Source organism: Sphingomonas sp., from assembly GCF_036388435.1.
Taxonomy (GTDB): Bacteria; Pseudomonadota; Alphaproteobacteria; order Sphingomonadales; family Sphingomonadaceae; genus Sphingomonas.
Map to the genome: position 1 here is coordinate 110,149 of NZ_DASVRV010000025.1, position 56,348 is coordinate 166,496.

Sequence of the window (56,348 nt, forward strand, 5' to 3'; positions counted from 1 at the left end):
TCGCCGTTCAGATAGGCGTTGATGAGGCTGATCGTCAGCGCCTCGATCCCCCGGCCCTTCAGCACCTCAAGCTGCTGGCGAATATCGCCATCATCGACCGGGCGGACTTCGCGTCCCTCGGCGTCCATCCGCCCCTTGATCTCGACCGTGTCCTCCAGCTTCGCCAGCGGCTCGGGCTTGGGCCAGACGATCCAGCCGGCCAGGCCGCCGGGCACGAAGCTGCGCGCGATCTGCATGATCTGGCGATAGCCTTCGGTGGTCACCAGCCCGACCTGCGCGCCCTTGCCCTCCAGCATCGCGTTGGTCGCGACCGTGGTGCCGTGCAGGAAAAAGGCGATCTCGGTCGGCGAAACGCCGGCCGACGCGCACAGCGCCTCGACCCCGTTCAGGATGCCTTCGCTGCTGTCATGCGGCGTCGACGGCGTCTTGTGTCGCCAGAAATCACCGCTCGCATCGTCGAAGAGCAGCAGATCGGTGAACGTGCCGCCGACATCGACACCCAAGCGATACCCCATTGATCAATCCTTGATCGCGCCGACGAAGCTGATGGGGGGCAGCTGCCCCTTGAGATAGACCGGGTCGCGCTTGCCACGGACCAGCTTGTCCTTGGCGAACCCGGCGTCGATGAACGCCTGATCGTAATCCAGGCTCTTGAACCCGGCCGAAAACGGCTCGTTCACATTGTTGCCAAACCAGCTCATCAGCAGATTCTCGAACGGGTCGGACGCATAGGATGCGCCGCCATCGTGCAAGGTCAGGCCACCGGGCGCGAGCAGGCGATTGGCTTCCTTGAACAATCCCCGGATCACCGGCTGCGGGCATTCATGCGTGACGAGCATCGACACGACGATGTCGAAATAGCCGTCCGGGAAGTCGGTCGCGGTGCCGTCCTGCTGGCTGAAGTGGATCGCGGCACCAAGCGACTCGGCGCGGCCATGCGCATAGCGCACCTGCGGCGCTCCGATATCGATGCCATGCACCTCGGCGTCGGGAAAGGCTTCCTTCCACGGCACGGTGGTGAAGCCCGGACCACAGCCCATGTCGAGGATGCGTTTCGGCTTCAGATCGGGATAGGTTTCCCGGACGAACGCCGCCATCGCCACGCCCAGGCCGTCGTTGCGCGCACCCAGCCCCCCGAACGAGAAGACGTGGACCCCGCGATCATAGAGCGCGCCGGCAAAGGTATCGTCCTCGCTCAGCTCGGTATGGAAATTGCCGGGCATCACGTGGATATCGACCGAGTCGATATAGCGCGGGATCGGCAGCTCGGGGTTGGTGCGCAGCGTGCCGAGATCGTCCGGCTTGGGCTTGGCCGCCGCATCGAGCGTGTCGAGCTGGCGTTCGACGCTTTCGCCGACCGTGTCCCACAGCAGTTCCTGCGCGGCGCGGCCGATGACGTTCGATCCGCGGTAGTAGAAGCTTTCTTCCATCAGCGCCTTGGCATCGCGCACCGTTTCAGGCGCGCGGCCGTGCCTGGCTTCATAGGCGGGGCGCTGGCGCTGGTTGTAGACGGTGCGCATGCCGGGAAAGAGATCGACAGTGAACATCTTGCGCAGGCTCGACACGAACGCATAGCGCGCCGCCTCGTCATGCGTTTCGGATGGCAGCAGCGCGTGGCGTTCCTGGAACATGATCGGCTTCCTTCAGGCGAGGGCGGACAGGCCGACGGACTCGACCGCGGCTACGATGACATCATGATCGACCTCGGGCATCCCGCCCGAAATCGACGCCGCGCCGATCGTCAGGCCGTCGCGCTGGACCACCACGCCGCCACCCAGCGGCACGAACGCGCCGCCGGTCGCGGCGGTGATCGCGGCGACTCCGCACGGATCGACGAACGTCTTCTGGAGCGACCACGAGCTGCGGCCGAAACCCAGCGCCGAACGCGCCTTGCCAAGTGCGGTATCGACCCCGAAATTCCCCTGCGCGTCGCTGCGCATCGCCAGCCGGATGTGGCCGCCGGGATCGGTGACGACGACCGACATCACCTTCACTCCCCGCTTCGGCCCTTCGGCCAGCGCGAAACGGGCGATCTCGGTCGCGAGGTCCAGGGTCAGCATTCTTCGATCACTTTCTTGGCAGGTCCGTCTGTGGCGGCGGCGTCGCGTTCCTCGGTGATGACGCGCAGCACGCGCTTCAGCATCGCTTCGCGACTCGCCTCGCGCGCGGCGTGGCGCTCGGGGGTAAGTTCATAGGCCTCGATGGCCGCGGTCGTGATCGTGCCACCGAGTTCGGCGACGGCTTCATGCGTGTCGAGCCGATCCCGCAACGCGGATACTTCGGACATCAGCGCGACGAGCATCATCATCACCGCGTCGACATCGCTCGGGTTGAGATATTCGGGGCGGGACTGACCGCGCGCGAAACGGCGGCGAGGCTTGCGGGAGGAAGCGTCGATCATGGCCATCATCATGTCCGCATCGGCGACGGGGCGGCAATCACGGCATCGTCAATATCCGCTATCCGGTGCATCATGGAAAAGTCCGCGCCAGCCAAGCGGCAATATCGGCGGCGAGCCGCTGCTTGTTCTCGCGCAAGCCGTGGGTGCCGTCGGGGTAACGCAACGTGTCGAGCTTGCCACGATAGGCGGCTGAGAATTCGCGGATGAAATCCGGGCTCATCAGCGGATCCTTCGCGCCGGTGATCGACAGGCCGGGCAGGCTGAACTCGCGCACCCGCGCGGTGTGGACGGTGCGCGCCTCGGGCGCGTTGTTGTCGAGGAACGCGCGCGCGCTCATCAACCCGATCGCCACATCCATGTCGCGGCCCTGGGCGGCGGCCGCGCGCGCCATGGCCACGTCGCGGTCATATTGGCCGGGTGGTGAATGGTCGCGCGCATAAGTCGGGCTGTCGCGGGTCGGCGCGATATAGATGGTGCCGACCACGCGCGGGTCATGGGTGGCGGCGATATAGGTCGACAGCCAGACGCCACCGTTGGAATGGCCGGCGAGCACCACCCGGCGGGCACCCAGCACCGCCGCCTTGTCGACCCATTTGCCGAGATCCTCCGTCACTTCGGAGAGGCGGGAGGATTGGAAGCCGGCAACTCCCGAAATCCGCATACCCGGCGCGATCGCGACATAGCCGCGCTGCGCCAGCCGCCAGCCGATCCAGTGGGTCGACGACTGGATGGTATCCCCGACCCGGCCCGAGATCAGCAGCACGACGGGTCGCTGCGGGTCCGCACCGGCCGCGGGCGCATAGCGCACGCCCTGCAGTATCCGGCCGCCGCCGGTGGTCACGTCGACCACGTCCGTCGTCACCGCGGGGCGAACACCGAGACCCTGCCCGGCGAGCCAATCGGCGATGGCGTCGCTCGCCCTGTCTTCGTGGCCGCCGAACGCGCCCTTATCGCCGGGAAAGCGCACGATGTCGGTCTTGCCGGCGGTTGTCAGCCGGTCCGACGTCGATCGATCGCTGCCGCTGACCAGCGCCAGCGTGGGCAGCGACAATTTGCCGAGCAGGGCGAGGTTGCGTGCCTGCGCGGCCGGGCTCCACAATTCCATGAAGCCCTCGGCCGGCTGCACGAACACGCCATTGCCGACCCACGGATCGGTCGCCGGCGTAGCCCCCCGCCCGGGCTCCAGCGTCTTGGGATACAGGCCGCGCCCGCTCGCGACCGACGCCTGCGCCCGCGCGGCCCGTGCGTCGTAATCCGCGCCGGACAGCCCCGCCCGCGGAAAGCCCCGCAAATTGGTCGTGGGATTGATCAGGACCACAGCCTTGACCCGCCGTTCGCCGCCATTGTCGATCAGGCGATCGGGCTGGGTGGCCAAATAGTGCGCGGCGACGATCGCGCCGTAATTCTGCCCGGCAAGGACGAAATCCTCATACCCGCTCATTTCCAGGTAATCGAGGCCCGCTTTCACCGCCCAGACCGTGTCGGCGAAGCGGACGGTGGTGAAATCATGCTCGAGCTTTCCGTAAAGGCTGAGCACCGTATAGCCCCGCGCCGCCAGCCGCTCGGCGGCGAAGCGACTGGCCTGCCCTGCCTCCAGCGGATGCGCGCCCGGCCCGGTGGTGAGCATGACGATGGCAGGTCCGTGGATATTGGCCCCACCGGCCGGCGTGAACAGCACCGCGGGCGTGGTCACCCGGCCGCCGCCCGGCGCCTCGATCTCGCGCCCCGGCGGATCGCTCGGCAGCTGAAGCACCTCGATCTTGACGCCGGGCGTCGCGGCGTCCGCCGCGGCGGGAATCAGCAGCAGGATCGCCAGCACGTAGCGGATCATCGTCGTTCCTTTGCAATCGCCGAGCAGACTGCCGCCGCCGCGGCCAGACACGACGCCGCGCAAAACGAACAACCGCCATTCGGAGGTCGTGCCCACGCCGGATTGCCCCACGGGCTCGCACAGGATGGGCTGGCGAGGTAGGATGACGGGCGGAGGCGGAGACGAGCGCGATGACGGACAACGGGACCTTCGCGACCACGCCCCGCCTCACTCGCGGGGCCATGATCGCTTGGGGCATCGGTACGCTCGGACCGGTCACCGTGCTGACCGCGACCAACGCGCTGCTGCTGCGCTTCCTGACCGACAATTACGGGCTGGCCGCGGGCCTGGCCGCGACGCTGATCGCGGTCAGCAAATTCTACGATGCGTTCGCCGATGTCGCGATGGGGATCGTCAGCGACCGCACGCGCAGCCGCTGGGGCCGGCGGCGGCCCTATCTGATCGGCGGCGCGGTGCTGCTCGCGGTGTCGCTGCTGGCGATCTTCGCCGCGCCGAACTTCGCCGGGGAGACCGCGCGGACCGTCTACATGGCGCTGATCCTGATGTTCTACGCCACCGCCTACACGATCTTCAATGTGCCCTATATGGCGATGCCGGGCGAGATGACGCGCGATTACCACGAGCGCTCCGAACTGATGCGCTGGCGGGTCTACGGGGTCGGGATGGCGATCCTGATCGCGAGCGCGATCGGGCCCAAACTGCTCGACTGGTTCGGCGGCGGCGGCGATGCCTATGCCAAGATGGCGATGGTCTTCGCGCCGATCATCATCCTGGCGGGCATCGTCGCCTTTGCCGGCACCGCGCACGCGCCGTCGACCGAACGGTCCGTGACGCATCACGGCATCGGAGAACAGATCCGCTCCGCGGCAGGCAACCGACCGTTCCTGGTGCTGATCCTGGTCAAGTTCATCACGCTGATGTCGCTCGGGGTGCAATCGATCTTCCCGTTCTTTTTCCAGCGTATCCTGGCTGTGCCCAACGGCGTGCTGGGCACCTATTTCCTGTACCAGACGTCGATGTTCCTGATCGCGCCCTCGCTGTGGCTGTGGTGTTCGCGGCGGTGGGGTAAGAAGCGCACGTTCATGGCGGCGCTGGCGCTCAGCCTACCTGTGTGGCTCAGCTGGATGCTGGCGGTCCAAGGCGAGCCGTTGTGGATGGTCTATCTGCGCGGCGTCGTCATCGGCATCAGCGGCAGCGGCGTCATCCTGATGGGCCAGTCCATGCTGCCCGACACGATGGAATACGACCATCTGCGCACCGGCCTGCGCCGCGAAGGCGTGTTCGCCGCGCTGTACACGACCGTGGAAAAATTCTCCGGCGCGATCGGGGTCGCGCTCGTCGGTGCGCTGCTGGGCGCCTATGGCTATGTCCAGTCGCGCGGCGGCGCGGTCGACCAGCCCGCCAGCGCCCTATGGGCGATCCGCATCGCCATGGCCTATGTTCCCGCCGCGATCACGCTGGCGGGGATGGCCGCGCTCGCCTTCTACGACCTCGACGAGCGCAAGCTTAACGAGACTATTGCGGCGGCTTGATCGACAGCGAGACATAGCCGCACGGGCCGACCCGCCCGCCATGACCGACCCGGGCATCGACATCCTCGAACAGCAGCACCGATCCGGGCTTCATCGCGGCGCTGAACTTCGCCGTCTTGAAGGTGAGCGATCCGCCCAGCAGCACGAACATCTCCTTGTACGGCGCAGGGTGGAGCGGCAGGTCGACATCGGCCGCGCCGATGAAGATCTGCACCGCGCGGTCGCCGCCCCGGGGCAGATCGAGCACGCCCAGCTTCTTGCCCGTGTCGAGCAGCGGCACGATGCGCGCCGGAATCCGCAACGGTTCCACCGCGGAGTCGCCATCGGGCCCGGTATAGACGCGGTAACCGTCCAGATATTCCAGGTCGGTGGTGAACGCCGTCGTCGGCGCGCAGACGACGCGTTTGGCCTTGGCGGTCGCCGGCGTGGCGGTCGCCAGCGCGATCGAGAGGCCGGTCGACAGATATGCGGCAGTGCGGGCCATGAGTCTTCTCCTAACGAAACGGTCGTATCGCCGTAGATGCGGCCAGGCGGGCGGGTATGTCGCCATCATCGGCCGACATCGCGACCGCGTCGGGCCTGAGCGCCTGCGCCCGGTCGTCATATATCGACAGCGGCTTGTCACGGTCGCGGATCAGGGCGATCGGCGTCGTCACCCCGCGCAGTGCCTCGACCGCATCCTCGTCCAGCGCGGCATGGATCAAATGGGCGTAGCTGGCGCGGGTGCGCATCACGTCCATCGTCCAGCGATGCAGCGGCCGGGCCGAGAAATCGGCATCGACCCGGCGCAGGCGCTCCAGCCGCCTGTCGTACCAAGGCCAATAGATCTGCGAGTCGCGCAGCATCAGCCATGTGCGATACCAGTGCGCACCATCCGCCTCGATCGCGATCGGCGGCGCATAATGCGCGCGCAGCTCGGCGCGCTCGGCGGCATCGGGCAAGGCGATGCCCTGCAGGACCGTCATGGCCACCCGTCCGGGCTGGCGGCCTGCCAGCGCCAGCGCCACCGACGATCCGAACCCGATGCCGTACACGCTTGCGGACGCGATACCCAGCGTGTCGAGCAGCCGCCCCGCGGCGTCCGCCAGCCGGGCGAGCGTCGGCGGCTCGTCCCATGGCTCCGATTCGCCATGACCCGGCAGATCGGGCGCGACCACGAAGAAACGCGCCGCGAGGGCGGCGATCAGTGGCTCGGCCTGCTCCGCCGAACCCGGCGCATCATGCAGCAACAGCAGCGCAGGCGCCGACCGATCGCCGGCGTAGCGCAAGTGGAGCTGCCCTGCGCCGCCCGCGACGAACTGGCGGGCGATCGTCGGCGCGGGAACCAGCGCATCGCCGTGCATCGGCGCGGGGCCATCCGCGCCGAATCGGACGAACGCCTGCGCCGTCAGGGCACGCTTGCGCTCCTGCAAATTGCCGATCGGCACGATCGTCTGGCCGTCGCGCAGGGGCGGAAAACGATCGAGATGCGCGTGGAGCATGTCCGTCTCGGTCGCGGTGAACACCGCCGGCACGGTCAGCGCGCCGACCGCCGCGACGGCGCCCGCGCCATAGAAGCTGGCGGCGCGATAGGCCGGAACATAATGCTCCGCCGCCTCGAAATACATCGAGACCCATAGATGCGTGCTGTGCGGCGGACTGAGGTCATGGGGGTTGAGATGGGCCGGCACCCGCTCGCACCACGGGAACCAGGTCGACTGGTCGCGGAACCGGGTCCAGCTGTCGGCATAATGGCCGCCCAGATCGCTCAACGGCAGGGTACGGAAATAGTCACCGAAATAGGCGTCGCATTCGGCGTCGGTGAATGCGGGGACGCCGTCCAGCACCAGGCCGCTGACCCGCTCGGGATGGCGGACGCCCAGTTCCAGCGCGATCGCGGCCCCGGTGTGCGTGCCGAACACCGGACAGCGCGGCATCGCGATCGCCTCCAACGTCTGTGCCATCGCGTCGGCCAGATCGGCCACCGTCATCGTCGCGAGCGGCAACGGATCGGACAGCCCGAACCCCGGCGTGTCGAACGCGAAGACGGTGTGATCGCGCGACAGGTACTCGATCTCCTTCATCAACAATCGCGCATTGGCGGGCGACGAATGGATCAGCACCGACGGCGGACCATCGCCGGCGCGAAGATAATGCACGCGGCGGTCGCCGACCTGCAGGAAACGTCGTGCGATGCGCCGCGATCCGCTCATGATCGGGCAACGGTGCAGCCGGGTCGGTTCATACGCTCTTCGTCCTGACTGGTCTCGAACGGGGATGCTGGTCCCGCTTCCTTGGCCGATAATTCGCGGAATATCCGCCACCCGCCAATCGGGTAACGCTCGGCGGAGCGATCCGCGCGCCGCCGCGTGTTTTAATCACGCCCCGACCGAGAGCGTCGTTTCGAGAGTACCGGGTTTTCGTACCGAACGCTCCTGCAGAACAGATGGGGAATGCTATGTCCGACCGGGCGGTCGAAACCGAGAATCAGGCCCGTATCTGCCGCATCACCTGCGGCTGGAAAAAGCCGGAGCTGCCGCTGGATGCGGTGCGCCGCTACTGGCGCGACGTGCACAGCCCGGCGATCGCGCGGCGGCCGGGAATCTGGGAATATCGGCATTACCAATTCGATGCGGTACGCCCAATCTTCACCGATCTGCCCGGCGTCGAACAGACATGTCCCACCGATGCGCAGCTGATGTGGTTGTCGGATGTCCGTTATGCCGACGACGATGCGCTGGCGATGTTCTCCGCCGACCCGGACCCGGAAGTGCGCGGGCAGCTGCTCGGCGATATCGACCTGATCGTCGACCAGAGCACGACCTACAAGGCGGTCGACGCCATGGCCGTCACTCTGGTCGATACCAGCGCGCTGGTCCCGCCGCAGGGCTCCCCGCCGCTTCCCGCGTTCGGCCTGTTCTTCCGCGCGCGCGGCGACGAGGGACCATTCCGTGCGGCGATGCGCGACATCGCGGCGCGCTGGGCCGCCGCGCCCGGCGTGGTCCGGCTGCGCCTCAGTCTGCTGGAAGCGCCCGACGTGTCGGCCGAACGCGCCGCGGGCTATCCGATCAAGACGCATCCGCCCGAGCGCCAATATCAGGCGTGGATCGACATCGCGCTGGCGAACGCCGACGTGATCCTGCCGACCGAAGGCCTGGCAGAGCAGGTGGGCGCGCTCCACGCCTATCCGATCGCCGCCAACTACACGTCGAACTATGCGGGCAAGCCGACGTTCGTCGGCCTGCGCGGCTTTCCTGCCTGGGACGCGCTGACCGCGATCGGCGGATACAATCAGGCGCAGGAGCCGATCATGCGCTGGATGTTCGGCGAGCGGGCGCAGGGCGTGACGCTGGAGCCGGTCGCGCGATGACCGTGTCCGAAACGCTGGCGCGGTTCCTGCACGCGACGACCGTCCCCGACGACGTGCTGCACGAAACCAAGCGGCTGATCCTCAACCAGCTGAAGGCATCGGTCGGCGCGGCAGACCACCCCGCGATCCGTATCCTGCACGATTGGGCGACCGAACATGGCGGAACCGGCGCCAGCGTCCACTGGCTCGGCACCGCCACGACCCCGCAGTCTGCAGCGATGGTCAACGGCGCGCTCTACGAAGTGCTGGATTTTCACGACACCTACATCCCGTGCTTCATGCACGCCGTGTCGGCGGTGCTGCCCGCCGTGCTGGCGCTGGCCGAGGCACGCCGGAGCAGCGGCGCCGACCTGCTGCGCGCATTGGCGCTGGGGATCGAGGCCGAACTGGCGGTCGCGACCATCCTGATGCCGACCGGCTATTATCGCGGCGCGGTGCCCGCCGGGCTGACCGGCGGAGTCGGCGCGGCGGCCGCGTGCAGCGTGCTGGCCGGACTGGACGAAGCGCGCATGGTCCATGCCCTGGGCATCGCGATGTGCACCGCGTTCGGCCTGTACGCCTCGGTCGGCAGCATGACGCTCAGCTACATTACCGGCGCCACCGCGCGCAGCGGCCTGTCGGCGTTCGAGCTGGCGACACGCGGCTTCACCGCGCCCGCCACCGCGTTCGAGGGCGACCGCGGCATGTTCCAGGCGCAATGCGACGAGGACCGCGCCAAGATCGCCCCGGCGCTGGCGACGCTCGGCCGCGAATGGCGGCTGTTCGGCCAGACCTACAAGGTGGTGCCGACCGAGACGATCACCCACGGCCCGGTCGAATGCGTGCTGGCGGTGCTTCCGCGCGCCGCCGGTCGCACGGTCGATCGCATGACCTTCCACGTCAATCCGCTGGTCCAGTCGATCGCGGACGAGCGCCGCGACCGCTTCGGCGCACCGTCGAGCGAAAGCGAGGCGACGTTCGACCTGCGCCATTGCGCCGCCGCCGCGTGGCTTGCCGGCTATTTCACTACCGCCCAGACCGCGCCGGCCTGTTACACCGACCCGGCCGTGCTCGCCTTGCGCGACCGGATCGGCCTGATCGCCGATGACGCCCGCGCGACGTTCGAGGGGTGCGCGCTCGACGTGCGTTTCACCGACGGCAGTGTCGAACGCCACGACATCACCTATTTCCTGGGCACGCCGGGCAACCGCGTGCCCGATGCGATGCTGGGCCGGTTGTTCCGCGACTATGCCGGCGCGCTGCCGCCCGGCCGGGCCGACACGATCATCGATACCGTCTGGACGCTGGACCGATTGCCCGACGTCCGATCGCTGACCGATTTGCTGAGGATCGACGCATGACTCTGGTGAACCTGCCCGGCGGCGAGACGATCTGGTACAAGGTGACCGGGGACGGCCCGCCCCTCCTCCAGATTCACGGCTCAGCCTTCGGCCACCGCAATTTCGAGCATCTGACGCCGCTGTGCTCGGCGGATTTCGCGGTCATCGATTTCGACCTGCCCGGCTATGGCGAAAGCCGCGGCACGCCCCGTCCGGGCGGCATGCAGGGCATCGCCGACCTGGTCGCCGAGTTGATCGAGGCGCTGCCCTACGACCGCGTCAGCATCCACGGCACGTCGTTCGGCGCGATGATCGGCCTGACGCTGGCGGCGTCGCGGCCCGACCTGGTCGACCGGCTGGTGCTCAGCTGTTTCCTGGCGCGCTACGACAATGCCGCGCGGATGATGCGCGCCACGTGGAAACGGTGCGCGCGCGAACAGGGCATGGTCGCGGTCGCCGACCTGACCTCTGTCGCCGGCTTCGCGCGTGGCTTCTATGACCGTCCCGACGCCGAAGCGGTCCTCCAGTCGATCCGCGACGCCAACAGCAAGACCCAACCAGAGGCGTTCATCGCCGGCACCGAGACGATCGAACGCACCGACCTGTCGCCGCTGCTGCCCAGGATCACGATGCCGGTCCTGCTACTGGCCGGCGCCGAGGACAATATGACCGCTTTCGACACGGCGCCGTCGGGGTTCGGGCTGCGCAGGATCAGCGAGGCGCTGCCCCAGGCCGAACTCCACGTGATCCCGGAAAGCGGGCATTATCTGGTGATCGAGCAGCCCGAAGTCGCGGCGGCGAAGATCCGCGCGTTCCGCAACCGATAGGCGGAAAGACGGGTCCGCCCATCGCCGCCTCCCATGCCGCGGCGACGGTGATCAGCCGCCCCTCGTCACCCATGCGGCCGGCGAACTGCACCGAAAGCGGCAGGCCCGCCGCCGAGAGCCCGGCCGCCATCGCCAGCGCCGGGTGGCCGGTGACGTTGAACGGGGTGCGCGCCTGCAGCATGTAGCTGCGCGCGATCTCGGGCGGATCGTCGATACGACAGGCGGGTTCCATGCCGCTGGCGGTCAGCAGGATGTCGACCCGCTCGAACGCGGCATTCACGGCGGCGGTCAGCGCGATGCGCCGACGATGCGCGAGGGCCAGCGTCTCGGCGGTCGTGAAGGCACCGGCCAACAAAGCCTTGCGGGTCAGCGCCGAGTAGAGCTCGGGCCGCCTGCGCAGATCGGCTGCGTGGAAGGCGAACCCCTCGCTTTGCAGGATCACGCGGTTCACCAGCGCGAAGTCGCCGAGCGGCGGCAGCGTCACCTCGACGGCGCCGAGCGCTGCCGCGGCGCGATCGAGCGCCGCCGACATTTCCGCACTCGCCGCCATGTCGCGCGCATGGAAATGCCGGACATAACCGACCCGGCCGATCTCGCCGGCCGCGGCGTCGATGCCCAGTGCGGCGGCGGCCAGCGCCATGTCCGCGACGCTGCCCGTCAAAAGCCCGACATGGTCGAGCGTCCAGGCCAGCGGCACGACTCCGTCGAGCGGCAGCACGCCGCGCCCCGGCTTCAGCCCGACGACGCCGCATGCGCTGGCCGGGTTGCGCACCGATCCGGCGGTGTCGGTGCCGATCGCCAGCGGCACCAGCCCCGCCGCCACCGCCGCGCCGGCGCCGGATGACGACCCGCCGGGATGATGACCGCGGTTCCACGGGTTGCGCGCGGGCGGAAAGGGCAGGTCGAAGGCCGGGCCGCCGATCGCGAATTCATGCGTGGCGAGCTTGCCGAGGATCACCGCGCCGCCCGCGCGCAGTCGCGCGACGACCGCGGCATCGCACATGGCCGGCGCATCGCTGGTCAGCCGGGAATGGCAGCGGGTCGGCAGCCCTGCGACGTCGATCACATCCTTGATGCCGACAGGCACGCCGTCGAGTGGCCCGAGCGATGTCCCCGCCGCCCAGCGCCGCGCGGACGCCGCGGCGGCGGTGCGCGATCCCGTCCGGTCGATCGCGACGAAGCTGTGCAGACCGCCATCAATCGCGTCGATCCGATCGAGCACGCTGTCGAGCAACGCGGGCGGGGTGAGCGTCCCGGCGGCATAGGCCTGGACGATCCGCGTGATCGACCGACGGCCCTCGGCGGTTCCTCCGCGCGGATCGGGACCCGCCGGTCCGCGCTCCACGAGGCAGACCGCGCCTGCGTCGACAGGCGGGTCGACACGCGAATAGACGGACGGAAACGCGCGCACCGCCGCGGCCTGTTCGTCGGCCAGGCCTATGGCCGCGATCGCCTCGCTGGGCGGCACGCGGGCGAGACCCGCGGTCTCGATTCGGTCGTCGATCGTCATGCTACCTCGTCCGCGACACCCGTTATGCGATCAAGCGACCAGGCCGGACTGGCATATCCGACGCGTGCACTCGATGCACGACACCGATACCGCCACCGGGATAGTGCCGCTGCAATGACGCCAGATTTCACCGATATCCGCGAGTCTGTTCAGCGCCTATGCGCCGACTTCCCCGGTCCGTACTGGCAGGAAAAGGATCGCGACCGCGCCTATCCCACCGAATTCGTCCGCACGCTGACCGAGGCGGGGTTCCTGTCGGTGCTGATCCCGGAGGAATATGGCGGTTCCGGTCTCGGCCTGGGCGCGGCGACCGCGATCCTGGAGGAAATCCATCGGTCGGGCTGCAACGGCGGCGCGTGCCATGCGCAGATGTATGTGATGGGGACGCTGCTGAAGCACGGATCGTCCGAGCAGAAGGCGATATACCTGCCCAAGGTCGCCAGGGGCGACCTGCGTTTGCAGGCGTTCGGCGTGACGGAACCCGCCGCCGGCACCGACACTACACGCATCCGCACCGTCGCGCGGCGTGACGGCGATGATTATGTCGTATCGGGTCAGAAGATCTGGATCAGCCGCGCCGAGCACAGCGATCTGATGGTCCTGCTGGTCCGCACCACCCCGCGAGAAGATGCGGCGCGGCCATCGGACGGCATGAGCGTGCTGCTGGTCGACATGCGCGAGGCGGTGGGCAACGGGCTGACGATCCGGCCGATCCGCACGATGCTGAACCATGCGACGACCGAGCTGTTCTTCGACGACCTGCGCGTTCCCGCCGCGAACCTGATCGGCGAGGAGGGCAGGGGCTTTCGCTACATCCTCGATGGGATGAACGCGGAACGCATCCTGATCGCATCGGAATGCATCGGCGACGGCCGCTTCTTCATCGACCGGGCGGCAGCCTATGCCAGCGACCGCAGCGTGTTCGGCCGCGCCATCGGCGAAAATCAGGGCGTCCAGTTTCCGATCGCCCGCGCGCATGTCCAGCTGTCCGCCGCGGCGCTGATGGTCGACCAGGCGGCCGCGCTGTTCGACGCCGGCAGCCCTTGCGGGACCGAGGCCAACATGGCCAAGATGCTGGCGTCGGAGGCGAGCTGGTACGCCGCCGATATGTGCGTCCAGACGCATGGCGGGTTCGGCTTTGCCGAGGAATATGACATCGAGCGCAAGTTCCGCGAGACGCGATTGTACCAGGTCGCGCCGATCAGCACGAACCTGATCCTCAGCCATGTCGCGACCCACGCGCTGAAACTGCCCAAGTCGTTCTGATGGGTCCGCTGGACGGTATATTGGTGGTCGCGCTCGAACAGGCGGTCGCGGCCCCGCTATGCACGATGCGGCTGGCCGAGGCGGGTGCGCGGGTCATCAAGATCGAGCGCGCCGAAGGCGATTTCGCGCGGGGGTACGACGATGTCGTCCATGGCGAGAGCGCCTATTTCGTCTGGCTCAATCGCGGCAAGGAAAGCCTGGTCCTCGACATCAAGCAGCCCGAGGACGCCGCGCTGCTGACGCGGCTGCTCGCCCGGGCCGACGTGTTCGTGCAGAATCTCGCGCCCGGCGCGGCGGCACGATCCGGGTTCGGGTCGGCGGCGTTGCGCGCACGACATCCGCGGCTCATCACGGTCGACATCTCGGGCTATGGCGAGGATGGCCCCGCGGCGAGCATGAAGGCCTATGATTTCCTGATCCAGTGCGAAACCGGCCTCGCCTCGATCACCGGCGGCCCGAACGAAGCCGGCCGGGTCGGCGTGTCGGTCGCCGACATCGCCTGCGGGATGAACGCCCATGCCGCGGTGCTGCAGGCGCTATATGCCCGCGAGGCGTCGGGCGAAGGTGCCGCAATCGCGGTGTCGCTGTTCGATTCGATAGCGGACTGGATGGCGGTGCCGCTGCTCCACCAGGATTATGCCGGACGCGCGCCGCGTCGCGCCGGGCTGCACCACGCCACGATCGCGCCCTACGGTGCCTACCCCTGCGGCGACGGGCGGCAGGTGGTGCTGGCGATCCAGAACGAGCGTGAATGGCGGGGGTTCTGCGCGGGCGTGCTGGGCGACGCCGGCATCGCCGACGACCCGCGCTTCGCCGGCAACGCGCTGCGTTGCGCCAACCGCCCCGCGCTCGATGCGGCGATCGACGCGGTGTTCGCGACCCTCGATGGCGCGGCGGTGATCGCACGGCTGGCCGCGGCGGGCACCGCCTATGCCTCGCTCAACGATGTCGCCGATCTGTCCCGCCATCCGCAGCTCCGCCGGGTGGAGGCCGCCTCGCCGACCGGCCCGGTCGCCCTGCCCGCGCCGCCGGTACGATGGGCGGGAGTGGTCGCGACGGCGGGCGCGGTCCCGGCGATCGGCGGCGACAGCGATGCAATCCGCGCCGAGTTCGCGCCATGACCGCCCTCGCCCACCTTCGCGCGACGCTTGATATGCTGGTGGTCGACTGGCTCGGCGTGGACGAGGATCGCGACATCGTCCAAGGCCTGCTCGACCTGGCGGAAGGAATCGCCGCCGACCATTTTCTGCCGCATTACAAGCTGACCGATGCGCAGGAGCCGCGGCTGGAGGCGGACGGCGTCCATGTCCATCCGGCGATCGCGCCGGCGCTGCGGTACTATGCCGATGCCGGGCTGTTCGCCGCCGGCTTCGCCCCGGACCTTGGCGGCATGGGATTGTCCGCGCTGCTCGGCTCGGCCGGCTTCGCGCTGTTCGCCGCCGCCAATATCGCCACCGCCGCCTATCCGATGCTGACCGCCGCCAATGCGCGGCTGATCGCGACGTTCGGCAGTGCCGAACAGATCGACGTTTTCGCCCGGCCGCAAATCGCCGGTGCCTGGTTCGGCACGATGTGCCTGTCCGAACCGCAAGCGGGTTCCAGCCTGGCGGACATCCGCACCCGCGCGACGCCGGACGGCGAAGACGCGCTCGGCGCACGTTATCGCCTGGCCGGCAACAAGATGTGGATCTCGGGCGGCGACCAGGACGTCTCGGACAATATCGTCCACCTCGTTCTCGCCAAGATCCCCGGCCCCGACGGGGCGCTGCCGGAAGGGACGGCCGGCATATCGCTGTTCATCGTCCCCAAGCGGCTGCCCGACGGGACGCGCAACGACGTTGTTGTCGCCGGGCTGAACCATAAGATGGGCTATCGCGGCATTCCCAATTGCCTGCTCAATCTGGGCGAGGAAGACGGGGCAGTCGGCTGGCGGGTCGGTGCCCCCGGCCAGGGGTTGCGCCAGATGTTCCAGATGATGAACGAAGCGCGGATCGGCGTCGCGACCGGCGCGGCGGCGCTGGCGATGCGGGGCTATGCGCTCAGCCTGGATTATGCGCGCGACCGTACCCAGGGGCGCGAGGTCGGTGTGCGCGGCGGGCCGCCGGCGGCGATCATCGCCCATGCCGATGTCCGCCACATGCTGTTGCAGCAAAAGGTCTATGCGGAGGGCGCGCTGGCGCTGTGCCTGTACTGCGCGGCGCTGGTCGATGCCGAGGAAGAGGCGCTGCTCGGGCTGCTCACGCCTGTGGCGAAGACCTGGGCGTCGGAATTCGGTCTCGCCGCGAACGACCTCGCGATCCAGATTCACGGCGGTTATGGCTACACACGCGATTTCGACGTCGAGCAATTGTGGCGCGACAACCGGCTGAACCCGATCCACGAAGGCACCACGGGCATTCAGGCGATCGACCTGATCGGCCGCAAATTGCTGCGCAGCGACGATGACGCCTATGCGATGCTGCGCGCGCGGATCGACGCCACCGTCGCCGCGGCGCAGGACGATGTGGACCAGTGCGTCCCCGCTCGGGCGGTCGCGGACGCCTGGACACGCATCGATGCCACGCTCGCGCGGCTGCGCGACCATCCCCGGGCAGCGCATGACAACGCCACCGCCTTCCTGCGCGCGTTCGGCCATGCGACGGTCGGCTGGCTATGGCTCGACATCGCGCGCGCGTCGGCGGGCGACGATGCGGCCGCGGCGGGCCGACGCCACGCGGCGCGCTATTTCGCCGCGCACGAATTGCCGCGCGTCGCCGCCTGGCTCGCTCCGGTCGACGCGCGCGATGCGCTCGCCGCGGAGATGCCGGACCACGGCTTCTGATCTGCCCGAATAGCGGGGGGCGAGGGCGAGCTGGTTGGTAGTCGATCCCCGCGCGCGCCAGATGCACCCATGTCGACCATCGCCCCCGCCCCGGACCGCACCATCGCCAGCGATCTGAGCGCCCTGCTGGGTGCCGACCGCGTCGAGACCGGCATCGGCAAACGCACCTTCTTCGCCACGGATCTCAGCCGGCGCGGCCCGCCCGCCGCGGTGGTGGTGCGCCCCGACGACGCGCAGGGGGTCGCAGCCGCGGTCAAATTGTGCACCGACCACGGCATCGCCGTGATCCCGCGCGGCGGAGGTTTCTCCTATACCGGCGGTTATGTTCCGGATCGGGACGACAGCGTCATATTCGACCTGCGCGGCCTTGACCGCATTGTCGAGATCAACGCCGACGACATGTACGTGGTGGTCGAAACCGGCTGCACCTGGCACCGCTTGTACGAGGCGCTGAAGGCCAAGGGCCTGCGCACCCCCTATTTCGGGCCGATGTCGGGGTATCGCGCGACCGTCGGCGGGGCGCTGAGCCAGGGTTCGTTCTTCCTCGGGTCGTCACAATATGGCCCGGTCGCCGAATCGGTGCTGGCGGTCGAGGTCGCGCTGGCCGACGGCACGTTGCTGCGCACCGGCTCCTGGGGCGGCGATGCCCGGGCTTCGCCCTTCTACCGCAGCTATGGCCCCGATCTGACCGGCATGTTCCTGGGCGACACCGGCGCGTTCGGCTTCAAGACGAAAGCGGTGATGAAGCTGATCCCGTTCCCCGCGCATCAGGGGTACGCCAGCTTCGCCTTTGCCGACGAAGATGCCGGCGCGGCGGCGGTGTCGGCGATCGCCCGCACCGGCATCGCCGGGGAATGCTATCTGTGGGACCCCTATTTCGTAAAGGTCATGGCGACCGCCACGACCGGCCTGGCCGAGGATCTCAAGATCCTGGCGGGTGTGGCACGCGGCGGCGGATCGAAGGCGCGCGGGCTGTTCAACGCCGCCCGCCTGGCCGCCGCGGGCAAAGCCGTGTTCGACGGCGACATCTTCATGCTCAACGTGACGGTGGACGATCCCACCCGTGCCGGAGCGGACGCCCGGATCGCGCTGCTCAAGCAGATCGCGGCGGCGGGCGGCGGGCGCGAGATGCCGGCCTCGGCACCGATGGCGATGCGCGGCACGCCGTTTATCGATTTCAACACGCCCGAACGCCGCCGCCCGCAACGCAGTCTGCCGACCCACGGCCTCGTCCCGCACTCGCACCTGCCCGCGCTCAGCCGCGAGGTGCGCGCGCTGCTGGACGGCCGTCGCGCCGCGATGGAGGCGCACGGCATCGACGTCGGCGTGATCTATTTCGGTGTCGGCGCACAAGCGGCTTGTCTGGAGCCGGTGTTCTACTGGGACGATCAGCAATATTTCCACCACGATCGCATCGCCGAGCACAGCGACCTCGGCGCGATCGACGGACATGGCGCGACGCCGGCGGCGACCGATCTGGTGATGGCGATCCGCAAGGAACTCGTGGCGCTGTTCACCGCCCATGGCAGCGCGCACGTCCAGATCGGCAAATCCTATCCGTGGCTGGCGACGCGTAGTGCGGCGGCGGTCGACGCGGCCAAAGCGGTGAAGGCCGCGCTCGATCCGCAGCGGCTGGTCAATCCGGGCTCGCTCGGCCTGTGACCCACGTCGTGACACCCGCATAACGGTCGTCGCGTCGCTCTTGCGCATCCCGCATAGCGTAGATGTGATCCTTACCGAAATCGCATGTCGCACGACATGGATCGGAGGACGCGATGGAAATCCAGCAGCTACGCCATCTGATCGCCGCGGTCGAACACCGCAATCTGCTGAAAGCGGCGGACAAGTCGTACATCTCGCAGTCTGGCCTGAGCCGCAGCCTCAAGAGCCTGGAGCAGCGGCTCGGCGTGCCCTTGCTCGTGCGCGGTCCCAAGGGTGTCGAACCGACCATCTACGGCCTGACCGTGATCCGCCGTGCCAAGGTGATCCTGAACGAGGTCGCACGCTCGATAGAGGAGGTGCGCGCGATCGAGCACGGCCGCATCGGTGAAACGCATTTCGGCATCACCCAGAATTATGCCAATTACCTGATGCCCGAACTGCTCGCGGCACTACATGCCGAACGGCCCGGCCTGCACGTCAAGGTGGTCAGCGACGGCTTCCTGGAACTGGTCAAGATGGTGAAGACCGAAGAGATCGACTTCGCCTTCGGCCTGATCGGGCGCATCCACCACAGCGACGGCATCGTCATCGAACCGTTGATGGAAAATCGCTCGCGCGTCGTCGCGGGCAGCCATCATCCGCTTGCCGGCAAGCGCGACATCACCATCCAGGACCTGGCGGGCGCACAATGGGCGATGCTGTCGAGCGAAAGCGTCCAGCGCGGGTTCGGGCTGTTCTTCGAAACCCGCGGGCTGCCGGTCGCGCCGCAGATGCTCAAGAGCAATTCGATCGCGCTGATCCGCCACGTGGTCGCCGAATCCGATGCGCTGACCATCCTGCCGCAGGAAGTGGTGCAGCCGGAAATCGACTCGGGATCGCTCGTCGCGCTCGATTGCCAGACGCCGGTCGAACGCACGCGCATCGGCCTGATCTTCCGTGACGGCGGGCTGATCACGCCGCAAGCCGAAGTGGTGGTCAACCGCATCCGCGCCGCGATCGCCGAACGGGCGACGAAATACGATCTGTTGGAAAGCGAAGCCCTGCAATGAACGCGATCGACGCCTATCGCCGCACCTTGACCTCACGCGGTGCCGAACCGACCGCCTGGTGGTATCTCGGCACCACCACCTTCGCCGCGGAAGGTCACCCCGAGATCATCGTCAATCATGTCGAGACGGTGATGCTCTACCGGGCCGAGCCGCTCGATGCAGGGGATCCGGCGGACGGCGCGTTCCGCGTGCCGTGGTGGGAGATCGGGGTGTTCCGCGACGCTATCACCGGCGAGGTCGCGGGCGATTGGACCAATCCGCTGACCGGCGAAACGCTGGCGGGCGCGCGCACCTTCGAGGAAGGACCGTCGGGCTATACGATCCGCCCCGATGGCGCGGGCGGGAACGGGGGCGTCATCCTGACCGATGCGATTCAGGCCTTCGCCGCGCTGGACAAGGCGACGATCACCGTCGCCGAAACCGACGGCCGTGTATGCGTGACCCAGATCGAGGAAAAGGTCCGGTCCTTCCCGGCGCGCGAAGGTATCCCCGACCTCGATCAGGGGCAGGGAACCCGGTCGCGCACGGTGCTGCAATGGTTCGCCGACGCCGCCGACCTTGCCGGCGATGCGCCGAGCGTGCCGTCGACCGGTGTGTACAGCTTCACGATCGGAGCGCCGCCGTGGCTGGGCATGGGAGAGCGGCCCGGCATATTCTCGGTCAAGGGACTGATGCACAAGGCGCCGCTCGACACGCCGCTCAACCCGCGCGGCTGGGCCGACCTGAAGCGGCTGTTCCCGCGATATTTCGACGGCGACACCATCCTGCCGCGCTGGACGTGAAGCGGCTCCCGAGCGGCGACGCGTCCATGTTCGATGGCGTCAGCGGGTCACCAGCGTAGCGAGCGCGCCCGCATGCACGTCGAGCGCTGCGCCCGCCAGATCAGGCAGCTCGATCACCTGCGCATCGCGCATCAGCGCCGCCGCCTGACGCGACGGTTCCGCCAGGTGACCGGGTGGATTGAGGATCGTCACCGGCTGCGTCACCAGCGCGAGTCGGGCGGGCAGGTCGTGCGCGAACAGCGCCTCATGCGCCCACCAGCCGTTCGGCCACCCCTTCAACTCGTCGACGAAATTCTCGAATCCACGCCGAAGCGACAACCCCGCCGGGCGTCCGCGAACCAGGAAATCCCACCGTTCCTCGAACTGGTCGAGCGTCTCGCCCAGCGCATGCCGCGCGGTCAGCCGCGTGCGCCAATGGTCGAAATCCAGCGCCTGGAAATGGGGAACACCCATGAAGGTCAACCGGCCCACCCGCTCCGGCACCAGGATCGCGATTTCCGCCGCGATCGACACGCCGGTGTGATAGCCGAACAGGTCGCATCGCGGGGGGAGCACCTCTGCGATCGCGGCGGCATGATCGGCGATGGTGACCGGTGCCGGCGGCGTATCCGATTCGCCGTAACCCGGCGTATCGAGCGCGATGGCGTGGCGGCGACCGTTCAGCGCGGTCAGCAGCGCGCTAAAGCTGCGCGACGAATAGGCGGTCGCGTGCAGACAGACGAGGGGCACCTGCCCGTCCGGCTGGTTTTCGCGTAGGTGCACCTGACCATATCGGCCATCGACATAGCGGCGGCGGATCATGCCAAGCTCGCCGTCATGGTCACCGCCCCCGTCGCGTCGCGCACCCACAGGTCGCTCCCGCCACGCGCCAAGGTCGCGGGCGTTCCGGGGTGAAGCGGCGCGCGCGCGCGAAAGGCGAAACGCGTCGGCACGATCCCGTCTCGCAGCGCATGGTCGACCAGCAGCATCGCCTGTAACGGGCCGTGGACGACCAGATCGGGGTAGAGTTCGGCACCCCGCGCATAATCGCGGTCATAGTGGATGCGGTGCGCGTTGAAGGTCAGGGCGGAGAAGCGAAACAGCATCGTCGGATCGGGTATCAGCTGGCGCGTGCTCTCGGCTGCGCCAACCGCCACCGGCTTGGCCGGCCCGGGCGGCGCGATGGGCAGATAGACCAGATCCTGTTCCTCCTCGACCGCGGTCACGCCGTCCGCGGTGATCGCGTGGTGCAGCGTCACGAAGGTCAGGCCGTTTGCCTTGGTGTCGATCGCGGTGATCGCCGTGCGTCGCTTCAGCCGCGTGCCGATGCCGATCGGCGCGAGGAAGCGCAGCCGCCCGCCCGCCCACATGCGCCGTGGCTGTGCGATCGGCGGCAGGAAGTCGCCACGCGCGGGATGGCCGTCCGGGCCGAGTGCCGACTGCGGCGCATCGGGAAGGGTGAACAGCCAATGGCCGAGCGGGGGCAGTGCGTCGGCGGGCCAATGCGCGCCGTCATGGTCGAACAGCGCCGCGAGCCGCTCCACCGGTGCGGCCACGACATCGTCATACGCCTCGATCGATCGGCCGATCCACTCGCCCCAAGGCCCCGGCGAGGATGCCTCAGCCATGCAGCGAACCGGCGTCGAGAAAGTCGGCGATCACCCGCCACATCCGATGCCGCGCATTCTGCAAATGACCGTAATCGCCGCCATCGGGGACGATCACCAACGCCTTGTCATTGGTCGCCAACCGCTCAAAAAATTCGGCACGGCCCGATCCGCCCTGCATGTAGTTCTGCATGCCCGCGGCAAAGCCGTAGAGCATCAGCGTCGGCACGGTGATGCGATCGGCCACCGCGGCAATGCTGCCTTCCTCGTTCTCGACGCGGATGCCGTTGGGCGAGCGCGGCTCATGGGCTTCGGCCTGGGTGGCCAGCGCCTCGTGCGCCGCCGCCTCCATGAAATCGCGTTCCAGCCGGTCGCGGAAATAGGCCGCGGTATTCGCCCACCACTCGTCTTTCTCGGGGAAGGGCACGATATTGCCCCCACCGATCGCCGGATCGAGCAACACCAGCCGGCCGATCCGGTCCCCGCGCGTCTCGGCATAGCGCCCGACGATGCGGCCGCCCCACGACCAGCCGAGCAGGTGCGGCCGGACGAAGCCCTGCGCGATCACCCAGTCGATCACCGCCGCGGTATCCTCGATCGCTTGGGTCGTCTGGACGCCGTGCGGGTGGCCCCGCAGCTCGCTGTCGCGGTAGCCGCGGATCGAGAAGGTCACCGCACCGTAACCGCGCGCGACCAGCGCCTCCATGAACGAGTAATCCGTCCGCCCGTCGAAGCCGAAATCATAGCCCAGCTGCCCGGACAGATTGGCACCCTGCACCAGGATGACGACGTGCGCGGGCTTGGTCTCCAGCCCCTTGGTGCGGACCGATAGCCGGCCGGCGGGGCCGTCGATGAACAGGTCGGTGGCGGTGGTCATGATGGCTCCTTCAGGGAATGACGACCTGCCGCACCGCGTGACCGGATGCGAGCGTGTCGAACAGGGCGTTGATGTCGCTGAGCGGCGAAACCGAGGTCAGCAGCCGCTCGACCGGCAGTCGCCCGGCACGCCACAAGCCGATATAGCGGGGCACGTCGCGCGACGGGATGCTGCTGCCGAGATAGCTGCCGATGATCGTCTTGCCGTCGCCGACCAGGCTGACCGCGGGGATCGAGAAGCGCTCGGCCGGATTGGGCAGCCCGACCGTCACCACCCGTCCGCCGCGCCGCGCCAGCGCATAGGCGCGTTCGAGCACGACGGCCTTGCCGACCGTCTCGACAACCAGGTCGGGCGCGGCGATGCCATCCTCCCCGCCCGGTGCGAAGACCGCCGTCGCGCCCAGTTCCAGCGCCAGCGCACGTTTCTCCGCCACGGGATCGATCGCCACGATCGGGTTGCCGCCGCCGGCCACCGCACCGAGCAATGCCGCCAGGCCGACACCGCCCAGGCCGTAGATCGCGACGCTCTCGCCCGGCCGAAGCGCCGCGCTGTTCAGCACCGCCCCCACCCCGGTCAGCACCGCGCAGCCGAACAAGGCCGCGATCTCCGACGGGATGTCGGCGTCGATCTTCACCGCCGACCGGCGATCGACCACCGCATGGCTGGCAAAGGCGGAGACGCCCAGGTGATGGTGCACATCCTTGTCGCCGTCATGCAGGCGCATGCCCCCGCGCAGCAACTCGCCGCGGCCGTTCGCCGCCGCGCCGTTCGCGCACATATACCCTTCCCCCGACACGCAAGGCACGCATTCGCCGCACGCCGGCAGGAACGCCAGCACGACGCGGTCGCCGACCGCGAACTGCCGATCGTCCGGATCGCCCAGCGCGATAACCGTCGCCGCCGCTTCATGGCCCAGCGCCATCGGCATCGGCCGCGGCCGGTCGCCGTTGATGACCGACAGGTCCGAATGGCACAGGCCGGCAGCATCGATGCGCACCAGCAGCTCGCCGGGACGCGGCGGATCGAGATCGAGCTCCGCCAGGCGCAGCGGCTGCGCCGCGGCATAGGGTCCGGTCTGGCCGACGGCGTTCAGCGTTGCGGCAGTGATCTTCATCAGTCCTCCCGGTTTCGACGGTGCGCGCGCGCACGACCCCGCGCCACGCGGGATTGCGCATACCGCGTTGCGCATCCGGCAAGCTTGCCATTGCCCCCCGACCCAAACATCATGGGGCTTGTGGATGCCGATCAGGAACTCAAATCGCTCAAACGCGGCCTCAAGGCGATGATGCTCATCAACGCGCAAGGATCGCTTGCCATTTCCGAACTCAGCCGTGGCCTGGGGTTGCCGCGGACCACCGCTGAACGGGTATTGATGACGCTGCTGGCCGAAGGCTTCGTCGATCGCGATCCCCAGACCAAGCGCTTTCATCTGACCGATCGCGTCCGCGCGCTGTCGGGGGGCTATTCGGACGAAAGCTGGATCGCGCATGTCGCCGCACCGATGCTGTTCGAAACGACGCGCGAGATCGGCTGGCCGCTCATCATCGCGACGCCCGCGGGCGAATATATGCGCACCCGCCTGACGACCGATCCGGCGACCTCGCTCAGCCTGCACCGGCGGCATATCGGGTCGGAGATCGCGATGGCCGTGTCGTCCAGCGGGATCGTCCACCTCGCCTTCCTCGATCCCGAACAACGCGCGATCCTGCTGCGTATCCTGCGCGAATCGGACGATCCGGCGCAGGAACCGGCGCGCGACGGGCATCGGCTCGACTATGCCATCGCCCGGGCGCGCGAACAGGGCTACAGCTTCGGGCTGGACCTGGGACGTGAACGCAGCGTCAGCGTGCCGGTCATGGAACAAGGCCGGATCAAGGCGGTGTTGCTCATGGTGTTCATGGCGCGCGGCCTGACCCACGAACAGGCCGTCGAGCGCTTCGTGCCGCGCCTGACGCGAATGGCCGCGGATATCGAACGGCTGGCGTTTCAGGATCACCCGCCGCCCGTGCTGTGACCGCCGTGCCATGCCGCCCGTGCCGCGGCGGTGCATGCTCCGACGCCGCCGAATGGTCCGCCTCAGCGCGCCCATCGCCGCTCGAAATCCCAGACCTCCTGAAAACCGATCAACCCGCAAAACTCCTTGAAGTCGAACAGTCCGGCGGGATCGCCCTCGCCGCGATCCTTCAGGCCGCGCAGCGCCGCCTCCATCGCAGCGGCGGCGACCAGGCTCGTCAACGCCGGGAAGATCGCCATCGCATAGCCGATGTCCCGAAGCTCGGCGACGCTGCGCATCGGGGTGAGGCCGCCGTTCGACATATTGGCCATCATCGGGCGGTCGAGCGTGTCGCACGCGCGGCGCATCTCGTCCTCGCTCTCCAGCGCCTCGACGAACAGGATGTCGGCACCCGCATCGGCATAGGCACGCGCCCGCGCGAGCGCGCCGTCCAGCCCCTCGCCGGCCCGTGCATCGGTGCGCGCGATCACCAGGAAATCATCGTCCCGCCGCGCATCGACCGCAACGCGGATCTTGTCGGCCATGTCGCCCGTCGGAATCAGCCGTTTGAACGGCGTATGCCCGCACTTCTTGGGAAAATCCTGATCCTCCAACTGGATCGCGGTGATCCCCGCCTCCTCATAGCCGCGCACGGTGTGATGGACGTTGAGCAGCCCGCCATAGCCGGTGTCGGCGTCGGCGATCACCGCGGCGTCGCTGGTCCGCACCAGCGTCGCCATCCGATCCAGCATCTGCGTATAGGTCGCGATCCCCGCGTCGGGCAGGCCGAGCGCCGAAGAGGTCAGCCAATAGCCCGATCCATAGACGATATCGAACCCGACCTTGTTGGCGATCGCCGCGGCGATCATGTCCTGCAGGCCCGGCGCGGCGACGAACTGCCCCGCCGACAGACGCTCGCGCAGGATGGGATTGGCCATTATCCGTTGCTCCAGAGCCAGGGCTGGGAGTCACGCTGGCGGGTTTCGAAACCGGCGATGTCGTCGCCGTGACGGCCGAGGATCGTCTTCACCTCGTCCCACCCGTTGATCAGCGCCTCGCGCGCCCAATCGTCGATGGCGAAGGGCTGCGACGTGGTCCCGGTCGCGATCGTCTTCGCGCCGAGATCGATCGTGATCGGCTGCCGTGCCTCCGCGGCGCGCAGAAACGGCGCGGTGTCGGCCAGCACCAAGGGCAGCATGCCGTTCTTCACGCAATTGCCGGCGAAGATCTCGCCGAAACTCGGCGCGACGATCGCGCGAAATCCCAGGTCGGCGAGCGCCCAGGGGGCATGTTCACGGCTCGATCCGCAGCCGAAATTCGCCCCGGCGATCAGGATCTCGGCCCCCGCATAGTCAGGCCGGTTGAGCACGAAATCATCCTGCTGCCGCCGCTCGTAAAAGGCGTACCGGCCCAGCCCCTTCTTCTCCGTGATCAGCAGGAAGCGCGCGGGCACGATGATATCCGTGTCGACATTATCCTCGGGCAACGGTGCCGCGATCGCGGTCAGCGTCGTGAAGGCGCGCATCAGATCGCACCCGCTGCGGTAAGCCGGGCAATCTCGTCGTCGCTCATGCCGAGCAGATCGCCGTAGACGCTGGCGTTATCCTGACCGACGCTGGCCGGTGCCAGGCTGCGGATCGCGGACGGCGTGTCGGACAATTTGGGGAAGGCGTTCTGCATGGCGAACCGGCCCCAGCGCGGACTGTCGACCGCGACCAGCGCGTCGCGCGCGGCGAATTGCGGGTCCTCCAGCATGTCCTTGGCGCCATAGATACGGCCCGCGGGCACCGAATGCGCGACCATCAGCGCTTCCACCGCATCGACCGTCAGCGTGCCCGTCCAGCCGGCGATCAGCGCGTCGAGTTCCCCCTGATGGCGTCCGCGGGCCAGGTGCGTCGCATAGCGTTCGTCCTGCGCCAGTTCGGGGCGCCCCATCGCCTTGCACAGCCGTGCGAACACCGCATCCTGATTCGCGCCGATCAGATATTCGCCATCGCTGCAGGGATAGACGTTCGACGGGGCAACGCCTTCCAGCACCGATCCGGTGCGCTGTCGGACATGCCCCGAGACCATATACTCCGGCACCAGGCTTTCCATCACCTGCAACACCGCTTCGTACAGCGCGCTATCGACCACCTGGCCGCGGCCCGTGCGTTCCCGCGCGTGCAGCGCCGCCAGCGCGCCCATGCAGCCATAGGTCGCCGCCAGGCTGTCCCCGATCGACACGCCCATGCGCGACGGCGGTCGGTCGGCATCGCCGACGATCGCGCGCCACCCGCCCATCGCCTCGCCGATCCCGCCAAAGCCCGCACGGCTGGCATAGGGGCCGGTCTGCCCATAGCCCGACACGCGCACGATGATGAGGCGCGGATTGATCGCGTGCAACGCGTCGGGACCGAGGCCCCATTTCTCCATCGTGCCGGGCCTGAAATTCTCGATCAGGATATCGGCCTGAGCGACCAGCCGGCGGACGATCGCCTGGCCCTCGGGAACGCGAAGGTTGGCGGACACCGAACGCTTGTTCCGCGCGACCACCTCCCACCACAGCTTGGCGTCGCCATGTCCCCAGTGGCGCATCGGGTCGCCCGTCCCTGGCGGCTCGACCTTGATGATCTCGGCGCCCATGTCGCCCAGCAACTGCCCGCAGAATGGCCCGGCGATCAGCTGGCCAAGTTCGATAACGCGGATGTCCCTCAGGGCACCCGTATTCGGCGCAGCGCGGCTAGCGGTCATTGATCCCTCATTGGAAAAGACCCTGCACGACCGACCGCGCCGGGCGGAGTGCGCCCCATCTGCTCACCCAGCCAGCGCGCGGCGACGATGGTGCGATCGAGATTCCAGCCGCTCGCCACGCCCGATCGCTCGAGCAGGTACAGCAGATCCTCGGTCGCGATGTTGCCGCTGGCGTTCGGCGCGAACGGACAGCCACCGATGCCGCCGATGGACGCGTCGAATGTCGCCGCGCCCGCCTGCACCGCGGCCCAGGCATCGGCAATGCCTGGGCCGCGGGTGTCATGCAGATGGACCCGCATCGGCAGGGGCGCGGTGTTGAATATGCCGGGTTCGTTCTGCAGACCGTCGCGCGGCGCCACCTCGACGATCTCGATCACGGTCATGCGCGCGTCAGCGTCCGCACGTCGGTGATCCGCCCCGTCACCGCCGCCGCCGCCGCCATCGCCGGGCTCATCAGATGCGTACGCGCGCCGATGCCCTGCCGCCCTTCGAAATTGCGGTTGCTGGTCGAGGCGCAACGCTCCCCCGGCCGCAGGCGGTCGTCGTTCATCGCTACGCACAACGAACATCCCGGATCGCGCCATTCGAAGCCGGCGCGTTCGAAGATGTCGCGCAGCCCTTCCGCTTCCGCCTGGCGCTTCACCAGCCCGGAACCCGGCACCACCATCGCCCGCACACCGGCCGCTACCTGCCGCCCGGCCGCGACCGCGGCGGCGGCGCGCAAATCCTCGATCCGCCCGTTGGTGCACGATCCGACGAAGACGTGGTCGATGCCCAAGCCGGCAAGTCGCTGGCCGGCGGTCAGCCCCATATAGGCCAGCGCCTTGGCATCGGCGCCGTGCGGCACCGCATCGGCCACGCCAGCCACCTGGTCGGGGCTGGTTCCCCAGCTGACCTGCGGGCCGATCGCCGCGGCATCGATCGCCACCTCGCGGTCGAACACCACATCGTCGTCGCTGCGCAACGTCCGCCAATAGGCGAGCGCGCGCGGCCAATCCCCACCCTGCGGGGCGCGGGGCCGGCCGGCGACCCAAGCGAACGTCGTCCCGTCCGGCGCGACCAGGCCGGTGCGCGATCCGGCCTCGATGCTCATGTTACACAGCGTCATGCGCGCCTCCATCGACATCGCACGCACGGACGAACCGGCATATTCGATCGCATGGCCCACCGCGCCGCCCGCGCCGATCCGGCCGATCAGCGCCAGCGCCAGGTCCTTGGCCGACACGCCATCCTGCAGCGCCCCGTCGATGGTCACGCGCATGCGCGCGGCGCGCTTCTGGCGCAGCGTCTGTGTCGCCAATACGCACTCCGCCTCGCTCGACCCGATGCCGAACGCCAAGGCGCCGAACGCGCCGTGGGTGGCGGTGTGACTGTCGCCGCACACCAGCGTGACGCCGGGCAGCGTGAAGCCCTGCTCGGGTCCGATCACATGAACGATCCCCTGCCGCACGTCGGTCAGCGGCAGATAATCGATCCCCGCTTCCGAACAATTGGCTTCCAGCAACGACACCTGCGCGCGCGCCTGGTGGTCGGCGATAGCAAGGCCGCGGCTGTGCGTCGGCACCGCGTGATCGGCCACCGCCAGATGCGGGGCGGTCCGTCGCGGCGCACGGCCGGCATCGCGCAGGCCGGCGAACGCCTGCGGGCTCGACACCTCGTGCAGCAGCATCCGGTCGATATAGAGCAGGTCGACGCCGCCGGGTTCGGATACGACGACATGCGCCGACCACAGCTTGTCATAGAGCGTGGGCATGGCGCATCTCTTCCGCGCGCCTGCTGCGCGCGCAATCCCACGACCCCACACACCCGCCATGCGGGCGAGCATGCGCATGCCGTTCCACCGATGCCGCGCCGGGGTTAGCGTCACTGGCGATCAGGAGACCCGCATGACATTCGCGACGCTGCGCTATGAAAAGATCGACCGGCTCGCGATCGCGACCTTCGCGACACCGGAAAACCTGAACGGCATCACCGAAGCGCGACTCGACGAGCTCGAAGCGGTGCTGACCGATTGCGAAACCGACCCCGCGCTCGGCGCGCTGATCCTGACCGGCGAAGGTCGCGCCTTCTGCGTCGGGCTCGATCTCGACCTGCTCGATCGCGCGTTCGCCGACCTCGATTATTTCGACCGTGTCGTCGCCCGTCTCGCCGCGATCATCGCGCGGCTCGAGGCGCTGGAGATTCCGACCATCGTCGCCAATAACGGCTTCACCCGCGCGGGCGGCTTCGAACTGTCGCTGGGCTGCGATTTCATGATCGTCGCCGACGAGGCTAAGGTCGGCGATGTGCACACCGACGCGGGCGTGCTGCCGGCGGCGGTGACGCTGCGCCTGCGCCGCCGGGTCGGCGATCAGCGCGCCAAGGAGATCCTATGGACCGCGCGGTGGTACAAGGGGCCCGAAGCGGTCGCGGCCGGGCTGGCGCTCAAGTCGGTGCCGCTCGCCACGCTGCGCGACGAGGCGATCGCCTTCGCGCGCACGATGACCGACAAGCCGCGCGCCACGCTGGCCGCGCTCAAGCGCACGCTGCGTGAGGGCGACGGGCTGTCGATCCCCGACGGTGCGGCGCTCGAACTGGCGGCGTTCAGTCATTACAACCGCACCCAGCCCTATGGCCGCGAAGGCTATACCGCGTTTCGCGAAAACCGCGTGCCGAGCTGGAAGGCGGCATGAACATGGTCCGGCCTGCGTTCTGGCTGATGCTGTTCGTCCTGTTCGCCTGCCTCGCCGATCCCGCACGGGCTCAGGCCGATCCGTTGGCAGGCGCGGCCAAGGTGGTGCTCGATCAGGATCGCTGCGACGCGCTGGCCGGCGGCCGGTTCCAGAAACTCGAAGGCGCGGCGACCTGGGTGACCAAGGCGGGCTATATCGCCGCGACGCCGCAGCGTCAGGCCTATTGCGCGGTCACCGCCTATGTGAATCCCGTCAACGTGTTCGGGATGTACCTGCCGGTCGACAACTGGAACGGCCGCTACCTGGTGCGCGGTTGCGGGGGCAGCTGCGGCAATGCCGCGGTCGAGCTTGCCTGCGGGGTGCATCTGCGCGACGGCTATGCCTGCCTCATCACCGACATGGGGCACAGCTCGACCACGATCGACAATAATTGGATCGACAACAACCTGCAGGGACAGGTCGATTTCGGCTATCGCGCCACGCATGTGACGACGGTGGCGGGCAAGGCGATCGCCACCGCCTTCTACGCCAGGCCGCCCGCCAAAAGCTATTTCCTCGGCTGTTCGACCGGTGGTCGCCAGGGCATTATCGAGGCGCAGCGCTTTCCCGAGGATTTCGACGGGATCGTCGCCATCGCGCCGGCCAGCATGGGGCCATATGGGCTGAAGCGCGCCGCCACGGTGACCGACGTCGACGCGTTCAACACCCATCCCAACGGATCGCCGATCCTGCCCGCGCGCAAGGCGGTGCTGATCCACGCCGCGGTGGTGCGCGCCTGCGACGGCAAGGACGGCATCCGCGACGGCATCATCAACGATCCGCGCAGCTGCGGCTGGCGGCCGGAGGCGATCGCGTGCAAGCCCGGCGCCGGCCTCCGCGACTGCCTGACCCCGGCGCAGGTCGCGGTGGTCCATAAGCTCTACGACCGGCGCGGTGCGATGAAGGGGTCGGAACTGGGCTGGATCGGGTCATTCATCCGTTCCGCGCCGCTGCCGGGTCAAGGCTGGCAGCCATTGTTCGACCTCGGCGTCGGCCGCGGCGATCCGGCGACGATCGAAAGCCTGATCAACCCCAACAACCCCGATCTGCGACCCTTCCGCGATCATGGCGGCAAGTTGATCCTGGTCCAGGGGCTGACCGACTATTCGGTCATGCCGCCGCCGACCATCGACTATCACGAGACGATGACGCGCACGATGGGCGGGGCGGCGGAAACCGGACGGTTCGCGCGGCTGTTCCTGATCCCCGGAATGGACCACTGCGCCGGCGGCGAGGGTGCGTCGGCGATCGATTACATGGGCGCGATCACCGCCTGGGTTGAAGGCGGGCGGCCGACAGAGGCCTTGCGCGGCGTCCACACCGTGCCGGGAGCGCCGCTCGATTATTTCGGCGTCGGCCTGCCGCACCTCGACGCCAAATACATCGCCTTTCGCCGCGATCACCACGCCTATCCGGGGCCGAGCCGCGCGGTCGGCAAGGATGCGATCGCGGCGCGCGACGACCGTCCGCTCGCCACCCGGCTGGCGGGTGCGGTGCGGACCGCGCAGGCCTTCGCCACGGGCGCGGGCTATCCGCGCGCCAGCATCCTGGCGATGACGCAGCGGGCCATGTGGCAGCTATTCTATACCAGCGGTGCCGACGGCGCGTCGCAGGCCGCGGCGCTCGCCACGCTCGCCGCGACCGATCTCGATCCGATCGCCCGCGCGGCGGTGGCTCAACTCCAGGCGGAACAGGCGCTCAACTGATGGCCGGCTATATCGACATCGTCTGCAACATCTTCACGCCCGAGGCCGTCACCAATGGCTGGACCGGGCTGGACGACAATTTCAAGGCACAGGTGCGCATGCCGCCCGAGATGTGGGACGGCCTGCCGATCGACGACTACCTGCGCAAGATGGACCGCGCCGGGATCGAACGCTCGCTGCTGATCGCGGTGCGCGCGGGCGACCTGAACGTGAAGCATTCATGGGAAATCCCGTACGAGGCGATCGCGAAAATCTGTCGCGCGCATCCGGACCGGTTCTCGGGGCTGGCCGGCATCGACCAGACGCGCGGGATGCAGGGACTGCGCGACCTGACGCAGGCGGTCGAGGAATATGGCTTTGTCGGCGCGCACTGGTATCCGCACTGGTTCGGCAGCCCGCCCGACTGCGCGCAAATCTATCCCTATTACGCAAAATGCTGCGAGCTCGACATTCCGATCATGATGCAGGTCGGGCAGAATCTCGTCTACTCCAAGGAGCGTCGCCTGCCCTCCGTGGCGCGGCCGATCCTGCTCGATCAGGTCGCGATCGACTTCCCCGATCTGCCGATCATCGGCATCCACATCGGTGTGCCGTGGACCGACGAGATGATCGCGATGTGCTGGAAACACGCCAACATCTACACCGCCGGCGATGCCTATGCGCCCAAGCACTGGCCGAAGCAATTCGTCCGCTACGCCGACAGCTATGGCAGCCACAAGGTGCTGTTCGGCACCGATTTCCCGGTGATCGACCCCGAACGCGCGGTGGCTGAGGTGGCCGAGCTGGGCCTGCGCCCCGCCAGTCACGCCAGGATGATGCGCGACAACGCGCTGGCGGTGTTCACGAAGCTGCCGCGATGACGGTGCCGGACACGTTCCGGTCGATGACCCTGGGCGACGCGATCCGCGCCGCCGCCGGCCGCGATCCCCGCAAGACAGCGATCAGATACGGCGAGGTCGAGCTCAGTTTCGGCGATTATGCGCGGCGCGTCGGCAAGCTGCGCGACGCTGTGGTCGGGCTTGGCGTACGCAAGGGCGACGTCGTCGCGATCGTTTCGCGCAACCGGCCGGAATTCATGGAAGTCGTCGCCGGGGCGCCCGATGCCGGGGCCGCGGTGGCGACGGTCAACCCGCGGCTGGCCGCGGCCGAAGCGCGTCAGGCGATCGAGGATTGCGGCGCGACGATCATCTTCGTCGACCCGGAAGCGCGGATATTGGTCGAGGCAACGGGGATTGCGGATCTGAGGATCGTCGAATTCAGCGTCGACTACGAAGCACTGCTGACGAATGCCCCCACCCCGGAGAAACTGCCGCAGATCGACGAATGGGACGCCTGGACCATTCCCTACACCTCGGGCACCACCGGCAAGCCCAAGGGCGTGGTCCTGTCGCACCGTTCGCGCATGCTGGTCGGGCTGATCTGCGCGGCCGAGTTCGGGTGCTTCGGTCCTGACGATCGGTTCCTGGCGATGACGCCGATGAACCACGGCGGCGGCCTGGGCTTTCCGACCGGTATCATCGCGGTGGGCGGATCGATCGAAATCCTCGACCGGTTCGATCCCGAAACCGTTCTCGAACGGCTGAAGTTCGGGGGCATCACCGGGCTGTTCATGGTGCCGACCCACTTCCAGATGATCTTCGCGCTGCCGCCCGAAACGCTCTCGAAATACGAACGCCCGCCGATCCGCTCGATCCTCGCCAACGCGGCGCCGCTGCCGCAGGCGATGAAAGAGCGCATCATCCCCTATTTCGGCGAGACCGTCCTCCACGAACTCTACGCCGCGACCGAAACCGGGCTGGTCTGCAACCTTCGCCCGAAGGACCAGCTGCGCAAGGTCAGCTGCGTCGGCACCACTTTCCCCCATGTCGAGGCGGAAGTTCGCCGCGACGACGGCAGCATCTGCGACGCGGACGAGGTCGGCGAACTCTGGAGCCGCAGCCCGGTCCTGTTCAACGGATACTGGAACCGGCCCGAGGAAACCGCGAAAGCCGTCAAGGACGGCTGGGTATCGGTCGGCGACATGGCGCGCCGCGATGCCGAAGGATTCCTGTACATCGTCGACCGGCTGAAGGACATGGTCATCTCCGGCGGGGTGAATATCTACCCGCGCGAGGTCGAGGAAGTGCTGTTCACACATCCCGACATCGCCGACGTCGCGGTGATCGGCGTACCCGACGACACCTGGGGCGAGCGGCTGAAGGCATTCGTCGTGCCCCGCCGCGATGGCTTCACCGCCGACATGCTGGCCGCCCACTGCGCCGGCCGCATCGCGACCTACAAGGTCCCCAAGGACGTCGCGCTGGTCGATGCACTGCCGCGCAACGCCAACGGCAAGGTGCTGAAGACGGAGCTCAGGACGTGGTGACCGCCCAGCCTGCACCACGATCATCGGCTTACGCCTGGTACGTGGTGGCGGTGCTGATCGTCGCCTACACCCTGTCCTACGTCGATCGCTCCATCCTGACGCTGATGGTCGGGCCGATCCGCGCCAGTCTGAACATCAGCGACGTGCAACTGAGCCTGCTGCACGGCCTGGCGTTCGCGATCTTCTACACGATCATGGGCATCCCGATCGGCCGGCTGGTCGATCAGCGGCGGCGCACCACCATCGTCGCGATCGGGGTCGCGCTGTGGAGCCTGGCGACCGCCGCCTGCGGTCTGGCGGGCAGTTTCGCGGCGATGTTCGCGGCGCGCATCTGCGTGGGCATCGGCGAAGCGGCCTTGTCGCCCGCCGCCTATTCGATGCTGGCCGATCAGTTCGAGGGCAAGAAACTGGTCCGCGCGCTCAGTTTCTATCAAAGCGCGATCTATCTCGGCCCCGCCATCGCCACGCTGGCCGGCGGCGTCATGCTGGGCCATCTGTCGCCGCTCGACACCGCGATCGGCCATTTCGAACCATGGCAATTGGTCTTCGTCCTGGTCGGCCTGCCCGGACTGGCGGTGACGGTGCTGATCGCGACCTTGCGCGAACCCGCGCGCCGCGGCGTCACCGCCGGCACTCCCGCCCCTTCGTTCCGCGCGGTGCTGGCGCAGGTCGCCCGCCATCGCGGCGCCTACGGGCTGCTGATCCTCGGCCTCTGCTGCCAAAGCATCATGTGGAACGGCTCGGCCGCCTGGATCCCCACCCATTTCATGCGCGCCTATGGCTGGAGCCCCGGCGCGGTCGCCTGGTCCTATGGTCCGGTCATCGCGGTCGCGGGAACCAGCGGCGGGCTGTTCGGTGGCTGGCTGGCCGGGTGGATGCGCGACCGCGGCTGGCGCGATGCCAATGTCCGGATCGGCCTCGTCGCGGCGCTGAGCGCCCTGCCTTTCATCGTCGCCGCGCCGTTGATGCCCAGTGGCGAGCTGTCGCTGGCGCTCGTCGCGGGATTCCTGTTCTGCGGGGCGATGCCCTATGGCGGTGCCGCCGCTGCCTTGCAGGAGATCACCCCCAATCGCATGCGCGGTCAGGTGTCGGCGATCTACCTGTTCTGGATCAACATCACGGGGATCGGCATCGGCTCGACCGTCGTCGCGCTGGTGACGCAGCATCTGTTCGGCGGCGATCTGGGTGTCAGCGCCGCGATCGCCACCGTCGCCGGGCTCGGCGCAACGCTGTCGGCCGTCGCGCTGCTCCTATGCCTTGCCCCCTATCGTCGCGCGATCGACGGCGTCGGTGCCGATCTCGGCGGCACGTCGGCGGTGCCCGCCTGACGTTCCACGCAGCAGCAGCGCGCCGCCCAACGTCGTCGGCACCGTCAGCAGAGCCAAGGCCGTGCCCACCCTCAGCGGAGCGCCCAACGCGCCGTCCAGCAGCAAGCCGATCGCGGGCGGCCCGAGGCTCAGGCCGCAGAGATTGCCGATGAGCAGGTAGAGCGCGATCATCCGCCCCCGCAGCCGCGCCGGCGTCACCGCGACGAAGCTGGCGGTTGCGACCCCGAAACACAGCGACAGCGCGAAATAGGTGGCGCCGACGCCGACCTGCGCGATCAGCGGTGCGGCCGCGAGCGGTGCGATCAGCGCGGCGGGAACCAGCAGCGACGCGCCGATCGTCATCACCCGGAAGCTGGCGTCGCGACGCGTGCGCGTGGTCAGCCAGGCCGTCGACAGCCCGCTCGCCAGCGTACCGGCGAGCGCGCAGATCAGGACGATACCACCGATCCGCAGGCCGACCTCGGCCGGCGTCCAACCGAACCCGCGCACGAAGAGCGACGGCAGCCAGGCGGCAAGGCCGTTCGAGTAGACATACAGCAGCGCGGTGCCGCACAGCATGCCGCCGAACAGCCGCGGATGATCGCGCAGACAGGCGATCAGACCGGCGCCGGTCGCCTGCACCGCAGCGGCGTCGGACCGCCGCGGTTCGGGCAGGAACGCGATCAACGCGGCCAGGGGAAGTCCGGCGAGTCCGGCCAGGATCAGCACCACCTGCCATGCCGCCCGTCCATCCAGCCAGCCGCCGATCAGCGGCAACGACGCGGCATGGCCCGCCAGCGCGATCAACGACCCGCCCAGCATCAACGCCGCGCCCGCGCCGACCGAGATGCCGGCCGTGAACACCGCCAGCGGCAGCGCACGACGATGGGCCGGGAAGGCGTCGGCCAACAGCGATACCGCCGCCGGCACCAGCGCCGCCTCGCCGACGCCCACCCCCATTCGCGCGATCGCAAGGCCGGTGAAGCTGTCGGCCAACCCTCCGGCCATCGTCGCGGTCGTCCAAAGCAACAGCCCGGCCGCGATCAGCCGCATCCGCACCACATGGTCGGCCAGCCAGCCGAACGGCATGCCGAATACCGCGTAGAACACGCCGAACGCGGGACCCAGCAACAGCCCGATCTGTGCGTTGCCGACGGCGAAGCTGTTGCGGATGTCGCCGACCAGCAGGCTCAGGATCTGCCGATCGACGAACGACAGGGCATAGGCGAGCAGCAGGACGAGGACGATCAGCCAGCCGGTCGTCGGCGATACGGGCTGGGAAGCGTCGGCCTGGGTCATTCCGTCATCCTCGGGATCGCTCGGTCCGCAAATCACGCACGTCCAGGCCCATCGGACAAGAGCGTTGCGGAAAGCGCATGACAAACCGACTTTTCATGCATCTCCGTTCCACAGGCGTAACCTTGTGATAGCCTGTGCATCCAAGACGTTGCGAACCACACGCGCCAACGTCCCCTTTTGTAACGGGAGACAGCATGTGAAGGCGGATCAGGAACTTCGGTCACTGAAGCGCGGATTGACCGTGTTGTCGCTGCTCAACAAGATCGACGCCATCTCGATTACCGAACTGGCACGTCATCTCGAGCTGCCCCGCACCACGGCCGAGCGAATCCTGCTGACGCTGGTGGCGGAGGGCTATGTCCAGCGTGTGCCCGCCGACAAACGCTATCGCCTGAGCGCCAAGGTGTGCTCGCTGGCGGACGGATTTTCGGACGATTGCTGGATCGTGGAAATCGCGACACCGATGCTGTTCCGCGTCACCCGCCGCATCGGGTGGCCGCTGGCGATCGCCACGCCCCATGACGATCACATGGTGCTGCGCTCGACCACCGATCCCGCCACGTCGCTCTGGCTGGCGCGGCGACGGATCGGCGCGCAGACCCCGATGCTCAACTCGTCAAGCGGCCTGGTCGCCTACGCCTTCGGCGAGGAGGCGAGCGTCGAGGCCCGTCGTCAGCGCCTCATGCGCTCCGACGATCCGCATAATCGCGGCCGGGCGACCGATGCGGCCGCGCTCGACCTGCTGCTCCAGCCGGTTCACGACAACGGGTTCGCGTTTCAGCCGCCGCCCAACAACAATCCCGAACAGAGCATCGCCTTTCCCATCTTCATCGACGGCACCTATGTCGCCAGTCTGCTGATGATCTACATGACCCGCGCGATGACCAGCGCGACGGTGATCGCCGAATATGCGCCGCAGCTCGCCAACCTGGCAGCCCAGATCGGTGCCGCAGCCAGCGCGCGCGAGGCGATGGCGGAGGCGGACCTGGCGTTTCCGGCCAAATGGGGTGCACAGGCGCAGGCGCATGGCGCGATCGGCTGACCCGCGGATCAGGTACGGGCGAACAGGCTGCCCGCACCGCGTACCGGATCGGCGATGCCCAGCGACGCCAGTGCGCGCCACAACAACGCCTGCGATCCGCTGACCACCGGCCGCCGTGTCACCGCCTCGATCGCGGCGATGGCGTCGAGCGTCTGGATCGCAGTGCAGGGAATCCACAGTGCATCAACCTCGGGCGAATTCTCCAGAGCGGCCACGGCGACGGCGACGATCGCCGCCGGCGGCAGGTTGCCGACCGTCGCGATGCCGACCGGCGTCGCCACCACCGCCGCGATGGTGAAGCCGCAGCTGCGCGCATAATCGGCGACCCAGCGGTTGGTCTCGGGCGAATAGGGCGTGAGGATCGCGATGCGCGCCGCGCCGACCGCGCGCAACGCCCGGACCGACGCATCGGCCAGGCTGATCGCCGGAACGCCCGCCGCCTCGCTCAACGCGGCGACCAGCGCGGCTTCGCCTTCGCGCCCGTCGGACAGGCTGCCGACGGTACAGGCATAAGCGACGACGCCGACGCCGGCGGTGGCAAGATCACGCGCGACCGCCGGCGCCGCCGCGGCCATCGCCGCATAGCCTTCGCGACTGGGCGCGGGCATGCGCAGCCGGCCGACCGGGAACAGCACGCCCGGCGGCAGCCAGCGCGGCCATTCATGTTCCAGCATCACCCCGGGTGCCGGCTGGATGATGCCGATCCGGCCCCGCGCGCCCGGCCGGTGGCAGCACTCGCTCTCGTCGGTCATGGCGGTCAATGCACCGTCGGGGCGAGCGGGACCTCGCCGAGCAGTGCGATCGCACGCGACGTGACGGTCAGCTGTGCCGGCTCCCCGACCTGGCGGATCAATCCCTCCTGTTCCAGCAGGTCGACGACCGCCGCGGCATCGCTCTGCCGCCAGCCGTTCAGCCGCGCCAGTCGCGCAGTGTCGAGCGGGCCGCGCCGCACCAGCGTGGTCAGCACCTGCAGCCCCAGCACGAGGGAGTCGGTCTTGTCGGTCTTTTCGCTCATGACGTGCGCACCACTGGCTGTCGGGTCGTGGCGATCGTGCTCGCACGGCGGCGTGCCGCGATCATCCGCCGGCCGCGGGCCGACTAATATGCGGTTAGCGGCGGCATGGCGACGCCAGCACGGCGGAACGGCGCTATCCCCCCGCCCCTAGGCCATCATCTCGGATCGGACCCATCCATGTTTCACCTCGCCTGGTTCACCAATCCCCGCGCGCATGGCTGGACCGCCAACGGTGCCGATCGCTGGGCGGGCAACGACATCTATCCCGAACGCTGGCAGACGCTGTCGTTCCTGAAAGACATGGTCCGCCAGCTGGAAGGTGCCGGGTTCGACTTCATCATGATCGAGGATCACGTCGTCCTCACCAACGACAAACAGAATCTGGAACCGCGGATCGATCCGATGATCGTGATGCCGGTGCTCGCCGAAGCGACGCGGCGGCTGGGCATCATCGGCACCTTCTCGTCCAGCTTCTATCCCCCGTTCCTGCTCGCGCGGCAGATCAATTCGCTCGATCTCGTCTCGGGCGGGCGCTGCGGGTGGAACGTCGTCACCTCGTCCGAGGATTGGGCGGCGCAGGCGTTCGGCCGCGACAAGCAGCCGCCGCACGACGAACGCTATGCGATCGCCGACGAGATGCTCGACCTGGTCAAGCAATTGTGGGACGCATGGGAGCCCGACCCGTTCGAGATGAGCGCCGAGACCGGTCGCTACGTCGATCCCACCAAGTTCCGCGAATTCACCTTCGAGGGCAAATATCACCGCTCGATCGGCCCGCTGAACGTCACCCGCTCGCCGCAGGACCGCCCCGTCATCTGCCAGGCCGGATCGTCGCCGGCGGGCCGCGATTTCGCAGCCAAGCATAGCGAAGTCATCCTGTGCTCGACCTTTGGCCGCGACAGCGTGCCCGCGCTCAAGGAATTCCGCGACGACATCCGCACGCGCATGGTTTCTCACGGCCGCGATCCGGACGACGCCAAAGTGATGTTCCTGATCTCGCCGGTGATCGGCGATACCCAGGAGGCGGCGCAGGCGCGTTACGAGGAGATCGTCGGCATGACGCCCACGATCCTCGCGCAGCGGCTCGGCCGGCTGACGCTGCACACCGGCATCGACTGGACGCAGTTCGATCTCGACGCGCCCTTCCCCGACATCGACCCCGCCGACATCCAGGGTTTCCAGGGCTTTGTGGCGTCGATCAAGGCCAAGGCCAAGGGCGGCAAGTCCTTGCGCGAGGCGCTGTGCGAGCAGGAGACGACGTCGCTCAAGCTGATCGGCACCCCCGAACAGGTCGCCGACAAGATGGAAGCCGCGATGGCGGAGATCGGCGGCGACGGCTTCCTGATGCACGCCCGGCCGCTGACCCGGCGATACCTGGCCGAGGTACTCGACGGTCTGGTGCCGATCCTGCAACGCCGCGGGCTGGTGCGCCGCGACTATGGCGCCAGCACGCTTCGCGGCCACCTCGCCGAATTCTGACGGGCTATTCGCCGAGCATGCCCTTGACGAGGATGTCGAGGGCGCTCGGCGCCGCACCCAGCAGCGAAAGCGCACTATGCGCCTGCCCGCGGTGATGCGTCTGGTGGTTGAACACATGCATCAGCATGGCCGCGCGTGAGCCGCGATAGGTCAGGCCGCGCCATGGTTCCAACGTGGAGGAAAAGGCGAAGCCACTCTCGAGCCAGGCTTCGTCGACAGATTCCACTCGCACGATCAGCGCGGCGTCCGTGGCTTCGCGCGCCACGGTCAATCGCGCCAGATCGCCGACATCGGGCATCGGCGGCAGGTCGGCGAGCGCGCCGCCGTCCAGCAGGTGCAGCCACGCACGATCCACCTTCAGGATGTGCTCCAGCGTGGCGAACAGACTGGCGAAATAGACGCCGACGTCGCGTACCGAAGCCTCGGGCGGCAGCGCGGCCGCGTCGCGGTACAGCCGCCGGTTCGCCCATCGATTATAGTCCGCCAGCTCCAGGAAATGCCGCTGCATCGCCGATCCCGTCATGCGCCGGGGCGCGGCGGCGGCACCAGCGTGACGATCAGCACCGCGGCCAGCGCGAACAGCCCCGCGCCCGCATAAAGCGCGACGCCGTAATCATCGCCCGTTCCCACCATCCGCCCCGCGATCAACGGCCCGATCCCGCTGCCTATACCGTACAGCGTGTACAGCAGTCCGTAGATCTTGCCGTAATCGCGCCGCCCGAAGAAGCCCGCGCAGAAATAGGCGGCGATGTCGTGTTCCGCCCCCCCGGCAAGGCCGACCAGCACGATCGCGAGCGCGCACAGCCACAGATTGTCGCCCGAATGGAGCAGCAGGATACAGGCGAAGGCGGGGAGACCCAGCATCGCGGCGGCCACATTGGGGGCACGCAGCCGATCGAGCAGATAGCCGCTGACCAGCCGCCCGGCGGTCACCGCGATGCCGATCAGCCCGGCCAGCCAAGCCGCGGTCGAGGCGGAAATTCCGCGCCCGGTCAGCAACGGGACAGCGTGGACGATCACCGACGCGATCGCCAGCGCGGCGACGAAGAACGCGATCGACATCTGCCAGAAGCAACGCGTGCGCAGCGCGTCGGCGAAACGGTGGCTCCCCGCCAGCGTGTCGGGCGGTGCGTCCGCCGCCTCGCCCACCGCCGGCGGGTCGCGAAAGAACAGAAAGGTCAGCGGCAGTCCCAGCACCAGCGGCAGCGCCGCCAGACCCAGATAGGCCGCCTGCCACCCACCGCGCGCCACCAGCGCGTTGACATAGGCCGGCAACAGCGCGCCGATCAGCCCGGTGCCGACCAGCGACAGCCCGAGCGCCAGCCCGCGTCCGGCGACGAACCAGCCGGTGATCGCGCGACTCCACGTCATCGTCATCGTCCCCGCGCCGAGGATCGCGAGCATCGCATAGCCGGCGTAGAAGACCGGCAACGACGGCGGCATCGCGGCGAAGGCGGCGAAGCTGACGACCAGCAGCGCCTGCGACCACAACACCACCCGGCGCCCGCCATAACGGTCCGCCAGCGCGCCGGCGACGACGCCCGCGACCAGCCCGCCGATCGTCAGGAACAGCGGCGCGGCGGTGATCTCCGTCCGACTCCAGCCGAAGGCCGCCTGCAAGGGCGCGATCAACGCGCCGAAGCTGTAAAAGGCGATCGGCACCGCCCCCACGCCCGCGCCGAAGGCGGAGGCTACCACCACCGGCCACGCGCGCCGGAATTCGGCGGCGCGGGCTTCGCTCATACGCCGCGCACCAGCAACGCGTCCAGTTCGGCCATGTCGGCATCGCTTGCCCGCCAGTCCGCCGCGCCCGCATTGGCGGTCGCCTGCCCGGGCCTGGTGGCGCCGGCGATCACGCACGATACGATCGGTTGGTGGAGCAGCGCGCCGATCGCGATGTCCACCATCGTCCGGCCGCGCGCATCGGCAAAGGCGGACAGCCGCTCGATCACGTTATAAGTGCGCGCGTCGATCGGCTTGCCCGCCATCCGCGTACCCTCCGGCGCGGGGCGGTCGCGGCGATATTTGCCGGTCAGCCATCCGTTGGCGAGCGGAAAATAGGGGAGCAATCCTACCCCGAACCGTTCGCAGGCGGGGATGCGTTCGGCCTCGGCCTCGCGCGCCAGCAGGCTGTAATGGTCCTGCGCCGCCACGAAGCGCTCGCGGCCCGCGGTCCGCGCGATCCAGTCGGCATCGGCGATCCGCCACGGCGTGAAATGCGAATGGCCGAGATAGCGGACCTTGCCCTCGCGGACGAGTTCGTCGAGCGCGGCGATGCTTTCCTCGATGGGCGTGCGCGGGTCGGGCCAGTGCATCTGGTACAGATCGATATGATCGGTATCCAGCCGCGTCAGGCTCGCCTCGCACGCCTGGCGGATGTAGCGGCGCGATCCCCAGGCGATGTCGGTCCGCGCCTCCATCCCGGCCCCCCATTTGGTGGCGATGACGACCTGATGGCGGCGATTCTTCAGGACCTGGCCCAGAAAGGTCTCGGACCCGCCATTGCCGTACAGATCGGCGGTATCGAAGAAGGTGATGCCCGCATCGAACGCGGCATCGATGACCGCGCGGCTCGCGGCCAGATCCATCAGGCCGTAAGCGGCATTCGCGCCCGCGATGTCCGTCTGCGCACCACCGAAATTGTTGCAGCCCAGGCCGACGACCGAAACGGTCAGGCCCGATCGGCCAAGCTGGCGGTATTGCATCGCGGGTCCGGCCTTTCAGGGCGTCATGGTCACGACGGATAGCCTATGGCGCGCGCAGCGGCCATGCCGCCGCGATTCCGGGATGCCCGTTCTCCGGTCGCATCGCCGGGTCGTCGGCGCGTGCCGCGATGCACGCGATAGGACCGTGTCGTCATGCCGCTTCGTTCTTACATCTTACGTCGTGCCGGCATCCTCGGCGCGGTGCTGCCGATCGCGCCGGTCCTGGCCGAAGCGCCGATCGTCCCGCAGATGGTGCGGGTTCCCGCCGGCCGCTTCGTCGCCGGCAGCCCCCGAAGCGAGACCGACGCGGTCCGTTATCCCGTCGCCGGCGCCGCCCGCGAACAACCGCAACGCACGGTGACGATCCCGCGCCCGCTCGCGGTCGCCCGGACCGAGGTGACGCGTGCCGCCTTCGCCCGCTTCGTCGCGGACACCGGCTGGCGTCCCGACGGGCCGTGCGGCGTGCTCGCCGACGGGGCGCGCGCGCGCTGGGTCGCGGACGCCGCCCATGACTGGCGCGATCCCGGCTTCCCGCAGACCGATCGCCACCCGGTGGTCTGCGTCAGCCTGGCCGACGCCACCGCTTATGCCGCATGGCTCAGCCGCAAGACCGCGCGGCGCTTTCGCCTGCCGAGCGGAGACGAGTGGGAATATGCCGCACGCGCCGGCACGACCGCGGCGCTGCCCTGGTCCGGCAGCATCTGCCGCCACGCCAATATCGGCGATGCGGCCCGCGCGCGGGCGCACAACCGCGGCGTCGTCGATCCGGCGGTCTTCGCCCCGTGCGACGATGGCCATGTCACGACCGCACCGGTCGCATCCTACCGGCCGAATCGGTGGGGATTGTTCGACATGATCGGCAATGTGTGGGAATGGACCGTGGATTGCGACGGCGGCGATTGCGCCGCGCGCCTCGATCGCGGCGCATCCTGGAGCAATTCGCCCAGATATGTCCGCACCGCGGCCCGGCACCCCGATCTGATCGGCGCGCGCACCAGCGTGCTCGGCATCCGCCTGGTCGAAGACCTGAGCCGTTAGCGAATTTACCCGCCTATTGGTTGTGGCTGGCGGGCACGTTGATGTGTCGCTCCCTCCCGAGCCAGATGATCATCGACGCATCACGGGCGCGCATCGACAGACGGCCGACGCGTCACCGCCGCAGGCTAATCCGGACGGCTTCTGAAACGGGGAGATCACCATGACGCCACTACGAACGATGTTGCTGACGACAAGTGCATTGATCGGCGCGGTCGCCGCGACGCCGGGCGCCGCGCTGGCGCAGGCCTCGACCGCCGCCGCCCCGACCGCCACCTCGCCCGGAACGCAGGGCAGCGACCCGCAGACCAGCCCGAACACCGCGATCAATCCCGGACCGGGCGATTCCGAAGCGGTCCAGCAGGCCGACATCCTGGTCACCGCGCGCCGCCGCAACGAGTCGATCGTCGACGTGCCCCTGGCGATCACCGTCGTCGGCGCGGCAACGCTGGAGAAGCTGGACATCACCAGCACCTCGCAGCTCGCCAACTTCGTTCCCGGCCTTCAGTTCAGCGATTTCACCCCGGGCAATTCGCGCAACGATCGCGGCGGCAACCGCCCGATCATCTTTCGCGGCCTCAACCTCGCGCGCAACGGCGGCGTCACCGGCGCGGGATCGATGTTCCTCGACGGCGCGGCGGTGATCGGCAACGAGATTCCCGGAAGCATGGACATCGGCGCGGTCGAGGTGCTGCGCGGGCCGCAGAACGTCTATTTCGGACGCGCGTCGATGACCGGCGCGATCTCGTATCGCACAAAGGCGATCCCCGATACGTGGACCTACGGCCTCGACATGACCTTGGCGCAGCGGGATACGCACCGGGTCGAGGCGAGCGTCGCGGGCCCGCTCATCGACGGTCTGCTCGGCATCCGGGTCACCGGGCTCCAGGAGATGAACGACGGGTTCATCACCAATGCGTTCGCACCGGACGGCGACAAGCTCGGCGCACGCTCGCGCAAGTCGATTTCCGCAACTATCGACTTCACGCCCGCCGATGCGCTCGAGATAAAGTTGTACGCCAACTACTTCCGCGACGAGGATGGGCCATCGGCGACCGTCAACATCTTCCCCGACGCGACGATCACCACGGCCGCCGGCCCAGGCGGCGTGCCGCTCGCTGGAACGGTAACCGCACTTGGTGCGGTCACCAATTGTGTGCGCGGCATTCCGTTCGTGACGCCGGGCAGCCCGGTCGGCACGATCGCCTCGCCGGCGCGTCCGACCATTTGCGGTCGAGTGCCCGATGTGTCGCGTAGCATCGCCTATTCGCGGACGATCATCCCAACTGACCACGCGTCCGACACATTTTCCGTGCCGTTCCTGCAGGGCGAGGGCTTCGAGCGCAAGGCCGGCCTGCAGCGCAACGCGTTCAACAGCCACGGCATCGTCAATTTGACCATCAGCGACTATCTGAAGCTTCAGTCGATCACCGGCTATCACACCAATGCCGTGATTCAGGCGGTCGACGGCATCGGCCGCCCGGCGCAGGCGACATCGGCCTTCTCGATCCTGTTCTTCGGCCTGTCGAACAAGTTCGCGGATTTCAGTCAGGAATTCCGCCTGAGTTCGGATCCCGAGCGGGCGTTCAGCTGGACGATCGGCGGAACTTACGTGAACGCCAAGAACCTGAGCAATGCGACGAACACGCGGACGCTGAACGTGCCGGCACAGACCTATGCGCGGCTGTTGCTCAATATCGGTGACGACCGCGCCAAGACTTACGGCGGGTTCGCTGGCGCGTATCTCAAGCTGGTCGACGATCGCCTGACGCTGAGTGCCGAGGGCCGATATCAGGTCGACAAGCGCCGCAATACACAGATCGCATTTCTAACCGGGGTGCCGATCAACTCGGTGGCCGAGGACTTCAAATCATTTAATCCGCGGGTGTCGATCGACTTCGACGTCGGCGGCGGGCGCAAGCTCTACGCATCCTATGCTCAGGGCAGCCGTCCCGGCGGGTTCAACAACGGGCTGGCGAGCTACTTCGACGCGAGCAATTCGATCTATGCGCAAAATCCGGCGACGCCGACCGTTACACCGCCGACGGTGGCGGCCGTGACGGCGGCAATCAACAACATCTTCGGTGTCACCGATCCGACCTTCGACGAGGAAAAGCTCGCGATCTACGAACTCGGCTTCAAGGGGCAGTTCGCTGGCGGTGACGGCTATTTCGACATCAACGCCTATTACGGCACGCTGTCGGAACAGCAGATCACCTTCCAGAGTTTGGTGCCGTTGCTGGCGACCAGCCTCTCGGTGACGGTCAACAGCGGTGAGCTAGAAATTTACGGTGTCGAGTTCACCGGCAATTACAACTTCAACCGCGAACTGTCGGTCAACACGTCGTTCGCGTGGAACAAGACCAATCGCACGCGCTATATAGACACGACGCCGGCGAACATCCGGCTGTACGGCTTTTCCGACTATGCGGGGCTGGAGACGCCCAACACGCCGGAGATCACGGCATCGGGCGTGATTTCATACGAGGGCCAGTCGGACGACGACAGCTGGGCGCCGTTCGGCACGATCGCGGCGGTCTATCGCGGCAGGCAGTGGGCGGATATCGCGAACTTCGCCTACATCCCGGGCCGCGCGACCGTCGACCTGCGCCTCGGCGCCAAGAACGGCCCGCTGCGGCTCGAGGCGTTCGTTACCAACGTGACCAACAACAAGACCTATCCGGGCGGCAACGTCGCGTCGGACTTTGGTTCGCCGGCGAATTTCAACGGGTCCGACCAGGGCTTCTTCGGCGCCTATGCGGACCCGCGGACGTTCGGCGGCCGGTTGAGCGTCCGTTTCTGAATAATCCCGAAGGGATGGGGCTTCCGGCGACGGAAGCCCCTTTTTCGACGGTACGGCCTCGAAGCCGCGACAAGCCCTTGCTCGAAGGGCAGGGGCCACGGCTCGATTACCGATTAGGTATCGCTGACCGCCAGTTAGCAGCGTCGTTCACGTCGCCCTTGCCGCTGTAGCGCGCCTGCACCGGATAGGGGTATACGGGCCTCGAGAACGCGACATTTTCCGGCGTCAGATACGCCGCGTAGGTGACCGGTCCGGCGAAGCGCGCGAGCGTGCGCATCTTCTCCGCGCGAACCACGTCGGGCGCCTCGCCCCGCTCGACCCAGGCTTCCAGATAGCTGAGATAGTCCACGGTCTCCGCGCCGCCGCCGACCTGCGGAATGTGGCTCTGCCCGGGAATCATGAACAGGCGGAAGAAATCCTGCGTCGCGGCGCGGCCGCCCATCAGCCTTTCCACCGTCTCGTAATAAGCGGCCGGATTGCCCGGAAAGGTCGCCTCGTCGGCCCAGCCCTGATACAGGATCAGCTTGCCGCCCTGCGCCTTGAACGCGCGCAGATCGGGGTTGGTGGCATCGTGGAAGATCCACGCATAGGGATATTTATACGGGTTCTTCATCCGCCACAGATAGCGGCCGGGAGTGCCGTCGGGGCCGATATAGGCGCCGATCCAGCCCCGCTCCGATCCCGGCATCGCGCCATTGGCATAGACCCGGTCGAGCGCGGCGACCTGCTCGGCGGTCAGGCAGTCGGGCGTCTTACCGGCTTCGCACAGCAGCTGCATCGGCTTGAAGCCGCAGGCGCGTGGATCGGAGATGAACCCGTCGCGCGCGTTGTCGTCCATGTCGCACGCCCCGACCGCGGCAGCATGGACCATCAGCACTTCGGCCTGGGTCATGATCGGCTTGCCGCCCGGATTAAGCGCGGCGACGCTGGCGCGCAGCGCCGGCCCGGTTTCCGGCCTTATCGTGCCGGGCGCCCCCATCGCCGGTTCCCCCGCGATGATACCGTCATAATCCTCAGGGAAGCGCTGCGCCGCGACGAGGCCTTGGCGACCGCCGGTCGAGGCCCCGAAATAATAGGAAAAGCGCGGTCGCTTTCCATAGAATGCTTCCGTCAGCGCCTTGCCGGCGATCGCCGCGACGTGGGTCGAACGAAAGCCGAAATCGATGTCGCCCTGGACATTGTCGATCGCCCACAGGTCATCGTAGAACGTGCCCTTGTGCCCCATGTCGGCGGCCAGGCAGGCATAGCCCCGCGCGACCACGATCTGACACCCGTCGTCGAGGATATCGCCGCAGCGTCCGCCGCAGCCGGTCTGCGCGAACTTGCCGTTCCACACCGCCAGCGGCAGCCACATGCGAAAGCCGATGGTGGGCGCGACCCTGCCGTTGACCAGGCACAGCGCCGGCTGTTCGGCGGTCGCGGGCCTGACCGTTGCGTTGACCACCAGCGACGGCGCGTCGGGCAGCGTCGAAAAGTCCTGCGCCTTCAGCGCCGCGCAGGCGGCCGCCGGGTCGCCCGCCGGTGCGCCCGTTCCCAGCGGGGTCGGTGCCGGCACGACGGGCCGCTCGGGCGCGAGCGCGAGGATCGGCTGCGCGACGAACGCGGCCGCCGCCAATAGGGCCGCCTTCACTTGGCGGCGCCCTTGATCCTGGTCCTCTCCACCGGCCAGCCGGAACCCTGGCCTTTGCCGTCCTCGACATGCGCGATGATCTCGATCTCCTCGATCATGCCGTCCCGGATCCTGAACCGCTCGGCTTCGTGAACCGTATAGGTGCCCGCGGGCTTGACGACGGCGACCTCATATTCGGTGTTGCCCGCCTTGGTCGTACTCTGGCCGCCGCCGTTGCTGTCCTTCAGATCGATATCGAGCGTGAAGAAGGCGATGACCTCGCCCTTGGCGACATCGGTATAGAGTCGGACGCCCTTGGCGCGTTCGATCATGTCGGTCCGCACGAAACTCTCGCGAATCTCCTCGCCTTTCGCGTTCGTCAGCGCGTTTTCCGTGCGGCGCGCATTGGGCGCGATCGGCACCTTGGCACCGCTATGCGCCACCAGCCCGTCGATATAGGTGCGCGCGATCGTCTCCAGGCAGGCGCGCGTCTGCGCAGTGCACGGCGGCTTCGCTGCCGGGGCGGCCGCGACCGCGGCGGCCATACCGCCGAGCAGCCCCGCCCCGACCAGCACCGCCCCCAGCAGCACGATCCCGTTCCGATCCGTCATCGTCTCTCTCCCTCGATGTCGTCGATCTCACGCACGACGCGAAACCCCAGGCTCGAGGCGCGCGTCGCCGGCGGCAGGCTGAACCGCGTCGCCGATCGCAGCGTCGCCGCGCTGCTGTGCCATGATCCGCCACGGATCGCGCGCGCCGGGCACGGGTCGGGCGCCGGCGTGTCGCGCGTCGCCGCGAAACAGTCGGCGGTCCATTGCCAGGCATTGCCGTACATGTCGTGCAGGCCCCAGCGATTGGCGGGGTAGCGGCCGACCGGGTTGACGGTCGCATAGCCGTCGTCGCACGCCAGGTTGGCACCGGCATCGCTCGGCAGGATCGCGGCATAGCTGCGGTCGCCGCCATTGGCGCGGCTGCACAGATCGTCCGCGCCGTCGCCCCACCAGCGCGCGGTGGTCGTGCCGGCGCGCGCGGCATATTCATATTCGCGCTCGGTCGGCAGGCGATACCGTTTGCCCGTTCGCGCGCTCAGCCATGCGGCATAGGCGTCGGCATCGTCCCAGTTCACGCATACCACCGGCTGATCGTCGCGCGTCGCCCAGCCGGGATCGGTGAAACCATGTGCCCGATCGGGGGCGCTGCTCCACTTGCCTGCGGCCAGCACGACGCAGCCCGCCATGTCGCGCCGGGTGGCCTTGACGAACGCGCCGAATTCCCGGTTCGTAACATGGTGCGTGGCCATCGCGAACGGTTGCGCGATCGACACCGCGCGCCGCGGGCGCTCGAACGCCGCCAGGGCGGGCGCACGCCCCTCGCGCATGGTCTCCGCCTCGGTCGACCCTTCGACGCCGCGCCCGGCGGGAATGACGACCATTTCGGGAGCCGCGGGCCTGTCGCGGAACGGCTTCGGCTTGCCCTGCGGCAGCGCCAGCGTGGCGAGCAGGGTCAGGCCGACGATCACCTTCATGGCCGGACGCTATGCGGGAGCCGACCGTCCACCGTCCACAATCGGGTCTGCCACCGCATAGCGGGTAAGGCTCGCCGGTCGATATTCGTATGTTCCCCAAGGTCGCATCACATGAATGTGGGAATCGGGATCGCTCGCCTTTCGCTGATCGTGCTGTCGCCCGCCGCCGCGCCGGCGACCTTTGCCGATTGCCGCGACTGTCCGACGATGGTCGCGGTGCCGGCGGGCTCGGCGACACTGGGCTCCGCCGCCGAGGAACGCGCTCGCGTCGGTACGCTGCCGCTGTTCGGCGATCGCGAAGGGCCGCCCTATCGCGTCACCTTCGCCCGCGGCTATGCGATCGGCCGTACCGAAGTGACCCGCGACCAATATGCCGCCTTCGTCGCCGCGACCCGCCGCCCCGATCCGACGAGTTGCGGCGTTCACGTCGCCAAGGGGGACACATGGGGACCGCAGCCCGGCTATAACTGGCGCAGGCCCGGTTTTTCGCAAGCCGGAGATCACCCGGCGGTCTGCGTCGCCTATGACGATGCGGTCGCCTATACCCGGTGGTTGTCCAACAAGACCGGCAAGCCCTATCGCCTGCCGAGCGACGCCGAATGGGAATATGCCGCGCGCGCGGGCACGCGCACGCCCTGGCCCTGGGGCGAGTCGCCGGAGGCAGGCTGCGCCGCTGCGAACCTGTTGTCGGCGGGCACCGCGATCGCCCTCGGCTGGCCCAGGAGCATCGGCGATCGCTTCGTCTGCGCCAACCTGCGCAGCTTCAGCCAGCCGGTCGCATCCTATCCGCCCAACGCCTTCGGCGTGTTCGACATGATCGGCAACGCATTCGAATGGGCCGCCGATTGCAACAGCCCCGACAATCGTGACGCGCGCGCCGACGGCGGCACGCGGACCACCGGGGACTGTTCGCGCCGCTATCTCAAGGGCGGCGCGTTCCACACACCGTTCTGGCTGACCCGCCCGGCGGTCCGCGGCGCACCGGTTCCGGCCGACCTGCGCATGTTCACCATGGGCTTTCGCGTCGCGCGCTCGCTGCAAGGAGACGAACGATGAGCTGGAAATATCTGCTGCCCGTGTTGCTGGCCGCTTCCCCGGCATCGGCGCAGAACGCCGCCGCGGGCAAGAAACCGGGCGAGACGTTCAAGGACTGCGCGGATTGCCAGACGATGGTCGTCGTCCCCGCGGGCCGCTTCAAGATCGGATCGACCGAGGAGGAGCGCACGCGGGAGGGCGTGCCTGCGGTGTTCGGCGACCATGAGGGCCCGGTCCGCGACATCGTTTTCGGCAAACCCTTCGCGATCGCCACGACCGAAACGACGCGCGGCCAATTCGCCCTTTTCGTCAAGGCGACGAACCGCCCGATCCCGACCGAATGCTTCACCTATAATGCCACCGACGACACCTGGGCGGGTACGCCCGGCAATGTCGCCAATTGGCAGAAGCCGGGTTTCACGCAGGACGATACCCACCCGGCGGTGTGCGTCAGCCTGGACGACGCGACCGACTATGCCGCGTGGCTGAGCAAGAAGACAGGCAAGGTCTACCGCGTGCCTACCGAGGCCGAATGGGAATATGCCGCGCGCGCCGGTACGACGACGACGCGGCCATGGGGCGACGCGACGCAGCCGATCTGCACCAAAGCGCATATCATGACGACCGCCACCTTCGCCGCGATCAAGAACGCGCAAAGCTGGCAGGACGAACTGATGTGCTCGGGCGAATTGTCGTGGACCGTCCCGGTCGGCAGCTTCGATCCCAATTCCTGGGGCGTCTACGACATGCTCGGCAACACCTGGGAATGGGTCGCCGATTGCGCGGCGCCCGATCACGCCAAGCTGCCCGCCGATGGCACCGCGCAGACCGCTGCGAACGGCGGAGACTGCAAGCGCCGCCTGAACAAGGGCGGCGCATTTCACAGCCGGGTGTGGCTGGCACGCCCGGCCACCCGTGGCGGCGGTCAGGATGGATCGCACCGCCCGGTCGCCGCGAGCATCCGCATCGTGCGCGACCTGTGACGAGAAAGGCCGAACCGATGATCAAAGCACTGATCGCATCCGCGCTGCTCGCCCTTCCGGGCACGGCTATGGCGCAGGCAGCGCCCAATCCCGTGCTGGGGAAGAGCCAGTTCTCGCAATGCTCGGTTTGCCACAGCGTAACCAAGGACGGTCCGGACAAGATCGGACCGAATTTGTGGGGCGTCGCAGGGGCGAAAGCGGGCACGAAACGTCCCAGATACGCCTACTCGCCCCAATTGAAGGCGTCTCGCCTGACCTGGGACGATGCGACGCTGCATCGCTGGATCGCAGCGCCGGGGAGCGTGGTGAAGGGTACGAAGATGGAATTCATCGGCATCGGCCGCAAGGCGACGCGCGACAACATCATCGCCTATCTGAAGATGCAGAGATAATCGTCGTCAGCACGCGGCGGACGATCCGCTGCCTCGGCCCAGCCGCCGCGCCGACAGAAGGTTCGCCCCTGCCGCGGCGACGAACATCGGCACCAGCGCGTAGAATGCGATGCGCAGCGACTGGGGGCCGTGCTGTGGTTGAGCCAGGTCGCTGACCACCCCGATCAGCCATGGCCCACAACCGAGCCCGACCAGGTTGAGGCACAACAGCAGCATCGCGCCGGCCGTGCTGCGCTGCGCCGGCGGGGCGATCTGCTGCACCACCGTGACCGATGGCGCCAGATAGAACACCGACAGCGCGAGCGTGACGCCGAACAGCGGCAGCGCTACCCGCGGATCATCGGCCGCGGTCGCCGCCCAGAGCGCCGGCCCACCCAGGGCCAGTGCGACCCCCGGGACGAGGGCATACATGCGCCGGTCGCGCGGACCGAAACGATCCGCCAGCGCGCCGCTGCCCCAGATGCCGATCGCCAGCCCCGCCGCCATCGTTATGCTGAGCCACGATCCCACCTCGCTCAGCGTCATTCCCAGCACGCGGATCACATAAGCCGAAATCCAGGCCATCAGCCCGTAGCAGGTGAACGCGCCGAGTGCCGCGGCCAGGGACACCAGTATCAGCGTCGGCGAAGCTGCGAACAACTTGATCGCCCGAGACAGCGAAACCGCATCGGGTCCGGTCGCCGCGGCCCGGGCCGGTTCGCGCGTGAAGATCAGCAGCGCGGCGGCCAGCAGGACACCGGGCGCCGCGACGATGAAGAACGCCATGCGCCAGCCGAACGATGCCGCGATCCAGCCGCCCGCCGCTGTGCCGATCCCCACCCCGATCGGCACGCCCAGCGAGTAAAGTGCGATGGCGCGCGCCCGGCGGTCGGCCGGGAACAGGTCCGAGATCAACGCGTAAGACGGCGGCACCCCGCCAGCCTCGCCGACCGCGACGCCGATGCGCGCCGCGGCCAGGCTGACGAAACCCTGGGCCAGCCCACAGGCCGCCGAAAAGCCGCTCCAGAGCGTGCACGCGGCCGCGATCACCCACGTCCGCCGCGTGCGATCGGCCAGCCACGCCACCGGCACGCCGAAGGTGGTATAGAACAGCGCGAACATGAATCCCGTCAGAAGTCCGATCTGCCCGTCCGACAGGTTCAGGTCGTGCTTGATCGGCTCGGCCAGCACGCCCAGGATCTGGCGGTCCATGAAGTTGAACACATAGATCGCGGTAAGCAGGACGAGCGTGACGTTGCGGCTGCGATGATCGTCCAAGATGGTCTCCCCATTGGTTACCCGGAACTGCGCCACGCGGCGGCGGTGCGCACCAGCCGATCAGGGCGCATACCCGAATAGTGGTAGTCGACGGATGGGCTTGATCGCCGTCGTCAAGACCGCGCTACGCAGGCGGCGCACAAGGTGGAGGGACGATGATGCGCGAGTCGATGGTCATCGCGATGCTTGCGCTGGCGATGCTGCCGCACGCCGCGTCGGGACAGCTGACGGCGGCCAAGCCGTCGCCGGCCGTGATCCGGCATCGGGACGTGCCGCTTTACAGCGTCTATGCGTGGGAACGCTGGGGCAATTTCATCAACGCGGAGGCCGGCAGCAAGACCGAGATTCCCTATGATGCCGCGCATCTGAAGGTGAAGGTCTACACCTTTCCGACCGGTGAGATTCGCGCGATCCGCTTCCCGAACGGCGTGCGCACCCATCGCCACGTGAACCAGACCGACACCCTGCTTTACGGCTGGCAGGCCAATCGCGTGCAATATGTCGACGACAAGGCGGTCGTCGCAGGGCCGGGCGATTTCGCGCTCCATCAAAAAGGCGTGCTCCATTCGGGAGAGGAGATCCGTCGGGGCGGCGGCATCGACCTCGAATTCGCCGTGACGATTCCCGGTCGGCACAATGATCCGACAGGATATTGGTCGTTGGCCCGCGACCATCCCGTCGAAGCCGCGGCTTCGTGGCGGACGGGCAACCGATATGTCGAGGCGATCGGGGACGGCATCGCCGGCGCCCCGCCCGGCGCGGTTCGTTACCGTGTGCGTCGCGCCGTGTTGCCGGACTATCCGGCGCGCGAAGTGTACCTCGCCAGGGGGACAATCCTTCCCTCCCTCGACGCCGAGCACGACCGGCTCGTGTTCATACTCGCCGGGAAGGTGCGCATGACGATCAACGGAGTCGCCTATATCGTGACTTCCGAGGACGCCGCCCGCTTCGCGCGCCACGACGACGTGAAGGTCGAAGCGCTCGAAGACAGCATCTATGTGCAAGCCACCGTCCCGCCGATACCCTCCGGCCATTAGCGCGGTCCGCTGCCGCGGCACGTTCACACGGGCGCTGTCAGTCCAATGCGAACCGCTCTCTGCAGGATGCCCCTAGGTGTTTAGTCCCGGCATCTGGTGGATCGGATTGACGATGAACCGGTTTGGCTCCGACGTCCAGATTTTGGCAATGTATTCGTAGGGTGTGAGATCGCTTAGCGTTTTAAGCCGGCGGGCGAAGTTATAGGCGGCCATGAAGTCGGCGAGGTGCGTCCGCAGCTGGTCATGGCTCTCGTAGTGGAAGCGCTTGACGGTCGCCTCCTTGATGGTGCGGTTCATCCGCTCAACCTGATCGTTGGTCCAGGGGTGGTTCGGCTTGGTGAGCCGGTGCTCGATACCGTTCGCCTCAAAGATCATGTCGAAGCGCATCTGCCGCGACCAGGCGGTGTTGCGGTTGCGCGGCTGCTCGGCGAACTGGATGCCATTGTCGGTCAGGATCGTGTGGATGTGGTAAGGCACGGCTTTCCAGGAAGTGTTCGAGGAACTCCCACGCGGTTCGCCTGTCAGCCTTGTCGACGAGCTGGGTGACCGCGAACTTGCTCGTGCGGTCGATGCCGACGAACAGGTAGAGTTTGCCTTCGGCAGTTTGAACCTCGGCGATGTCCATATGGAAGAACCCGATGGGATAGCGCTTGAAGCGCTGACGCCTCGGCTTGTCGCCCTCGACATCCGGTAGCCGTGAGATGCCGTGCCGCTGCAGGCATCGGTGCAGCGCTGACCGTGTCAGGTGCGGGATCGACGGTTGCAACGCGTAGAGGCAGTCGTCGAGCGGCAGCAGCGTGTGCCGTCGGAACGCAACAACCATTGCCTCCTCGGCCTCGGTCAACGTCGTTGAATGAGGGGTCTTCGGCCCGGTCTTCAGATCCTCGACCGTGGCCCGCTTCCGCCACTTCGCCACCGTCTTTGGATTGATCCCAAGTTCCCGGCTCAGCGTCGCGAGCGAAGCTTGCGATCGCTGTATTGCTGCTCGGACGGCGTGCGTGGTCGTGGCGCTCCCGTGACGTACCTGTCCCATATGGCTTCCTTCCATTCCAACCAAGGGACCGCACCATCAAACCCTGGGATCAAACAATCAGGAGGCGGCGATGGCGCGGTTGTTTTGGTTGTTGGACGAGGTTTGGGCCAAGCTCGACCCGCATCTACCGCATGGGCGGCCGGGCAAGCCGAGGGTGGACGACAGGCGGGTGTTGTCAGGCATCCTGCATGTGCTCAAGACCGGGTGCCGGTGGCGCGACGTGCCGCCCGAGTACGGCCCCGCCACCACGGTCTATAACCGATACAACCGCTGGTCGCAGCGCGGCATTTGGCAGCGCATGTTCGAGCGGCTGGCGGCGTCAGGCGAAGTCCCGGCCGAGCTGATGCTGGATAGCACGCATGTGAAGGCGCACCGGTCGGCAAGCGGCGCAAAAGGGGGGAGTGGGCGCAAGCGGTCGGCATCTCGCGCGGCGGTCGCACGTCCAAAGTCCATTGTCTGGCCGATACTTGCG

52 protein-coding genes and 2 pseudogenes (2 of these 54 only partly in view) are annotated in these 56,348 nt (G+C 67.9%); 25 read left to right on the forward strand and 29 right to left on the reverse strand.

The window, feature by feature from the left end:
• The 5 genes from VF592_RS06250 to VF592_RS06270 form a co-directional block, all read right to left on the reverse strand.
• Positions 1–515 carry the beginning of a hydantoinase/oxoprolinase family protein gene (locus tag VF592_RS06250; RefSeq protein ID WP_331004750.1) on the reverse strand. It extends 1,537 nt beyond the left edge of the window, so the window shows 515 of its 2,052 coding nt (coding positions 1–515); it begins with the start codon at positions 513–515; the stop codon falls past the left edge of the window.
• Positions 516–518: 3 nt separating this feature from the next.
• Positions 519–1,631: a class I SAM-dependent methyltransferase gene (locus tag VF592_RS06255; protein ID WP_331004751.1), complete on the reverse strand. Its 1,113-nt coding sequence runs from the start codon at positions 1,629–1,631 to the stop codon at positions 519–521.
• 12 nt (positions 1,632–1,643) lie between these two features.
• Positions 1,644–2,060, reverse strand: coding sequence for a heme-binding protein (locus tag VF592_RS06260; protein ID WP_331004752.1), 417 nt, complete (start codon positions 2,058–2,060; stop codon positions 1,644–1,646).
• Positions 2,054–2,401, reverse strand: coding sequence for a hypothetical protein (locus VF592_RS06265; RefSeq protein ID WP_331004753.1), 348 nt, complete (start codon positions 2,399–2,401; stop codon positions 2,054–2,056). The genes VF592_RS06260 and VF592_RS06265 overlap by 7 nt, the downstream gene beginning before the upstream one ends.
• A 70-nt stretch (positions 2,402–2,471) precedes the next feature.
• Positions 2,472–4,232, reverse strand: coding sequence for an alpha/beta hydrolase (locus tag VF592_RS06270; RefSeq protein ID WP_331004754.1), 1,761 nt, complete (start codon positions 4,230–4,232; stop codon positions 2,472–2,474).
• Between the two features lie 170 nt (positions 4,233–4,402).
• Between VF592_RS06270 and VF592_RS06275 the strand changes: the two genes are divergently transcribed.
• Positions 4,403–5,764: an MFS transporter gene (locus VF592_RS06275; RefSeq protein ID WP_331004755.1), complete on the forward strand. Its 1,362-nt coding sequence runs from the start codon at positions 4,403–4,405 to the stop codon at positions 5,762–5,764.
• On the opposite strand, the gene VF592_RS06280 is transcribed toward VF592_RS06275, so the two are convergent.
• Together VF592_RS06280 and VF592_RS06285 are read right to left on the reverse strand one after the other, a co-directional pair.
• Positions 5,748–6,248 carry a hypothetical protein gene (locus tag VF592_RS06280; protein WP_331004756.1) on the reverse strand — a complete coding sequence of 167 codons (501 nt, stop codon included), beginning with the start codon at positions 6,246–6,248 and terminating at the stop codon, positions 5,748–5,750. The two genes, VF592_RS06275 and VF592_RS06280, sit on opposite strands and share 17 nt — an antisense overlap.
• A 10-nt stretch (positions 6,249–6,258) precedes the next feature.
• Entirely contained in the window at positions 6,259–7,956 is a 1,698-nt protein-coding gene (locus VF592_RS06285) for an alpha/beta fold hydrolase (protein WP_331004757.1), read from the reverse strand.
• A 245-nt stretch (positions 7,957–8,201) separates the two neighbouring features.
• On the opposite strand from VF592_RS06285, the gene VF592_RS06290 reads away from it, so the two are divergent.
• Genes VF592_RS06290 through VF592_RS06300 form a run of 3 tightly spaced genes read left to right on the forward strand, consistent with a single transcriptional unit; the run spans position 8,202 to position 11,259 of the window.
• On the forward strand, positions 8,202–9,113 hold the full coding sequence (locus VF592_RS06290) for a hypothetical protein (protein ID WP_331004758.1): 912 nt from the start codon (positions 8,202–8,204) through the stop codon (positions 9,111–9,113).
• Positions 9,110–10,453, forward strand: a complete 1,344-nt coding sequence (locus VF592_RS06295; protein WP_331004759.1) for an MmgE/PrpD family protein — start codon at positions 9,110–9,112, stop codon at positions 10,451–10,453. The genes VF592_RS06290 and VF592_RS06295 overlap by 4 nt, the downstream gene beginning before the upstream one ends.
• Entirely contained in the window at positions 10,450–11,259 is an 810-nt protein-coding gene (locus VF592_RS06300; RefSeq protein WP_331004760.1) for an alpha/beta hydrolase, read from the forward strand. The genes VF592_RS06295 and VF592_RS06300 overlap by 4 nt, the downstream gene beginning before the upstream one ends.
• On the opposite strand, the gene VF592_RS06305 is transcribed toward VF592_RS06300, so the two are convergent.
• Positions 11,144–12,769 carry an amidase gene (locus tag VF592_RS06305; protein WP_331004761.1) on the reverse strand — a complete coding sequence of 542 codons (1,626 nt, stop codon included), beginning with the start codon at positions 12,767–12,769 and terminating at the stop codon, positions 11,144–11,146. The two genes, VF592_RS06300 and VF592_RS06305, sit on opposite strands and share 116 nt — an antisense overlap.
• A 114-nt stretch (positions 12,770–12,883) precedes the next feature.
• Here VF592_RS06305 and VF592_RS06310 point away from each other — a divergent pair, with 114 nt between their 5' ends.
• From VF592_RS06310 to VF592_RS06335, 6 genes are all read left to right on the forward strand, one after another.
• Positions 12,884–14,035 (forward strand): acyl-CoA dehydrogenase family protein, encoded by a 1,152-nt coding sequence (locus tag VF592_RS06310; RefSeq protein ID WP_331004762.1) that lies wholly within the window; start codon positions 12,884–12,886, stop codon positions 14,033–14,035.
• The gene (locus VF592_RS06315; protein WP_331004763.1) at positions 14,035–15,156 is read left to right on the forward strand and encodes a CaiB/BaiF CoA-transferase family protein; all 1,122 of its coding nucleotides are present in this window, start codon (positions 14,035–14,037) and stop codon (positions 15,154–15,156) included. Before VF592_RS06310 ends, VF592_RS06315 begins: the two co-directional genes overlap by 1 nt.
• Positions 15,153–16,856 (forward strand): acyl-CoA dehydrogenase, encoded by a 1,704-nt coding sequence (locus tag VF592_RS06320; RefSeq protein WP_331004764.1) that lies wholly within the window; start codon positions 15,153–15,155, stop codon positions 16,854–16,856. Before VF592_RS06315 ends, VF592_RS06320 begins: the two co-directional genes overlap by 4 nt.
• Before the next feature lie 69 nt (positions 16,857–16,925).
• Positions 16,926–18,518 carry an FAD-binding oxidoreductase gene (locus tag VF592_RS06325; RefSeq protein ID WP_331004765.1) on the forward strand — a complete coding sequence of 531 codons (1,593 nt, stop codon included), beginning with the start codon at positions 16,926–16,928 and terminating at the stop codon, positions 18,516–18,518.
• A gap of 113 nt (positions 18,519–18,631) precedes the next feature.
• A complete protein-coding gene (locus VF592_RS06330; protein WP_331004766.1) occupies positions 18,632–19,567 on the forward strand; it encodes a LysR family transcriptional regulator in 936 nt (311 codons plus the stop codon).
• Positions 19,564–20,349, forward strand: a complete 786-nt coding sequence (locus VF592_RS06335) for a hypothetical protein (RefSeq protein ID WP_331004767.1) — start codon at positions 19,564–19,566, stop codon at positions 20,347–20,349. The genes VF592_RS06330 and VF592_RS06335 overlap by 4 nt, the downstream gene beginning before the upstream one ends.
• 39 nt (positions 20,350–20,388) lie before the next feature.
• On the opposite strand, the gene VF592_RS06340 is transcribed toward VF592_RS06335, so the two are convergent.
• From VF592_RS06340 to VF592_RS06355, 4 genes are read right to left on the reverse strand one after another with little or no spacing between them, the layout of a single operon-like run.
• Positions 20,389–21,150: an alpha/beta fold hydrolase gene (locus tag VF592_RS06340; RefSeq protein WP_331004768.1), complete on the reverse strand. Its 762-nt coding sequence runs from the start codon at positions 21,148–21,150 to the stop codon at positions 20,389–20,391.
• A complete protein-coding gene (locus VF592_RS06345; RefSeq protein WP_331004769.1) occupies positions 21,147–21,956 on the reverse strand; it encodes an FAS1-like dehydratase domain-containing protein in 810 nt (269 codons plus the stop codon). Before VF592_RS06345 ends, VF592_RS06340 begins: the two co-directional genes overlap by 4 nt.
• On the reverse strand, positions 21,949–22,812 hold the full coding sequence (locus VF592_RS06350) for an alpha/beta hydrolase (RefSeq protein ID WP_331004770.1): 864 nt from the start codon (positions 22,810–22,812) through the stop codon (positions 21,949–21,951). Before VF592_RS06350 ends, VF592_RS06345 begins: the two co-directional genes overlap by 8 nt.
• 10 nt (positions 22,813–22,822) lie before the next feature.
• Entirely contained in the window at positions 22,823–23,926 is a 1,104-nt protein-coding gene (locus tag VF592_RS06355; protein WP_331004771.1) for an alcohol dehydrogenase catalytic domain-containing protein, read from the reverse strand.
• A 111-nt stretch (positions 23,927–24,037) separates the two neighbouring features.
• Here VF592_RS06355 and VF592_RS06360 point away from each other — a divergent pair, with 111 nt between their 5' ends.
• A complete protein-coding gene (locus VF592_RS06360) occupies positions 24,038–24,826 on the forward strand; it encodes a helix-turn-helix domain-containing protein (protein ID WP_331004772.1) in 789 nt (262 codons plus the stop codon).
• 62 nt (positions 24,827–24,888) lie between these two features.
• On the opposite strand, the gene VF592_RS06365 is transcribed toward VF592_RS06360, so the two are convergent.
• From VF592_RS06365 to leuC, 5 genes are read right to left on the reverse strand one after another with little or no spacing between them, the layout of a single operon-like run.
• Entirely contained in the window at positions 24,889–25,743 is an 855-nt protein-coding gene (locus VF592_RS06365) for an isocitrate lyase/PEP mutase family protein (protein ID WP_331004773.1), read from the reverse strand.
• Positions 25,743–26,330: a 3-isopropylmalate dehydratase small subunit gene (gene leuD / locus VF592_RS06370; protein WP_331004774.1), complete on the reverse strand. Its 588-nt coding sequence runs from the start codon at positions 26,328–26,330 to the stop codon at positions 25,743–25,745. The genes VF592_RS06365 and leuD overlap by 1 nt, the downstream gene beginning before the upstream one ends.
• Positions 26,330–27,538: a CoA transferase gene (locus VF592_RS06375; protein WP_331004775.1), complete on the reverse strand. Its 1,209-nt coding sequence runs from the start codon at positions 27,536–27,538 to the stop codon at positions 26,330–26,332. Before VF592_RS06375 ends, leuD begins: the two co-directional genes overlap by 1 nt.
• A complete protein-coding gene (locus VF592_RS06380; protein WP_331004776.1) occupies positions 27,535–27,921 on the reverse strand; it encodes a hypothetical protein in 387 nt (128 codons plus the stop codon). The genes VF592_RS06375 and VF592_RS06380 overlap by 4 nt, the downstream gene beginning before the upstream one ends.
• Positions 27,918–29,291 carry a 3-isopropylmalate dehydratase large subunit gene (gene leuC, locus VF592_RS06385; RefSeq protein ID WP_331004777.1) on the reverse strand — a complete coding sequence of 458 codons (1,374 nt, stop codon included), beginning with the start codon at positions 29,289–29,291 and terminating at the stop codon, positions 27,918–27,920. Before leuC ends, VF592_RS06380 begins: the two co-directional genes overlap by 4 nt.
• Positions 29,292–29,424: 133 nt before the next feature.
• On the opposite strand from leuC, the gene VF592_RS06390 reads away from it, so the two are divergent.
• The 5 genes from VF592_RS06390 to VF592_RS06410 are packed head-to-tail and all read left to right on the forward strand — an operon-like array spanning position 29,425 to position 35,648.
• Positions 29,425–30,210: an enoyl-CoA hydratase/isomerase family protein gene (locus VF592_RS06390; protein ID WP_331004778.1), complete on the forward strand. Its 786-nt coding sequence runs from the start codon at positions 29,425–29,427 to the stop codon at positions 30,208–30,210.
• A 2-nt stretch (positions 30,211–30,212) separates the two neighbouring features.
• The gene (locus tag VF592_RS06395; protein WP_331004779.1) at positions 30,213–31,955 is read left to right on the forward strand and encodes a tannase/feruloyl esterase family alpha/beta hydrolase; all 1,743 of its coding nucleotides are present in this window, start codon (positions 30,213–30,215) and stop codon (positions 31,953–31,955) included.
• Positions 31,955–32,815: an amidohydrolase family protein gene (locus VF592_RS06400; RefSeq protein ID WP_331004780.1), complete on the forward strand. Its 861-nt coding sequence runs from the start codon at positions 31,955–31,957 to the stop codon at positions 32,813–32,815. The genes VF592_RS06395 and VF592_RS06400 overlap by 1 nt, the downstream gene beginning before the upstream one ends.
• A complete protein-coding gene (locus VF592_RS06405) occupies positions 32,812–34,320 on the forward strand; it encodes a class I adenylate-forming enzyme family protein (protein ID WP_331004781.1) in 1,509 nt (502 codons plus the stop codon). The genes VF592_RS06400 and VF592_RS06405 overlap by 4 nt, the downstream gene beginning before the upstream one ends.
• Positions 34,317–35,648: an MFS transporter gene (locus VF592_RS06410; protein WP_331004782.1), complete on the forward strand. Its 1,332-nt coding sequence runs from the start codon at positions 34,317–34,319 to the stop codon at positions 35,646–35,648. The genes VF592_RS06405 and VF592_RS06410 overlap by 4 nt, the downstream gene beginning before the upstream one ends.
• Here the strand turns inward: VF592_RS06410 and VF592_RS06415 are convergent.
• Complete coding sequence (locus VF592_RS06415; RefSeq protein WP_331004783.1) at positions 35,571–36,926, reverse strand: MFS transporter; 1,356 nt, start codon at positions 36,924–36,926, stop codon at positions 35,571–35,573. The two genes, VF592_RS06410 and VF592_RS06415, sit on opposite strands and share 78 nt — an antisense overlap.
• A 196-nt stretch (positions 36,927–37,122) precedes the next feature.
• On the opposite strand from VF592_RS06415, the gene VF592_RS06420 reads away from it, so the two are divergent.
• Positions 37,123–37,968: a helix-turn-helix domain-containing protein gene (locus VF592_RS06420; RefSeq protein ID WP_331004784.1), complete on the forward strand. Its 846-nt coding sequence runs from the start codon at positions 37,123–37,125 to the stop codon at positions 37,966–37,968.
• Positions 37,969–37,976: 8 nt separating this feature from the next.
• Here VF592_RS06420 and VF592_RS06425 read toward each other — a convergent pair whose 3' ends face one another.
• A complete protein-coding gene (locus VF592_RS06425) occupies positions 37,977–38,720 on the reverse strand; it encodes a hypothetical protein (protein ID WP_331004785.1) in 744 nt (247 codons plus the stop codon).
• A gap of 5 nt (positions 38,721–38,725) precedes the next feature.
• Positions 38,726–38,983 (reverse strand): hypothetical protein, encoded by a 258-nt coding sequence (locus tag VF592_RS06430; RefSeq protein ID WP_331004786.1) that lies wholly within the window; start codon positions 38,981–38,983, stop codon positions 38,726–38,728.
• Positions 38,984–39,160: 177 nt separating this feature from the next.
• Between VF592_RS06430 and VF592_RS06435 the strand changes: the two genes are divergently transcribed.
• Positions 39,161–40,462, forward strand: coding sequence for an NtaA/DmoA family FMN-dependent monooxygenase (locus VF592_RS06435; protein WP_331004787.1), 1,302 nt, complete (start codon positions 39,161–39,163; stop codon positions 40,460–40,462).
• A 4-nt stretch (positions 40,463–40,466) separates the two neighbouring features.
• Here VF592_RS06435 and VF592_RS06440 read toward each other — a convergent pair whose 3' ends face one another.
• The 3 genes from VF592_RS06440 to VF592_RS06450 are packed head-to-tail and all read right to left on the reverse strand — an operon-like array spanning position 40,467 to position 43,167.
• Positions 40,467–40,970: a DinB family protein gene (locus VF592_RS06440; protein ID WP_331004788.1), complete on the reverse strand. Its 504-nt coding sequence runs from the start codon at positions 40,968–40,970 to the stop codon at positions 40,467–40,469.
• Positions 40,971–40,981: 11 nt separating this feature from the next.
• Complete coding sequence (locus VF592_RS06445; protein WP_331004789.1) at positions 40,982–42,205, reverse strand: MFS transporter; 1,224 nt, start codon at positions 42,203–42,205, stop codon at positions 40,982–40,984.
• Positions 42,202–43,167, reverse strand: coding sequence for an aldo/keto reductase (locus VF592_RS06450; RefSeq protein WP_331004790.1), 966 nt, complete (start codon positions 43,165–43,167; stop codon positions 42,202–42,204). Before VF592_RS06450 ends, VF592_RS06445 begins: the two co-directional genes overlap by 4 nt.
• Positions 43,168–43,320: 153 nt before the next feature.
• Here VF592_RS06450 and VF592_RS06455 point away from each other — a divergent pair, with 153 nt between their 5' ends.
• On the forward strand, positions 43,321–44,205 hold the full coding sequence (locus VF592_RS06455; protein WP_331004791.1) for a formylglycine-generating enzyme family protein: 885 nt from the start codon (positions 43,321–43,323) through the stop codon (positions 44,203–44,205).
• Positions 44,206–44,274: 69 nt separating this feature from the next.
• Here the strand turns inward: VF592_RS06455 and VF592_RS06460 are convergent, their stop codons facing one another.
• Positions 44,275–44,691, reverse strand: a complete 417-nt coding sequence (locus VF592_RS06460) for a hypothetical protein (protein ID WP_331004814.1) — start codon at positions 44,689–44,691, stop codon at positions 44,275–44,277.
• Here VF592_RS06460 and VF592_RS06465 point away from each other — a divergent pair.
• Entirely contained in the window at positions 44,615–47,005 is a 2,391-nt protein-coding gene (locus VF592_RS06465) for a TonB-dependent receptor (protein WP_331004813.1), read from the forward strand. The genes VF592_RS06460 and VF592_RS06465 overlap by 77 nt on opposite strands.
• A gap of 106 nt (positions 47,006–47,111) precedes the next feature.
• Here VF592_RS06465 and VF592_RS06470 read toward each other — a convergent pair whose 3' ends face one another.
• Genes VF592_RS06470 through VF592_RS06480 form a run of 3 tightly spaced genes read right to left on the reverse strand, consistent with a single transcriptional unit; the run spans position 47,112 to position 50,139 of the window.
• Positions 47,112–48,635, reverse strand: coding sequence for a tannase/feruloyl esterase family alpha/beta hydrolase (locus VF592_RS06470; RefSeq protein ID WP_331004792.1), 1,524 nt, complete (start codon positions 48,633–48,635; stop codon positions 47,112–47,114).
• A complete protein-coding gene (locus VF592_RS06475) occupies positions 48,632–49,225 on the reverse strand; it encodes a hypothetical protein (protein ID WP_331004793.1) in 594 nt (197 codons plus the stop codon). The genes VF592_RS06470 and VF592_RS06475 overlap by 4 nt, the downstream gene beginning before the upstream one ends.
• A complete protein-coding gene (locus VF592_RS06480; protein ID WP_331004794.1) occupies positions 49,222–50,139 on the reverse strand; it encodes a formylglycine-generating enzyme family protein in 918 nt (305 codons plus the stop codon). Before VF592_RS06480 ends, VF592_RS06475 begins: the two co-directional genes overlap by 4 nt.
• Positions 50,140–50,250: 111 nt before the next feature.
• Here VF592_RS06480 and VF592_RS06485 point away from each other — a divergent pair, with 111 nt between their 5' ends.
• From VF592_RS06485 to VF592_RS06495, 3 genes are read left to right on the forward strand one after another with little or no spacing between them, the layout of a single operon-like run.
• Positions 50,251–51,195: a formylglycine-generating enzyme family protein gene (locus VF592_RS06485; protein ID WP_331004795.1), complete on the forward strand. Its 945-nt coding sequence runs from the start codon at positions 50,251–50,253 to the stop codon at positions 51,193–51,195.
• Positions 51,192–52,157: a formylglycine-generating enzyme family protein gene (locus VF592_RS06490; protein WP_331004796.1), complete on the forward strand. Its 966-nt coding sequence runs from the start codon at positions 51,192–51,194 to the stop codon at positions 52,155–52,157. The genes VF592_RS06485 and VF592_RS06490 overlap by 4 nt, the downstream gene beginning before the upstream one ends.
• A gap of 17 nt (positions 52,158–52,174) precedes the next feature.
• A complete protein-coding gene (locus tag VF592_RS06495) occupies positions 52,175–52,549 on the forward strand; it encodes a c-type cytochrome (protein ID WP_331004797.1) in 375 nt (124 codons plus the stop codon).
• 6 nt (positions 52,550–52,555) lie between these two features.
• Here VF592_RS06495 and VF592_RS06500 read toward each other — a convergent pair whose 3' ends face one another.
• The gene (locus VF592_RS06500; RefSeq protein WP_331004798.1) at positions 52,556–53,806 is read right to left on the reverse strand and encodes an MFS transporter; all 1,251 of its coding nucleotides are present in this window, start codon (positions 53,804–53,806) and stop codon (positions 52,556–52,558) included.
• 155 nt (positions 53,807–53,961) lie between these two features.
• Between VF592_RS06500 and VF592_RS06505 the strand changes: the two genes are divergently transcribed.
• Positions 53,962–54,843: a hypothetical protein gene (locus VF592_RS06505; RefSeq protein WP_331004799.1), complete on the forward strand. Its 882-nt coding sequence runs from the start codon at positions 53,962–53,964 to the stop codon at positions 54,841–54,843.
• Between the two features lie 72 nt (positions 54,844–54,915).
• On the opposite strand, the pseudogene VF592_RS06510 reads toward VF592_RS06505, so the two are convergent.
• A pseudogene (locus tag VF592_RS06510) lies at positions 54,916–55,876 on the reverse strand (IS481 family transposase).
• A gap of 70 nt (positions 55,877–55,946) precedes the next feature.
• Here VF592_RS06510 and VF592_RS06515 point away from each other — a divergent pair.
• Positions 55,947–56,348 (forward strand): annotated as a pseudogene (locus VF592_RS06515) (IS5 family transposase); it runs 356 nt beyond the window's last position.

Excerpts from the sequence above, each read along its gene's own strand:
- VF592_RS06450 (WP_331004790.1), bottom strand. The coding sequence starts at position 43,167 with ATGCAATACCGCCAGCTTGGCCGATCGGGCCTGACCGTTTCGGTCGTC.
- VF592_RS06440 (WP_331004788.1), bottom strand. The coding sequence starts at position 40,970 with ATGCAGCGGCATTTCCTGGAGCTGGCGGACTATAATCGATGGGCGAAC.
- VF592_RS06485 (WP_331004795.1), top strand. The coding sequence starts at position 50,251 with ATGAATGTGGGAATCGGGATCGCTCGCCTTTCGCTGATCGTGCTGTCG.
- VF592_RS06380 (WP_331004776.1), bottom strand. The coding sequence starts at position 27,921 with ATGACCGTGATCGAGATCGTCGAGGTGGCGCCGCGCGACGGTCTGCAG.
- VF592_RS06330 (WP_331004766.1), top strand. The coding sequence starts at position 18,632 with ATGGAAATCCAGCAGCTACGCCATCTGATCGCCGCGGTCGAACACCGC.
- VF592_RS06270 (WP_331004754.1), bottom strand. The coding sequence starts at position 4,232 with ATGATCCGCTACGTGCTGGCGATCCTGCTGCTGATTCCCGCCGCGGCG.
- VF592_RS06430 (WP_331004786.1), bottom strand. The coding sequence starts at position 38,983 with ATGAGCGAAAAGACCGACAAGACCGACTCCCTCGTGCTGGGGCTGCAG.
- leuC (WP_331004777.1), bottom strand. The coding sequence starts at position 29,291 with ATGCCCACGCTCTATGACAAGCTGTGGTCGGCGCATGTCGTCGTATCC.
- VF592_RS06490 (WP_331004796.1), top strand. The coding sequence starts at position 51,192 with ATGAGCTGGAAATATCTGCTGCCCGTGTTGCTGGCCGCTTCCCCGGCA.
- VF592_RS06350 (WP_331004770.1), bottom strand. The coding sequence starts at position 22,812 with ATGACCACCGCCACCGACCTGTTCATCGACGGCCCCGCCGGCCGGCTA.
- VF592_RS06310 (WP_331004762.1), top strand. The coding sequence starts at position 12,884 with ATGACGCCAGATTTCACCGATATCCGCGAGTCTGTTCAGCGCCTATGC.
- VF592_RS06445 (WP_331004789.1), bottom strand. The coding sequence starts at position 42,205 with ATGAGCGAAGCCCGCGCCGCCGAATTCCGGCGCGCGTGGCCGGTGGTG.
- VF592_RS06400 (WP_331004780.1), top strand. The coding sequence starts at position 31,955 with ATGGCCGGCTATATCGACATCGTCTGCAACATCTTCACGCCCGAGGCC.
- VF592_RS06475 (WP_331004793.1), bottom strand. The coding sequence starts at position 49,225 with ATGACGGATCGGAACGGGATCGTGCTGCTGGGGGCGGTGCTGGTCGGG.
- VF592_RS06360 (WP_331004772.1), top strand. The coding sequence starts at position 24,038 with ATGGGGCTTGTGGATGCCGATCAGGAACTCAAATCGCTCAAACGCGGC.
- VF592_RS06505 (WP_331004799.1), top strand. The coding sequence starts at position 53,962 with ATGATGCGCGAGTCGATGGTCATCGCGATGCTTGCGCTGGCGATGCTG.
- VF592_RS06345 (WP_331004769.1), bottom strand. The coding sequence starts at position 21,956 with ATGGCTGAGGCATCCTCGCCGGGGCCTTGGGGCGAGTGGATCGGCCGA.
- VF592_RS06365 (WP_331004773.1), bottom strand. The coding sequence starts at position 25,743 with ATGGCCAATCCCATCCTGCGCGAGCGTCTGTCGGCGGGGCAGTTCGTC.
- VF592_RS06265 (WP_331004753.1), bottom strand. The coding sequence starts at position 2,401 with ATGATCGACGCTTCCTCCCGCAAGCCTCGCCGCCGTTTCGCGCGCGGT.
- VF592_RS06315 (WP_331004763.1), top strand. The coding sequence starts at position 14,035 with ATGGGTCCGCTGGACGGTATATTGGTGGTCGCGCTCGAACAGGCGGTC.
- VF592_RS06455 (WP_331004791.1), top strand. The coding sequence starts at position 43,321 with ATGCCGCTTCGTTCTTACATCTTACGTCGTGCCGGCATCCTCGGCGCG.
- VF592_RS06405 (WP_331004781.1), top strand. The coding sequence starts at position 32,812 with ATGACGGTGCCGGACACGTTCCGGTCGATGACCCTGGGCGACGCGATC.
- VF592_RS06340 (WP_331004768.1), bottom strand. The coding sequence starts at position 21,150 with ATGATCCGCCGCCGCTATGTCGATGGCCGATATGGTCAGGTGCACCTA.
- VF592_RS06415 (WP_331004783.1), bottom strand. The coding sequence starts at position 36,926 with ATGACCCAGGCCGACGCTTCCCAGCCCGTATCGCCGACGACCGGCTGG.
- VF592_RS06355 (WP_331004771.1), bottom strand. The coding sequence starts at position 23,926 with ATGAAGATCACTGCCGCAACGCTGAACGCCGTCGGCCAGACCGGACCC.
- VF592_RS06335 (WP_331004767.1), top strand. The coding sequence starts at position 19,564 with ATGAACGCGATCGACGCCTATCGCCGCACCTTGACCTCACGCGGTGCC.
- VF592_RS06425 (WP_331004785.1), bottom strand. The coding sequence starts at position 38,720 with ATGACCGACGAGAGCGAGTGCTGCCACCGGCCGGGCGCGCGGGGCCGG.
- VF592_RS06480 (WP_331004794.1), bottom strand. The coding sequence starts at position 50,139 with ATGAAGGTGATCGTCGGCCTGACCCTGCTCGCCACGCTGGCGCTGCCG.
- VF592_RS06300 (WP_331004760.1), top strand. The coding sequence starts at position 10,450 with ATGACTCTGGTGAACCTGCCCGGCGGCGAGACGATCTGGTACAAGGTG.
- leuD (WP_331004774.1), bottom strand. The coding sequence starts at position 26,330 with ATGCGCGCCTTCACGACGCTGACCGCGATCGCGGCACCGTTGCCCGAG.
- VF592_RS06375 (WP_331004775.1), bottom strand. The coding sequence starts at position 27,538 with ATGACCGCTAGCCGCGCTGCGCCGAATACGGGTGCCCTGAGGGACATC.
- VF592_RS06280 (WP_331004756.1), bottom strand. The coding sequence starts at position 6,248 with ATGGCCCGCACTGCCGCATATCTGTCGACCGGCCTCTCGATCGCGCTG.
- VF592_RS06320 (WP_331004764.1), top strand. The coding sequence starts at position 15,153 with ATGACCGCCCTCGCCCACCTTCGCGCGACGCTTGATATGCTGGTGGTC.
- VF592_RS06325 (WP_331004765.1), top strand. The coding sequence starts at position 16,926 with ATGTCGACCATCGCCCCCGCCCCGGACCGCACCATCGCCAGCGATCTG.
- VF592_RS06285 (WP_331004757.1), bottom strand. The coding sequence starts at position 7,956 with ATGAGCGGATCGCGGCGCATCGCACGACGTTTCCTGCAGGTCGGCGAC.
- VF592_RS06295 (WP_331004759.1), top strand. The coding sequence starts at position 9,110 with ATGACCGTGTCCGAAACGCTGGCGCGGTTCCTGCACGCGACGACCGTC.
- VF592_RS06305 (WP_331004761.1), bottom strand. The coding sequence starts at position 12,769 with ATGACGATCGACGACCGAATCGAGACCGCGGGTCTCGCCCGCGTGCCG.
- VF592_RS06395 (WP_331004779.1), top strand. The coding sequence starts at position 30,213 with ATGGTCCGGCCTGCGTTCTGGCTGATGCTGTTCGTCCTGTTCGCCTGC.
- VF592_RS06260 (WP_331004752.1), bottom strand. The coding sequence starts at position 2,060 with ATGCTGACCCTGGACCTCGCGACCGAGATCGCCCGTTTCGCGCTGGCC.
- VF592_RS06290 (WP_331004758.1), top strand. The coding sequence starts at position 8,202 with ATGTCCGACCGGGCGGTCGAAACCGAGAATCAGGCCCGTATCTGCCGC.
- VF592_RS06390 (WP_331004778.1), top strand. The coding sequence starts at position 29,425 with ATGACATTCGCGACGCTGCGCTATGAAAAGATCGACCGGCTCGCGATC.
- VF592_RS06435 (WP_331004787.1), top strand. The coding sequence starts at position 39,161 with ATGTTTCACCTCGCCTGGTTCACCAATCCCCGCGCGCATGGCTGGACC.
- VF592_RS06275 (WP_331004755.1), top strand. The coding sequence starts at position 4,403 with ATGACGGACAACGGGACCTTCGCGACCACGCCCCGCCTCACTCGCGGG.
- VF592_RS06255 (WP_331004751.1), bottom strand. The coding sequence starts at position 1,631 with ATGTTCCAGGAACGCCACGCGCTGCTGCCATCCGAAACGCATGACGAG.
- VF592_RS06495 (WP_331004797.1), top strand. The coding sequence starts at position 52,175 with ATGATCAAAGCACTGATCGCATCCGCGCTGCTCGCCCTTCCGGGCACG.